Below are 52,250 nucleotides of genomic sequence, written 5' to 3'. Positions count from 1 at the left end.
TTTTCCTTAAGTGCCCCCCCCCCCCCCCCCTCCTCTCCCCCCCCCCCCCCCCCCCCCCCCCCCCCCCCCCCCCCCCCCCCCCCCCCCCCCCCCCCCCCCCCCCCCCCCCCCCCCCCCCCCACCGGCGTTTCACCGTCGATCTTCACGCCTGAAAGCATGTAAAATACATGCATGGTGAACATTCAGGTGAGAGATGTCCCCGAGGACCTGCGGGACACACTGGCCGCAGCGGCAAAGGCGCGAGGCCAGTCGATGCAGGCCTATCTGATGACGCTGTTCGAGGAGGCGGGTCGCAGGACGCGGAGCATCGCGATGCTGAAACGGCTCGACTCGATGGGCGGCGGCTACACCGGCACGGAATCAGACGCCGTAAGCGAAATCGCCGAGCAGCGAGCAGAGCGCGACCGGCGGAACCTGGGCGAGGCATGATCGTTATCGACTCATCGCTTCTCGTGGAGGCGTTGACAAGCGATGACGGACGAGCGCATCGCGCCCGGTTGCTGCTCACCGAAGACCAGGGATGGCACGCCCCCGATCACATCGCGGTCGAGACGACATCGGCGATTCGCGGGAGGCTTCTCGGTCGGAAGCTGACCGTGGAGCGGGCCGAATTCGCGTTGGCCACTCTTCGTGAAATGCCGATCGTGCGCGCGCCATGGTCGCAGGTCGCGGACCGGGCGTGGGAACTGCGGGACAACATGACGCCGTACGACGCCGCTTTCATCGCATTGGCGGAACAGCTCGACTGCCCGGTGGTGACAACCGACCGGAAGCTCGTGGACTGTCCGGTACGTCGCTGCGATGTCCGCGTGATCGAGTGAGGTGAGCGATGGCTGAGCACGAAGACGGGGATCGGTGGGTGCGCCCGGAGGTCGTCCCGCCCGACCAGGAGTGGTTCTGGACCCCGGAGTGGATTGCTGGCGAGCGTGAGGCCGATGCTCAGATCGCGGCGGGGCAGACCAGGACCTTCTACAGCGACGAGGAGTTCCTGGCGTACCTCGGGGGATTCGAAACGACCGAGGAAGCGCCTGAGCAACCCGGCCCCTAGGATGGGCGGGTGGTTGAGGTGCGGGGGGTTTTCGGGGTTCGGCATCCGGATGATCCGGAGCCGGTGGAGTCGACGAAGGTGGTGGCGGCGCGGCTGCTCGCGGGCATCGGTGTCGCCTTGTCGCTCTTCGTTGGCGGGGCTGTTCCTGCAGTCATCGCGCTGATGCTCGCGCGGCAGGCGGAGGCCGATATCCGTGCGTCGGAAGGGTTCCTGCTCGGCGCGTCGCGGTTGCCCGGTATTCGGCGGCTCTCCTGGATCGCCATCGGGATCGCTTCTGCTGTAGTGGTCGCCGCGTTGCTCGTCTGGGTGGTCTCGCTGGCTCGGGAGGCCGGGGGAGCGAGCTATGGCGGGGGCGTCGCCGTTTCAGGCTGACGCCTGAGGGAACTGCTGGTGAACAGCGCCTCTGATGAGGCATCCCGCGCGGGCGCGTCCCGCATCGCGAGCTAATATAGGCCACGGTGTGTCTACCGCACCGAACGAGCAGGCCAGGGCCTTCCTCCACGAGCATCCGTGACACTGAACACGGATACCTTGCGGGGCGAAAACGGCTTTGACCTTGTTCGTTAGGCTAGGTAGGCTTTTCCCTTGCGCCTGGACACCGCTTTGAGCGGCATGGTGGCCCTGTCAACTCCGGCAGCTTGGTCCCCGTGAGAGCCAGGCCAGGTTGCGTGCCTGCAAGACGACGGGATCTGATCCCGTCAGCTGGCGTCATCGGCACGCATCCCTCGCACTGGGGGCTTCGTGAACACGGTCGTCATGGCCGGCCCTGATGGGTCCGTTCGCGAACGCGTCTGAACCTGCACGACGGCCGACCTCGGTCTGCCTCGCCTGCCGGTATGGGTCCGGAGAGACGCGACACGCCCGAACGCGGGGGACGGAAACCCACGTCACTGACCTGGTCCTTTAGGGGCCCGGAAAGAGTGATCTGGGGGACAGGTGGCGCCGCAAGCCAGGAATACGCAACCGTCGACTGTTGAGAGGGGTTCGCCTCAGTGCCAACCATCCAGCAGCTGGTCCGCAACGGCCGCAAGGCCAAGACCAGCAAAACCAAGACGCCCGCGCTGAAGGGCAGCCCGCAGGCCCGCGGCGTGTGCACGCGCGTGTACACCACGACGCCCAAGAAGCCGAACTCGGCTATGCGCAAGGTCGCCCGCGTGCGCCTCATGAACGGCACCGAGGTCACCGCCTACATCCCGGGTGTGGGTCACAACCTGCAGGAGCACTCCATCGTGCTGGTCCGCGGCGGTCGTGTCCGCGACCTCCCCGGTGTCCGCTACAAGATCATCCGCGGCGCGCTCGACACCCAGGGTGTCCGTGACCGCAAGCAGGCCCGCAGCCGCTACGGCGCGAAGAAGGAGAAGTAAGCATGCCGCGTAAAGGTCCCGCGCCGCGCCGGCCGCTTACCGCCGACCCGGTCTACAACTCGGTGCTCGTCACCCAGCTCATCAACAAGGTCCTCAAGGACGGCAAGCGCCGCCTCGCCGAGCGCATCGTCTACGAAGCCCTCGAGAACTGCCGCAAGAAGGCCGACTCGGACCCCGTGGTGATCCTCAAGCGTGCGCTCGACAACGTCAAGCCCACCCTCGAGGTCCGCTCCCGCCGTGTCGGTGGCGCCACCTACCAGGTGCCGGTCGACGTGCGCCCGCAGCGCGCCACGACCCTCGGCCTCCGCTGGCTGGTCGGGTACTCCCGCGACCGCCGCGAGAAGAGCATGGTCGAGCGTCTGACGAACGAGATCCTGGACGCTTCGAACGGCCTCGGCGCCGCGGTCAAGAAGCGCGAGGACACGCACAAGATGGCCGATTCCAACAAGGCATTCGCGCACTACCGCTGGTAGTCGCAGAGAGACTGAGAGATCGTGGCTAACAAAGCTAACGCGGAACTCGCCCTGCTCCGCAACATCGGCATCATGGCCCACATCGACGCCGGCAAGACGACCACCACCGAGCGCATCCTGTACTACACCGGTGTGTCGCACAAGATCGGTGAGGTCCACGACGGCGCCGCGACCATGGACTGGATGGAGCAGGAGCAGGAGCGTGGTATCACCATCACCTCCGCCGCCACCAAGTGTTCTTGGGGCGAGAACATCATCCAGATCATCGACACGCCCGGCCACGTCGACTTCACCGTCGAGGTGGAGCGTTCGCTGCGCGTGCTCGACTCCGCCATCGCCGTCTACGACGGTGTCGCGGGCGTGGAGCCGCAGACCGAGAACGTCTGGCGTCAGGCGAACAAGTACGACGTTCCTCGTATGTGCTTCGTCAACAAGCTCGACCGCACCGGCGCGAACTTCTTCCGCTGCGTCGAGATGATGCAGGACCGCCTCAACTCCAACACCGCGGTGATCCAGCTCCCGATCGGGAACGAGGCCGACTTCATCGGCGTCGTCGACCTGGTCGAGATGCACGCCAAGGTGTGGCGCGGCGAGACCGGTCTCGGCGAGGAGTACACCGTCGAGGAGATCCCCGCGGACCTGGCCGACCAGGCCGCGGAGTACCGCGAGAAGCTGCTCGAGACCCTCTCGGACGCCGACGACGAGTTCGCCGAGCGCTTCCTGGAGGGCGAGGAGATCTCGGTCGCCGATGTCAAGGCCGCGATCCGCAAGGCCACGATCGCCAACCTGATCAACCCGGTGCTCTGCGGTACCGCGTTCAAGAACAAGGGCGTCCAGCCCCTGCTCGACGCGGTCGTGGACTACCTGCCGAGCCCGCTCGACATCCCGGCCATCAAGGGGACCCTCACCGACAACGAGACCCCGGCCGAGCGTCACCCGGACGTCGACGAGCCCTTCGCGGGCCTGGCGTTCAAGATCCAGACCGACAAGCACCTCGGTCGGCTCACCTACGTCCGGATCTACTCGGGCACCGTGGAGTCGGGCACTCAGGTCATCAACTCGACCAAGAGCCGCAAAGAGCGCATCGGCAAGATCTACCAGATGCACGCCAACAAGCGCGAAGAGCGCGGGTCGGCGCAGGCGGGCGACATCATCGCGGTGCAGGGCCTGAAGGGCACCACCACCGGTGACACGCTCAGCGACTCGAACCACCAGGTGATCCTGGAGTCGATGATCTTCCCGGAGCCGGTGATCGACGTGGCCATCGAGCCGAAGTCGAAGGCCGACCAGGACAAGCTGGGCACCGCCATCCAGCGCCTCGCCGAAGAGGACCCGACCTTCCGGGTCCAGACCGACGAGGAGACCGGCCAGACCGTGCTCTCGGGCATGGGCGAGCTGCACCTCGACATCATGGTCGACCGCATCAAGCGGGAGTTCGGCGTCGAGGCGAACATCGGCAAGCCCCAGGTCGCCTACCGCGAGACCATCACCCAGCGGGTGGAGAAGGTCGAGTACCTGCACAAGAAGCAGACCGGTGGTTCCGGTCAGTTCGCGCGCGTGCTCGTCAACCTCGAACCGCTGGAGATGAAGTCGAACGAGGACGAGATCTTCCAGTTCGACGACAAGATCACCGGTGGCCGCATCCCGCGCGAGTACATCCCGTCGGTCAAGGCCGGCGCGGAGTCCGCGATGCCGGACGGCGTGCTGGCGGGCTACCCGCTGGTCGGCGTCAAGATGGAACTGATCGACGGTCAGTACCACGAGGTCGACTCTTCGGAGATGGCCTTCAAGATCGCGGGTCGTATGGCGCTGAAGGAGGCCGCGAAGCGGGCTCGTCCGGTGATCCTCGAACCCGTCATGGCCGTCGAGGTCATCTGCCCTGAGGACAACATGGGCGATGTCATCGGCGACATCAACTCCCGTCGCGGCATGATCCAGGAGATGGGCGAGCGGGGCAACGACCGCACGGTCACCGCCCGCGTGCCGCTCTCGGAGATGTTCGGCTACGTCGGCGACCTCCGGTCGAAGACTGCCGGGCGTGCGAACTACTCGATGCAGTTCGACACCTACGCCGAAGTCCCGGCGAACGTCGCCAAGGAGATCATCGCCAAGGCGACAGGCGAGTAAGCGGACTGGGCGCCCAAGCCTGGGCGCCCGCCCGCTGACCACCTGTTGCCAGCAGCGGTGTTGCTATTCCAAAGCGACGCAATGGGTCCTAGATAAGTCAAACCAGATTTACCCAGTCCACAGGAGGACGAAGTGGCAAAGGAAAAGTTCGAGCGCACTAAGCCGCACGTGAACATCGGCACGCTCGGTCACGTCGACCACGGCAAGACCACGCTCACCGCGGCGATCACCAAGGTCCTGCACGACAAGTTCCCGGACCTGAACCCGTACACGCCGTTCGACGAGATCGACAACGCTCCCGAGGAGCGCCAGCGCGGTATCACGATCTCGATCTCGCACGTCGAGTACCAGACCGAGGCCCGTCACTACGCGCACGTCGACTGCCCCGGGCACGCCGACTACATCAAGAACATGATCACCGGTGCTGCCCAGATGGACGGCGCGATCCTGGTCGTGTCCGCCGCTGACGGCCCCATGCCGCAGACCCGCGAGCACGTCCTGCTCGCCCGCCAGGTCGGCGTTCCTTACGTCGTCGTGGCGCTCAACAAGTCCGACATGGTCGACGACGAGGAAATCCTCGAGCTCGTCGAGATGGAGGTCCGCGAGCTGCTGTCCGACCAGGGCTTCCCGGGCGACGACGCTCCCGTGGTCCAGGTCTCCGCGCTCGGCGCCCTCGAGGGCGAAGAGAAGTGGGTCAACGCCGTCGCCGACCTGATGCAGGCCGTCGACGACTCGGTCCCGGAGCCGGAGCGCGCGACCGACCTGCCGTTCCTCATGCCGATCGAGGACGTCTTCACCATCACGGGCCGCGGCACCGTGGTCACCGGTCGTGTGGAGCGCGGTGTGCTCCTCCCCAACGAGGAAGTCGAGATCGTCGGCATCCGCGAGGGCGCGATCAAGACCAAGGTCACCGCCATCGAGATGTTCCGCAAGACCCTCGACGACGCGCGCGCCGGTGAGAACGTGGGCCTCCTGCTCCGCGGCACCAAGCGCGAAGAGGTCGAGCGCGGCATGGTCGCCGTCAAGCCTGGCACGACCACCCCGCACACCGACTTCGAGGCTGCGGTCTACATCCTGTCCAAGGACGAGGGCGGCCGCCACACGCCGTTCTTCAACAACTACCGTCCGCAGTTCTACTTCCGGACCACCGACGTGACCGGCGTCGTGACCCTCCCCGAGGGCACCGAGATGGTCATGCCGGGTGACAACACCGACATGAAGGTGGAGCTCATCCAGCCCATCGCCATGGACGAGGGTCTGCTCTTCGCGATCCGCGAGGGTGGCCGCACGGTCGGCTCCGGCCGCGTCACCAAGGTCCTCAAGTAAGACCTAGTGCCGGGGTGGCTCGCTGAGAGCCACCCCGGTTTACTTGCGTCTCATTCTGGGCGCGCGGTGACCGGCGATACCCTCCGGTCCGGCGCCTGAGACGCGGACACCACGCATACGCGTAACCTGTCCCACTGTTGCCCGACCCCAGCTTGCTGGGTGAACGGGGGAGCAGGCATAATATTCAGGTTGCGTACGCTCCGGCGTTCCCAGTGCTGTGCACTGCGATGGACACCGGTGCTCACGCCCGGCCCGCGGGCCCGAGTAGGCACTCGTAGGTGCTGAGAGGGACCGTTTCACGACGGGCAGGCGGGCGAGCCAAAGAGACCAGCGAGAGGCACTGCTGTGCCCAAGCCAGTCTCGCACTCGCGACACGCCCGACCGCGTGGAGCGGTCTGAACAGCCAATTTACGTTAGGTAAGGACACATGGCGGGACAGAAGATCCGCATCAGGCTGAAGGCCTACGACCACGAGGTCGTGGACTCCTCGGCCCGCAAGATCGTGGAGACGGTCACCCGTACCGGTGCTGCCATCTCCGGGCCGGTGCCGCTGCCGACTGAGATCAACCGCTTCTGCGTGATCCGGTCGCCGCACAAGTACAAGGACTCGCGCGAGCACTTCGAGATGCGCACGCACAAGCGCCTCATCGACATTCTCGACCCGACCCCCAAGACGGTCGACTCGTTGATGCGCCTTGACCTCCCGGCCGGCGTCGACATCGAGATCAAGCTGTAGGGGACCAATGGACAGGCAGATCAAGGGAATCCTGGGCACCAAGCTCGGCATGACCCAGGTTTGGGACGAGAACGGCCGCGCCGTTCCGGTCACTGTGGTGCAGGCCGGCCCGAACGTGGTCACCCAGGTTCGCAAGCCCGACATCGACGGCTACTCGGCCGTGCAGCTGGGCTTCGGCGACATCAAACTCAAGAACGTGACGAAGCCGCTCCAGGGCCACTTCGAGAAGGCCGGTGTCGCTCCGCGTCGCCACCTCGTCGAACTGCGCACCTCGGACGCCGCCGACTACGAGCTCGGCCAGACCATCGAGGCCACGGCCTTCGAGGCCGGCCAGATCGTGGACGTCACCGGCACGACCAAGGGCAAGGGCTTCGCGGGCGTCATGAAGCGCCACGGCTTCGGCGGTCTCCCCGCCAGCCACGGTGCGCACAAGGTGCACCGCGCGCCCGGTTCGATCGGTGGCTGCGCCACCCCGGGCCGCGTCTTCAAGGGCATGCGCATGGCCGGCCGGATGGGCCACGCCCGTCACACCACGCAGAACCTGCGCATCCAGGCGGTCGACGCCGAGCGCGGTCTGCTGCTCATCGTGGGCGCCATCCCCGGGCCGAAGAACGGCCTGGTGCTCGTCCGCACGGCAGTCAAGCAGGTGGCATAACCATGAGCCTCGAAATCAACGTCAAGAACGCCTCTGGCAAGGAGACGGGTAAGACCATCGAGCTCCCCGCGTCGATCTTCGACGTCGAGCCGAACATCCCGCTCATGCACCAGGTCGTCACGGCGCAGCTGGCCGCCGCCCGCACGGGCTCGGCCAAGACCAAGACCCGCGGTGAAGTCCGCGGCGGCGGCAAGAAGCCGTACCGCCAGAAGGGCACCGGCCGCGCCCGTCAGGGCTCGATCCGCGCGCCGCAGTTCGCCGGCGGCGGCGTCGTCCACGGCCCGCAGCCGCGTTCGTACGCCGAGCGCACGCCCAAGAAGATGAAGGCCGCCGCTCTCGCGGGTGCCCTCACCGACCGGGTGCGCGGCGAGAACGTGCACGTCATCGACGCCTTCATCGAGGGCGACGCGCCCAAGACGAAGACCGTCCAGGCTGCGCTCGCGGCGATCACCGAGGCCTCCAAGGTCCTCGTGGTCCTCACGCGCGACGAGCAGACCGCGGCCCTGAGCCTGCGGAACCTGCCCGAGGTGCACCTGCTCGACTGGGGCCAGGTCAACACCTACGACGTGCTCAACAACGTCGACATCGTGTTCAGCGAGGCCGCCATCGAGGCGTTCATCGCTGACCGCACTGAGCAGGAGGTCGCGGCGTGAGCGAAGTGACCGTCGCCGACCCGCGCGACATCATCATCAAGCCGGTCATCTCGGAGAAGACCTACACCCTGCTGGGTGAGGGCAAGTACACCTTCGAGGTCGACCCGCGCGCCAACAAGAGCCACATCAAGATCGCCGTCAAGCAGATCTTCAACGTGGACGTCAAGAGCGTCAACACCCTGAACCGCTCGGGCAAGCGCAAGCGCACCCGTACCGGCTGGGGTCAGCGCAAGAGTGTCAAGCACGCGATCATCACCGTGGAAGGCGACCCCGGTCGCCTGGGTGAGATCTTCGGCGGACAGATCTCGTAGGAGCAAGAAGCAATGGCTATTCGCAAGTACAAGCCGACGACCCCGGGTCGTCGCGGTTCGAGCGTCTCCGACTTCGCCGAGATCACCCGCTCGACCCCCGAGAAGTCGCTGCTGCGCCCGATCTCCAAGACCGGCGGCCGCAACAACTCGGGCAAGATCTCGACCCGTCACCGCGGTGGCGGCCACAAGCGCCGTTACCGCGTGATCGACTTCCGTCGCCACGACAAGGACGGCGTGCCGGCGAAGGTCGCTCACATCGAGTACGACCCGAACCGCACCGCCAACATCGCGCTGCTGCACTACGCGGACGGCGAGAAGCGCTACATCCTGGCCCCCAAGGGCATCAAGCAGGGTGACGTGATCGAGAACGGCCCGGAGGCCGACATCAAGCCCGGCAACTCGCTGGAGCTGCGTCACATCCCGGTCGGTACCACGATCCACGCGGTGGAGCTCAAGCCGGGCGGCGGCGCCGCCCTCGGTCGCTCCGCCGGCGCCTCGATCCAGCTGCTCGCCCGTGAAGGCAAGTACGCGCACCTGCGCATGCCTTCCGGTGAGATCCGCCTGGTCCAGGTCACCTGCCGCGGCACCGTCGGTGAAGTCGGCAACGCCGAGCAGGGCAACATCAACTGGGGCAAGGCCGGCCGCATGCGCTGGAAGGGCTGGCGCCCGACCGTCCGCGGTGTCGTCATGAACCCCGTCGACCACCCGCACGGTGGTGGCGAGGGCCGGACGTCCGGTGGTCGTCACCCGGTGAACCCGCAGGGCAAGCCCGAGGGCCGCACCCGCAAGCGGAACCACCCGAACGACCGGCTCATCGTCCGTCGTCGCAACGTCAACCGGAAGCGGGGGAAGTAGTCCATGGCTCGCAGCCTCAAGAAGGGCCCGTTCATCGACGACCACCTGCAGAAGAAGGTGGACGTCGCGATCGAGACCAAGAGCAAGAACGTCATCAAGACCTGGTCGCGCCGCTCGACGATCACCCCGGACTTCATCGGGCTGACCTTCGGCGTGCACGACGGTCGCAAGCACGTTCCGGTCTACGTCACGGAGAACATGGTCGGGCACAAGCTCGGCGAGTTCGCTCCCACCCGCACGTTCCGCGGGCACGAGAAGGACGACCGGAAGAGCCGTCGCCGCTAGGCCACGGGCTTTGAGAAACGAACGAAGGATTAGAACGATGGCAACAGTGGAGCAGGAGGCTCCGAAGGCGCGCGCGGTGGCGCGGTACGTCCGCGTAGCACCTCGCAAGGCGCGCCGCGTCGTCGACCTCGTGCGTGGCCTGCCTGTGGACGAGGCCTTGACGACCCTGGAGTTCGCGCCTTTCAGCGCGGCCGAAGTGGTCTACAAGGTCATCGCGTCGGCTCAGGCGAACGCCGAGAACAACCTCGGTCTCGACCCGGAATCGCTTCTGGTGTCCGAGATCAAGGTCGACGAGGGCCCGACCATGCGCCGGTACCGTCCGCGCGCCCACGGTCGCGCCTACCGGATCAACAAGCGCACCAGCCACATCACCGTGGTGGTCGAGTCGGTCCAGGCCAAGCAGTCCGCTTCTCCCTCGGTTCGCCGGCCCAAGGCCGCCGCGAAGCCGGTCGAGGCCGACGTGCAGTCCAACGAAAACGCTGAGAAGGAGGAGAACGCCTAATGGGGCAGAAGATCCACCCGCACGGGTACCGCCTCGGCATCAGCGCCGACTGGACCTCGCGTTGGTACGCCGACAAGGAGTACGCCGACTACGTCGGTGAGGACGTCAAGATCCGCCAGCTCATGACCAAGGGTCTCGAGCGCGCCGGCATCAGCAAGGTCGACATCGAGCGCACCCGCGAGCGGGTCCGCGTCGACATCCACACCGCCCGCCCGGGCATCGTCATCGGCCGTAAAGGCGCCGAGGCCGATCGTCTGCGCGGCAACCTGGAGAAGCTGACCGGCAAGCAGGTCCAGCTGAACATCATCGAGGTCAAGAACCCCGACATCGACGCTCAGCTCGTCGCCCAGGGTGTGGCCGAGCAGCTGTCCAGCCGTGTCAACTTCCGTCGCGCGATGCGCAAGGCCATTCAGTCGGCCATGCGCAACCCGACCGTGAAGGGCATCAAGGTGCAGTGCTCGGGCCGCCTCGGCGGCGCCGAGATGAGCCGTTCGGAGCAGTACCGCGAGGGCCAGGTCCCGCTGCACACGCTGCGCGCGAACATCGACTACGGCCTGTTCGAGGCCGCCACGACCTTCGGCCGTATCGGCGTGAAGGTGTGGATCTACAAGGGTGAGGCCACGCTCAAGGAGCAGGCCGAGCAGGTGCAGCGTCGCCGGGACTCCGGTCCCGACCGCGGCGGCCGTGGTGGCCGTGGCGGAGCCGGCGCCGCCCGTGGCGGACGCGGCCGTGGTGGCCGTGGCGCCGCTCAGCCTGCCGAGGCCGCTGCCGCCGCGCCCGCCGAGTCTGAGAAGCAGGAGGGCTAAGCGACATGCTCATGCCACGGAAACCGCCGCGCGGTTACCGGAAGCCTCACGCTCCGAAGCGCAAGGGCAAGGCCACTCGCGGCACGAAGGTCTCCTTCGGCGAGTACGGCATCCAGGCGCTGGAGCACAGCTACGTGACCAACCGCCAGATCGAGTCCGCGCGTATCGCGATGACCCGCCACATCAAGCGTGGCGGCAAGGTCTGGATCACGATCTTCCCGGACCGTGCGATCACGAAGAAGCCCGCCGAGACCCGTCAGGGTTCCGGTAAGGGTTCGCCCGAATTCTGGGTGGCCAACGTCAAGCCCGGCCGCGTCATGTTCGAGCTTTCGTATCCCACCGAGGAGATCGCCCACGAGGCGCTGCAGCGTGCGATCCACAAGCTGCCGATGAAGTGCCGCATCGTCTCTCGCGAAGGGGCAGGTGAGTAGTCATGGCTACTGGTATCGACACCGGTGAGCTGCGCGAGCTCAACGACAAGGAACTCCAGGCGAAGCTCGTGGAGAAGAAGGAAGAGCTGTTCAACCTGCGGGTCCGTAACGCTACGGGCCAGCTGGAGAACAACCACGAGCTCGGTCTGGTCCGCAAGGAGATCGCGCGGATCTACACCGTCATGAACGAGCGCCGGCTGGGTCTCAGCTCCGCGCCCGAGGAGGTTGAGAAGTGAGCGAGGAAACTCAGACTCGCGGCCGACGCAAGGTGCTCGAGGGCATGGTCGTCGGCGACAAGATGGACAAGACCGCTGTCGTCGAGGTCGAGGACCGCAAGAAGCACCCGCTTTACGGCAAGGTCATCCGGTCCAACAAGAAGTACAAGGCTCACGACGAGAACAACGAGGCCGGGATCGGCGACCGCGTCTCCATCATGGAGACCCGTCCGCTGTCCAAGTCCAAGCGTTGGCGCATCGTCGAGATCCTCGAGAAGGCGAAGTAGGGGGATCGGGACGTGATTCAGCAAGAGTCGCGGCTCAAGGTCGCCGACAACACCGGTGCGCGGGAGATCCTGTGCATCCGTGTCCTCGGCGGCTCCGGCCGACGCTACGCCGGTATCGGCGACACGATCGTGGCCACCGTCAAGGACGCCACTCCGGGTGCCGGAGTGAAGAAGGGTGACGTCGTCAAGGCCGTCATCGTTCGCACGGTCAAGGAGACGCGCCGTCCCGACGGCACGTACATCAAGTTCGACGAGAACGCCGCCGTCCTCGTCAAGGACGGCGAACCGCGAGGGACCCGTATCTTCGGGCCGGTCGCCCGCGAACTGCGCGACAAGCAGTTCATGAAGATCATCTCCCTCGCACCGGAGGTGCTGTAAGAGATGAAGATCAAGAAGGGCGACCGAGTCCGCGTCATCGCAGGCAAGGACAAGGGTGCCGAGGGACTGGTGCTGGAGGCGTACCCCGAGCGCGAGCGCGTGCTCGTCGAGGGCGTCAACCGCATCACCAAGCACACCAAGGCCGGGCAGACCGCGCGCGGTTCGAGGACCGGTGGCATCGTGGTGCAGGAAGCCGCGATCCACATCTCGAACGTGCAGGTCCTCGACGCCGACAACCAGCCCACCCGCGTGGGCTACCGGTTCGGCGAGGACGGCCGCAAGGTCCGCGTTTCGAAGCGGACGGGTAAGGACCTGTAATGACTGACGTTGCAGAGAAGATCCAGCCGCGTCTGAAGGCGACCTACCGGTCCGACATCAGGCCCGCGCTGCAGGACCAGTTCAAGTACGTCAACATCCACCAGATCCCCGGTCTGACGAAGATCGTGGTCAACATGGGTGTCGGCGAGGCCGCTCGCGACTCCAAGCTCATCAACGGCGCGCTCGAGGACCTGACGACCATCACCGGTCAGAAGCCCCTCGTCCGCCGGGCGAAGAAGTCGATCGCGCAGTTCAAGCTGCGTGAGGGCCAGGCGATCGGCGCGAAGGTCACCCTCCGCGGCGACCGCATGTGGGAGTTCCTCGACCGCCTCCTGGCGATCGCGCTGCCGCGCATCCGCGACTTCCGCGGTCTCTCGGACCAGCAGTTCGACGGCAACGGGAACTACACCTTCGGTCTCACCGAGCAGAGCGTGTTCCCCGAGATCGACCAGGACAAGATCGACCGGGTTCGCGGTATGGACATCACGCTGGTGACCACCGCGAAGACCGACGACGAAGGCCGGGCGTTCCTGAAGCTGCTCGGCTTCCCGTTCAAGGAGAACGACTAATGGCGAAGAAAGCCCTCATCGCGAAGGCCAAGCGGAAGCCGAAGTTCGCCGTGCGCGCCTACACCCGCTGCCAGAAGTGCGGCCGGCCGAAGGCCGTCTACCGCAAGTTCGGCCTGTGCCGCGTCTGCGTGCGCGACATGGCCCACGCGGGTGAACTCCCGGGCGTCCACAAGGCTTCCTGGTAACTCCAGGCCTATTGCCCGGCTCCGCCGGCCAAAAAATACTGTCGATCGCCACAGGCCCTGCCGCGGCTGCGAAGCAGACGCAGCGGGGAACCGGGGTGAGAAAGGTAAACAACGCTAATGACAATGACCGACCCGATCGCAGACATGCTGACCCGTCTGCGGAACGCCAACCAGGCGTACCACGACCAGCTCAAGATGCCGCACTCCAAGATGAAGGCCTCCATCGCGGAGGTCCTCAAGCAGGAGGGCTACATCGCCGAGTGGACCGTCGTGGACCCTGAAGAGGGCAAAGTCGGCAAGACCTTGGTCATCGACCTGAAGTTCGGCGAGCGCCGCGAGCGGTCCCTTGCGGGCCTGCGCCGCGTCTCCAAGCCGGGCCTGCGGGTCTACGCCAAGTCCACTGAGCTGCCGCGCGTCCTCGGCGGCCTGGGTGTGGCCATCGTGTCCACGTCCCAGGGCCTGCTGACGGACCGTCAGGCTCGCAAGCGCGGCGTGGGCGGCGAAGTCATCGCCTACGTCTGGTAGCAGGAGGGTATAAGCATGTCCCGCATTGGGAAGCAGCCGATTCTGGTGCCCTCCGGCGTCGACGTCAAGATCGACGGTGCGACGGTGACCGTGAAGGGCCCCAAGGGCCAGCTCAGCATCGAGCTGCCCGAGCCGATCGCCATCGAGAAGAACGAGGACGGGTCGCTCGAAGTCACCCGCCCCAACGACGAGCGCAAGTCGCGGGCCCTGCACGGCCTCGCGCGCAGCCTCGTCAACAACCTGGTCGTCGGCGTCTCGGAGGGCTACAAGAAGTCCCTCGAGATCAACGGCACCGGTTACCGGGCCGTCGCCAAGGGCAAGGGCGTGGAGATGAGCCTCGGCTTCTCCCACACCATCCAGGTCGACGCCCCGGAGGGGATCTCGTTCACGGTCGAGAAGCCGACCCTGCTGCACGTCGAGGGCATCGACAAGCAGCTCGTCGGCCAGGTCGCGTCGAACATCCGTCGTCTGCGTCCGCCGGAGCCCTACAAGGGCAAGGGCGTCAAGTACGTCGACGAGCGCATCCGCCGCAAGGCCGGGAAGGCAGGTAAGTAATGGCGAGCAAACTCGAAAACCGCCGCCCGTCCGGCTCGGTCTCCGAGCGTCGCCGGATCGGCAAGAACCGGCGTCACTTCCGTGGTCGCAAGAAGATCACCGGCACGGCCGCTCAGCCGCGCCTGGCGGTCTTCCGCTCCTCGAAGCACATCGTGGCCCAGGTCATCGACGACGTGACGGGCCGTACGCTGGCCGCCGCGTCGACGGTGGAGCCTGGTCTGCGCGCCTTCGAGGGCGACAAGACCGCGAAGGCGACCGAGGTCGGCAAGCTCGTCGCCGAGCGTGCCAAGGCCGCCGGTGTCGAAGCGGTCGTGTTCGACCGCGGTGGCGTCAAGTACCACGGCCGCGTTGCGGCCCTGGCCGACGCCGCCCGCGAGAACGGCCTCAAGTTCTAAGTTCTTAGAACGGCTTTGAAAGCCGGGGAGGAGCATCCGCTCCTTCCCGGCTTTTTGTTGTATGCGGGTGTGATTCGGGCGGGTCCGGGCGCGGGTCGCGCTTGCGGGTGTGGCGGGGCTGCGCCAGGATGGGCGGGTGCGTTCGCCGAAACTCTCCCGCAAGACCGTGCTCGTGTCGAGTGTCGCCGGGGCCTTCGCGGTCATAGGCGGCGGCGCCGTGATCGCCGAGGCGTCGCGGCGCGGTGAGGACGAGGAGCCGGACGAGCCCGTGGCGGTGACGCCGGACTGGGTCGAGGAGCAGTTGGCGGCGATGTCCTTGGAAGACAAGGTCGGCCAGCTCTTCATGGTGTACGTGCACGGCGAGACGGCCGATACCGACCAGGCCGACGCGGTCGACTCGAACCGCGAGCGGCTCGGGGCGGACAACGGCGCAGCGTTCGTGGCCGAGTTCAAGCCCGGCGGGATCATCTACTTCGACTGGGCCAACGGCCTCCACGATCCTGACCAGGTCGTGGCGCTGTCGAACGGCCTCCAGGACGCTGCGGTCGTGCCGCTGTTCATCGCGACCGACCAGGAGTACGGCCCGGTGGTGCGGATCGGCGCGCCCGCGACGCAGTTCCCCGGGGCGATGCCGCTGGGCGCGACCCGGGACGTCGAGGCCGCGAACCAGGCGGCCGAGGCGGCGGGCACCGAGCTGCGCGCCATGGGCCTGAACCTCAACTTCGCGCCGGACGCCGACGTGAACGTGGACCCTCAGAACCCCGTGATCGGGGTGCGGTCCTTCAGTTCCGACCCGGCGCTCGTCGCCGAGTTCACGACCGCGCAGACCGGCGGCTACCAGGCCGGGGGAGTCGCGGTGTCCGCCAAGCACTTCCCGGGCCACGGCGACACGGGCACGGACAGCCACCTGGGCCTGCCGGTCATCACGCACACCGCCGAGGAGTGGGAGCGGATCGACGCCCCGCCGTTCACGGCCGCGATCGCGGCCGGGACCGACATGGTCATGTCGGGGCACCTGCAGTTCCCGGCGCTCGACGACTCGCTGAAGCCCGCCACGCTGTCGGCGCCGATCCTCACGGGCCTGCTGCGCGAGCGGCTCGGCTTCGAGGGCGTCATCGTCACCGATTCCCTTGAGATGGAAGGGGTCCGCTCCGAGTACGGGGACGAGCGGGTGCCGGTGATGGCGCTGCAGGCCGGGGTGGACATGCTGCTCATGCCGCCTGATTTCCCGCTCGCGTACGAGTCGGTGCTCGCCGCCGTCGCTTCAGGTGAGCTGACCGAGGAGCGCATCGACGCTTCCGTGCGGCGCCTGCTGGCGCTCAAGTTCGCGCGGGGCATCGTCGACGACTCAGGGACCGATCCCGCTGGGACCGGCGTGGTCGGCTCGGCCGAGCACCAGGCGGTCGCTACTGACATCGCCGACCGCTCGATCACGCTGCTCGCCAACGACGGGACGCTGCCGTTCAAGACCGGCAAGGTCCTTGTCACCGGTTGGGGCGAGAACACCACCGCCCGCCTGACCGAAGCCCTCAACACCGAAGGCTTGCAAGCGGAAACGCTCGTCACCGGCGAAGAGCCCGACACGGACCAGATCAAGGCCGCCGTGGAGGCCGCGAAGGGCCGGGGGCTCGTCGTCGTCTCGACCTTCAACGTGGAAGCCGGTGGCGCGCAGGCGAAGCTGGTCGCCGAGCTCGTGAAGACCGGCGTCCCGGTCGTGACCGCCGCCGTCGGCACGCCCTACGACGCGGCCCGGCACAGCGCGGTGAACGCGAGCCTGGCCTCCTATTCGTACACGGCCGTTTCCCTTGCGTCCCTGGCGAAGGTCGTCACCGGAGCGCTCAACCCGACCGGAACGCTCCCGGTCGACGTGCCCGGTGCGGACGGCACGACCGTGTTCGCGTTCGGGCACGGCCTGAACTACACGTAGTCGTTCATGCTCGCGTAGTAGAAAGTTATTTTCACACGCTTGACTCTCTGTGGAGCTTATCTTCATACTGGGTTCCGGGTGCAAAACCGTGCACTCCTCCCAATCCACTGATCTCCTCACAAGCAGGGAGTAAAAGTGACCCTCTTCCCCACCCTCAGAAAACCCTCTCGGAGCGGCCTCCGGGCCGCCGTCGTGCTCTTCGCGGCCGCCGTCCTGACCGCCGCCGGACTCGCCGTCGCGAGCCCGGCGCAGGCGCAGACGCGCACCGCCGGGATCGACGTCTCGAACTACCAGGGCGCGATCAACTGGACCTCGGTGCGCAACTCCGGCGTCCAGTGGGCCTACATCAAGGCCACCGAGGGCACCACCTACAAGGACCCGCGGTTCAACACGAACTACCCGGCGGCGCACGCGGCCGGCGTCATCCGCGGCGCGTACCACTTCGCCCGCCCGAACTCCTCCAGCGGCACCGCGCAGGCGGACTACTTCGCCAGCAACGGCGGCGCGTGGTCGGCGGACAACCTGACGCTGCCCGGCGCGGTCGACCTGGAGGCCCCGCCCTCGGGCGCGGCCTGCTACGGCCTGACCACCACCCAGATGCGCACGTGGATCACCGACTTCTACAACCGGTACAAGACGCGCACCGGCCGGGACGTGGTCATCTATACGACCGCTTCGTGGTGGAACTCGTGCACCGGCTCGTGGACGGGCATGGCCTCGAAGAGTCCGCTGTGGATCGCCCACTGGGGCGCCACGACCCCGACGCTCCCGGCGGGCTGGAGCTCGACGACCTGGACGTTCTGGCAGTACACCGCGACCGGCTCGGTCTCGGGCATCTCCGGCAACGTCGACCGCGACCACTTCAACGGCGCGAGGGACCGCCTGCTGGCCCTCGCCAACAACACGTAATCCCGCACCCACACCGGACGGCGGGGGCCTGGTGGGCCCCCGCCGTCCGGCGTGTTCAGGCGCGTTGGCGGCCTGATACCGCTGCCGCTGTAGCGGCGAGGGCTTTCGCGGTCCGCTTGCGCTGCTTGGCGGCGACACCTACGAAGAGGCAGTCGACGACCATGAGCTGGGCGATCCGGCTGACTGTCGCGCCCGAGCGGAACGTGGTCTCGCGGGCGGCGGTGGTGAGGACGAGGTTGGCGGCCTTGGCGAGGGGCGAGCGCGCGTGGTTGGTGATGGCGATCGTGACCGCCTCCCTGTCGCGGGCCGATTCGAGGAACTCGACGGTCTCGGTCGTGGCCCCGGAGTGGGAGATCGCGACGGCGACGTCCTTGGGGCCCGCGAGCGCGGTGGCGACGAGCGCGGCGTGCACGTCGGGCCAGGAGAACGCGGTCGCACCGATGCGGTGGAGCTTCTTGACGAGGTCGGCGGCGACGATCCCGGAGGCCTCGACGCCGAAGACGTCGATGCGCCCGGCGGCGGCGAGGGCCGCTACGGCCGCTTCGCAAGCGGCCGTGTCGAGGGCGTTGGCGGTGTCGGTGATCGCGCCGACGTCGGCGTACGAGACGGTGGCGATGATGCGGGACATGTCGGCGCCCGTGGGGATGTCGCCGCCCGCGATCTCGCGGTCCGGGCCGTCGCCGGTGCCGATGACGGCCTGTGCGGCGCGCATGCGAAGCTCACGGTGCCCGGCGAGGCCGAGGGAGCGGCAGAACCGCACCACGGTGGCCTCGGAGGTCCCGGCGGCGCGGGCGAGTTCGGTGATCGTCCGGGTCGAGGCGGCCTCGGGCTCGCGGATGATCTCTTGGGCGACCTTGGTCTCCGCCTTCGAGAGCGAAGGCAGGACGGACTTGATGAGCACCAGGAGGTTGGGCGTGTCGGTGCGGCTGGCAGGCATGACGACACCGTACACCTGCGGAGGGCCGGGCATGGTGCGGCGCGATTCTTCATTCCTAACCGGTGGGATGAAAATTCATTTCATTGCGCTAGGCTCGCAACTGTGAGTGAGACGACCGAGCGCCTGGAGGCGCGCACCCAGCTGGCCGCGTTGGCAACCGAGCAGGCCGATCCCCGGTACGCCGGGATCGAGGCGCTCTCGACACTCGACTTGGCGCGCACCATGAACGAGGCCGACGCGAGCGTGCCCGCCGCCGTCGCCGCGGTGCTCCCCGAGGTGGCCGCCGCGATCGACGCCGTGGCCGAGCGGCTCGCGAAGGGCGGGCGGCTGCGGTACGTGGGGGCCGGGACGGCCGGGCGGATGGCGGTCATGGACGCGGCCGAGTGCCCGCCGACGTTCTCGACCGACCCCGAGCTGGTGAAGGCGGTCATCGCGGGCGGTAAAGCGGCCGAAGGCGGTGCGGTGGAAGGCACCGAGGACGACGCGGCCGCGGGGGTCGCGGCGATGGCGGCCGAGGGCATCGGCCCGGAGGACGCGGTGGTGGGCCTGGCCGCGAGCGGGCGGACCCCGTTCGTGGTCGCGGCGGTCGAGGAGGCCCGGCGGCGCGGTGCGCTCACTGTCGGGTTGTCGTGCAACACGGGCACGCTCCTGTCGGCGGTGGCCGAGCACCGCATCGAGGTCGAGGTCGGGCCGGAGGTCGTGGCCGGTTCGACGCGGCTGAAGTCGGGCACGGCGCAGAAGTTCGTGCTGAACATGATCTCGACGATCAGCATGGTGCGCTTGGGGAAGGTCTACCGGAACTACATGGTGGACATGCGGGTCGCGAACTCGAAGCTGGCCGCGCGGGCGGTCCGCATGATCCGCGAGATCACCGGAGCCGACGCCGAGGCGGCGGAGGCGGCCCTGGCCGCCTCGGGCGAGCACGTCAAGACCGCGGTCGTCATGCTCGAACTCGGTATCGAAGCGGCAGAGGCGAAAGCCCGCCTGGAAGCGGCCGAGGGCCGCCTCTCGGGCGCGCTGAGGGACTTACCGCCAGGCGAGCTGGCGGTGGAGCCGCACTCTCGCCTCGGGGTCGGTGACGAAGACGCTGGCGGCCATCCAGGCCGCTCCGATCGCCGGGTCGGTGGCCTTGCTGATGCCCGCCTTGGGATAGACGAGCCGGAACCGCTCCTGGAGCAGCGCGGCGATCGGGGTGGGGCGGGTGAGGAGGCTGCCCGCCATGACGATCGGCAGTTCGCGGTCGACGACGTACGACACCGATTCGGCGAGGTGCCCGACGGCCCTCGCCACGATCGACTCGGCGACCGGGTCGCCGCCGTCCGCGGCCTCGCACACGAGCGCGGAGAAGCGCGAGAGGCGCACGGGCGGGTCCGCCATGCACTTGGCCACCAACGCACCCGAGCGCCGCTTGTCGGGCGCGATGGCGGCGATGATCGCCTCGACGAGCCGCCCGCCGGGGCCGTTGCCGTCGATGTGCCGCAGGGCGGCGCGCACGGCCTCGCGGCCGAGCCAGAAGCCCGATCCGGCGTCGCCGAAGAGCCAGCCGTAGCCGTCCGAGCGCATGTCCGGCGCGCGGTCGCGGATCGCGAACGCCACCGCGCCGGTGCCCGAGACGACCACGGTGCCGTCAGGTGCGGACGATCCGGCCGCGAACGCGATCACCGCGTCCGAGACGACCTGGACCTCGCAGTTGGTCGCGAAGCGCCGCTTGAGGTCCGCGGAGAGTTCGCGCACCTCCTCGGTGAGGGAGAGCGCTCCGGCCGTGCCGACGCAGACCGAGCCGACCTCGGCCGGGTCGATGCCGCCGAGGGCCCGCTGGAACGCGAGGGCCATGTTGGACAGCGCGATCTCCCGGTCGCCGCCGACCGGGTTGGCCGGTCCGGAAGCGCCGGTGCCGAGCACCGCGCCGGTCTCGTCGATGAGGACGGCGCGGCTGCTGGTCCCGCCGGCGTCGAGGCCGACGGCGAGTCTTGCGTGCATGTTGGGGTCCCCGCTCCTTGCGATACCAGCAGTATCCGCCTTCGGTGCAAACCAGTAAAAATAATTCTCATGAACTTGACACGAGTGTGGCACAGGTAATAGTTTTTCTTGCATCCACCTCCCGAAGGGGATGCCAATGGAGCGAACCAGCCCAGATGCACCCAGCACCCCCGCCGCGGCCGGAGTCCTCGAACGGATCCGCCACGGCGCCAGCGAACTGTCCGAAGCCATGTCGAAAGTGGCCGACCAGGTACTGGCCGACCCCGAAGCCGCGGCGCGGGCCACGATCATGGACCTCGCCGAGATCTCCGGTACCTCCCCAGGAACCATCACACGATTCTGCCGCCATCTCGGATATGACGGTTACGCAGCCCTCAGGGTTGCAATCGCAACCGAAACGGGACGCGCCTCCGCCCGCCGCGAGACCGGCTGGGACGTCAACATCGGCCAGGAGATCGCCCCCTCCGACCCCCTCGACCGGGTGTTGAAGCAGCTCATCACCATCGACGCGGCGATGCTCCGCGACACTGTGGACACCCTCGACCTCGACGCCGTCGAACGCGTCGCCGCCCGCGTCTGCGCCGCCCGCCGCGTCGACGTCTACGGCGTCGGCACCAGCGCCACCGTCGCCCGCGAACTCCAGATGGGCTTCTACCGCACCGGCGTCGCCGCCTGGGTCTGGACCGAAGTCCACGACGCCCTCGCCAGCGCCGCCCTCCTCGGTGAGGGCGACATCGCCTTCGCCGTCTCCCTCTCCGGCTCCACGGCCGAGGTCATCGAGATGCTCTCGGAGGCCGACAGCCGCGGCGCCCTCACCGTCGCCCTCACCGGCGACGCCGACTCAGACCTCGCCGAGATCGCCGACATCTGCCTCGTCTCGGCCACCACCCGCACCGGCCACCGCGCCGACCTGCTCGCGTCCCGGCACTCCGCGCTGCTCGTCGCCGACCTCGTCCACATCGCGGTCGCGCAGCGGCGCTTCCCCGCAGCCCTCGAAGCCCTGGAGTCACGGGCCCGAGCTGTCGTCGGCCACCGGCCGACCCGAAAGCCCCGGAACGGAGCGAGCTGACCCTCCCGCCGTCCACAGCGGTCATGCCCAACCTGCTACCCCTTGAAGGAGCGACCATGAGGAACACGCCAGCCGACAAGCACCCGATGTTCAACCGCCGCAACCTGTTCGGCGCCACCGCGGCCGGGCTCGCGGCCTCCTCGCTGGCGGCGTGCGCCACCAGCGGCGGGGACGGCGACAACGAAGAGGTCACCGTGGGGGAGGACGCCGAGAACCCCTTCGGCGTCGACCCCAAGGCGCCCTTGGACGTCGTCATCTTCGACGGCGGCTTCGGCCAGGACTACGCCATCTCCCACCAGGAGATCTACAACCGCGCCTTCCCCGACGCCGACGTCGAGCACCTCGCCACGCAGGCGATCGCCGAGACCCAGCAGCCGCGCTTCGCCGAAGGCAAGCCCGCCGACGTCCTCGACAACTCAGGCGCCCAGCAGATCCCGATGGACGCCCTCGTCAGCGACGGCGAGCTCGCCGAGCTCACGCCGCTGCTCGACGCCCCGTCCTACGACGACCCCGCGGTCACCGTCCGCGACACCCTCCGCGACGGCGTGCTCGAATCGGGCACGTTCAACGGCAAGGTCTACGCCCTCAACTACGTGTTCAGCGCGTGGACGATCTGGTACGACGCCAAGCTCTTCCGCGACCAGGGCTGGACCCCGCCGACCACGTGGGACGAGATGCTCGCGCTCTGCCCGACCATCCAGGCCGCCGGGATCGCGCCGTGGACGTACGCCGGGCAGCACCCGGTCTACCTGTACGACATGTTCCTCATGCTCGCCGGGCGCCACGGCGGCGTCCAGGTCCTCAAGGACATCGACAACCTCAAGGAAGGCGCCTGGGGCCACGAGTCGGTGGCGCTGGCGGCCCAGGCGATGTACGACCTCGGCAAGGCCGGGTACCTCCTCGAGGGCAGCGCGGGCATCGACCACATCCAGTCGCAGACGGCGTTCAACAACAACGAGGCCGCGTTCCTGCCGTGCGGGTCGTGGCTTCCCAACGAGCAGAAGGCGATCGCCCCGGAGGGCTTCGAGTACGCGCCGATGGGCGTGCCGGCATTGGCGGGCAGCGCGCAGCCGGGGCTGATCAGCGCGGGCGGCGAGGAGCCGTTCGTGGTGCCGAAGAACGCGACGAACCTCGCCGGCGCCTACGAGTACCTGCGGATCATGCTCTCCCAGGAGGGCTCGCAGATCTTCGCCGACACCGTGCAGGCCGCCACGGTGGTCAAGGGCGTGGCGCTCGAGAACGAGGCCGCGAAGATGACGGACGCGCTGGTGTCCAATCCGGACGACATGTTCCAGCCGAAGTTCCGCTTCTGGTACACGAAGATGAACGAGGAGGTGCGGCCCGCGCTCGGCCAGCTCATCAACGCCGAGGCGACGCCCGAGGAGTTCATCGAGCGGATGCAGACGGTCGCGGACGAGACCGCCGCCGACGACACCATCGAGAAGTTCACCCACGAGGACTAGTCCCGGCTATTCGAGAGGAGGGCCTGGGCTGTGAAGCACGGCAGGTACCCGTTCATCCTGAGCTTCCTGGCTTTGCCGGTGGGGCTGTACGCCTGGCTGGTGATCCTGCCGTTCGCCCAGGCCTTCCAGATCTCCCTGACCGACTGGTCGGGGTCGTCGAACTCGTTCGAGTACATCGGGTTCGACAACTACGCGAACCTGTTCAAGGACGAGCGGCTCGTCCTGCCCGCGCTGCGGCACACCGGGATCATCCTGGTGGTGCTGCCCGTGGTGACGATCGCGCTGGGGCTGTTCTTCGCGTTCATGCTCAACCTCGGCGGGAAGGTCCGCCAGGGCCGCATCGAGGGCGTGCGCGGGGCCAGGTTCCACAAGGTCGTGTACTTCTTCCCGCAGGTCCTGTCGGTGGCGATCATCGGCATCCTGTGGAAGCAGGTGTACGCCCCTGAGAACTTCGGCGGGCTCATCACCGGTGCCCTTACGGCCGTTGGGCTTCCGGCCCCGGTCAACGGGTTCCTCGCCGACACGCGGCTCGTGCTCGCGTCCGTGATCGGGGTGCTCGTGTGGAGCGCGGTCGGGTTCTACCTGGTGTTCTTCTCCTCGGCGATGGCCTCGATCCCGCGCGACCTGTACGAGGCGGCGATCATCGACGGCGCCGGGCGCGCGCAGATGTTCTTCAAGATCACGCTGCCGCTGTTGTGGGACTCGGTGCAGACCGCGTGGATCTACCTCTCCATCGTGGCGCTGGACGTCTTCGTCCTCATCTACATGATGACCCCCGAGCGCGGCGGCCCGAACGCGGCGAGCGAAGTGGTCGGCGGCGTCATCTGGAAGTACGCGTTCAACCACGGCGAGCAGGCGTTCGCGTCGGCGCTCGGCGTGGTCCTGTTCTTCGCCGCCCTGTCCTTGGCGGTCGTGTCGCTGCGGTTCGGCCGCCGCGAGCGGATCGAGTTCTGAGGAGCGACATGGCAACCGACACCGAGACTTCCCAGGACGCCCCCGCGCGGACCCCGCAGCGCGCCCCGCGCCCCGAAGGCAACGTGCTCAACGTCTTCTCGCAGGGCTTCCTGTGGCTGTGGGCGCTCATGGTCATCATCCCCGTGGCCTGGATCGTCCTGTCCTCGTTCAAGACCACGCGGGAGATCGCCACCGACCCGCTCGGCCTGCCCGAGGCGCTGCACTGGGCGAACTACGTGAACGCCTGGACCAACGGCAACATCGGCGGCTACTTCCTCAACACGGTGCAGGTGCTGGTCTTCAGCGTCACCGGCACGATGCTGCTGGGCGCCATGGCCGCGTACGTGCTGGCCCGCTACGAGTTCCCCGGCAACCGCGTCATCTACTTCGGGTTCGCCGCCGGGATGATGTTCCCCGTCTTCCTGGCCCTGTTCCCGCTGTTCAAGACCCTGCAGAACGTGGCGCTGCTGAACACCTACACCGGCCTGGTGATCGTCTACATCGCCTACTCGCTGCCGTTCACGGTCTTCTTTCTGACCGCGTTCTTCCGAACGCTCCCAACGGGAGTCGCCGAGGCCGCGGTCGTGGACGGCGCCGGGCACTACCGCCTGTTCTTCCAGGTCATGCTGCCGATGGCCAAACCCGGGCTCGTCGCCATCACGATCTTCAACGTCATCGGCCAGTGGAACCAGTTCCTGCTCCCGCTGGTCCTGCTGGGCCGCAACCCCGAAGACGCCATGATCTCCCAGGGCCTCGCCAACCTCGCCCTCCGCCAGGGCTACGAAGGCGACTCCGGAGCCCTCTTCGCCGGCACGATCCTCGCCATGATCCCCATCTTCATCGCCTACGTCCTCTTCCAACGCCAGATCCAGGCAGGCCTGACAGCAGGCGCCATCAAGTAGCTAGCGCCAGGCCTCGACGAGGTCTTCGGCCGAGTACACCGCCGACCAGGGGCCGAGTTCGCTACGGGCCCGCGAGACGCCGATCAGCGGCGTCTCGGCGGTCGCCCCGGGCACGCGGGCCGCGACGGCCGCGAGAGCGGTGAAGTCCTTGCGGGCGATGGGGGCAGTCTCATGCCACTTCACCGACCCGAGGTAGCCGATGCGCTTGGCGATCGGGCTGCGGTCGGCGCCGACGAGGTCGATCTCGACGTCGTTCGAGCGGGTCCAGAAGCCGCCCGCTTCGACCGTGCTCTCCGGGTCCGCCCAGTCCGCATCGGGAGCCAAGCGCGCCAAGGACTCGCGCACCAGCGGCTCGACCGCCCGCCCCCGCCAGGCGGGCCAGCCGGTCAAGATCCGCTTAACCGCCCTGTCGCCCCTCCCGCGCTGCACCATGCCGAGCACCGGCTGCAGCAGGTGCAGCCAGAACCGCAGGTACGGATCGGTGATCCGGTAGCGGGTCTCCTTCGACGGCTTCGTCGAGAGCGGCAGCTCGGCGGCGATCGCGCCCTTCTCAGCCAGTTTGTCGAGCGACCGCGAGAGCGTCATCCGGCTGATGTCGAGGTCGGCGAGGATCGACCCGAAAGTGCGCTCGCCGGAAGCGATCGCCGAAAGTACCTGCGGCGCATGCGTGTCGGGAGGGTACTCGCCGCCGATCGCCAGTTCGCCCGAGGTGATGAACGGATCGGCCGGGTCGGCCAGCGCCTGCCCCAGGAACTGCTCCAGGTTCGCTCCGCGCGGCCACTGCACGCACAGGCGCGGCATCCCGCCGGTGACCAGGCGGGCGTCGATCGCCTGCGCGGGCGGCAGTCCGGTCATCTCCTGGACGTCGGAGACGGTCAGCGGCTCGATGAGCACCGGGTTCCCGCGCTGGTAGAACGGCCGGTCATAGGTGTTGAGCGCCTCCATGATCGACAGGTCCGACCCGACGAGCAGCAGCAGTACGGGCTTGCGGGACATGATCCGGTCCCAGACCGTCTGCAGGCTCCCCTCGAACCCCTCGACATGCCGGGTCAGATAGGGGAGTTCGTCGAGCACGACCACGCTCGGCCGGTCGGCGGGAAGCAGCTGCGCGAGCAGCCGCAGCGCGTTGTCCCAGGAGGAGGGCGCCTCCCCGAACGAGTCGGCCTCGGGCAGATCGGAGGCGAGCACCGCCTGCGTGAAGTTCCCCAGCTCCTGGACGGCCGAGAGGTTCGACGCGGTGAAGAACATCGACGGAGCGTCAAGGCCCCGCACGAACTCCTCGATGAGCCGCGACTTCCCGACCCGGCGGCGTCCGCGCACGATGAGGCACTGCCCCGGCCCCCGCTCAGCGGCGCTGTACCACTTTCCCAGCTGGGCGAGCTCGCGCTTGCGTCCGTAGAAGTCCATGAAGCCGCACCTCGAGAAGAGTATAGATTCTGGTACTCACATTATTGGTACTCTCAGATGAGAGAGTACCAGAATCTATACTCTTTCTCTTGGGTTATGACACGGCGACTGAGTCGAACACTGCTGTGCCTGGGTTGGAGCCGTCGTGGGAGGTTGTGAACAGGCCGATCTCTACCGGGCCCGCTAGGGTCGCTGTTCCGAAGTCGGTCCAGGTTTCTCCGTCGGTGGACCAGGCGGCGGTGACGGTGTCGCCAGCGCGAGTCAGGCGCAGCCACATGGGGGCGTCCGTGTCAGGACCATCTACGTCGGTGTCGAAACCGGTCTGGAGGTGGACGCCGTTCGCGGGCGTCACCATGAGCGCCGCGTACTCGGCCCCGGCTGCCGTGCCCGCCTTGAGCATCACCCCGGCCTTGGCCCAGTCGTTCGTGTTCTCCTGCGAGACCACGCGGGCCGTGATCGAGCCGTCGGCTGCGAGGGACTGGTGGCAGAAGTGGAACTGGTCGGCGTCGCCCCAGATGTCGTCACCGGCTCCTACGATCGTCCAGGTGCCGCCGTCGGCGATAGCATCACCGGGCTTCTGGGGACTGCCGACATCGGCGCAGGACCAGGGCTCGGGGATCTCGGGTGCGCTGTCCTTCAACACGATCGAGTCGAACACGGCCGTGCTCAGCTCGCTGCCGTCGTGGGAGGTCACGAACAGGCCGACTGTCGCCGCGCCTTCGAGACTCGCGCTGGCGAACGGCTCCCAGGCCTGGCCGTCGACCGAGTGGTAGGCCGTGACTGTTGCGCCTTCCCGGACCAGCCGCAGCCACACAGGGGCAGCGGTCGCCGGGCCGTCCACGTCGGTGTCGAAGCCGGTCTGGAAGTGCACGCCTTCCGCCGCAGTCGCCATGGCCGCGACATAGTCCGCGCCCTCCTCCGGCGCGGTCTTGATCATGACTCCGGCCTTGGCCCAGTCGTTCGTGTCCTCCAGCGAGGCGACTCGGGCGACGATCTCGCCGTCGCCCGCAAGGGGCTTGTGGCAGTAGTGGAACTGGTCGGCTTCGCCCCAGATGTCGTCACCGGCGCCAGTCATTGAAAGGGTGCCGTCCTGGCTGAACTCTGCCGAGCCGGCCAGCGCCGGGTCGCCGACATCCGCGCACGTCAACCCCGGGTCGGCCGCCGCGACTTCAACGGAATCGAAGACCGCCGTGGAGAACTGGGTGTTGTCGTGGGCGGTCGCGAAGAGGCCCACCTCGGCGCTGGCCGACATCGGGACCACTGCTGAGCCGATCTCGGTCCACTCGATGCCGTCCGCCGAGAGTTCGGCAGTGAACTCGTCACCCTCTCGGGTGAGGCGCAGCCATGCAGCGCCCTCGGTGTACTCGAAGCCGCCGCCGTCAGTGCCGAAGTCGGCCTGGAAGTGCGCCCCGTGCTCGGGCGTGACGGCGATTGCCGCGTACGTCGAGTCTTCGGCGGTCGACTCCTTGATCATCACTCCGGCCTTCGCCCAAGGATTCGTACTCTCCTGGGAGGTAAGGCGGGCGGTGATCGAGCCGTCTCCGGCGAGTGGGCGGTGGACGAAATGGAACTCGTCGGTCTCGCCCCAGATGTCCCAGCCAGCGCCGGTCACCGTGAACTCGCCGTCGTCGAAGCTGCTGAGGCCCAGTTGGGTCCGCTCGCCGATGTCCGTGGATTCCCAAGGCGCGGGCGGGTAGGGCAGCTCCTCGAACTGGGCGGTCACTGCGGTGTCCTCATCCGGGACGGTGAACGTGTGCTGCTGTTCGGCACCGGTGGACCAGCCCGCGAACTGGAACCGCGAACCGTCCGCGTACTGCGGCGACTCCGCGCCGAGCACGTACTCGGTGCCCACGACCATCCGCTTCGTCGCCGTCTGGAGCGGCCGCCCGTCGAGCGTGAACTCCAGGCCCGGCGGGTCGGTCGCGATCGCGACTTCGACGGTGTTGGGATGCACGTCGACGTAGGTCGTATCGGTCAGGCCGCCGGAGTCGGTGGCGGTCAAGGTGATCCGGTAGAACGTGTTGTCGCCGCCGTGCGGCGCGCGCGGGATCTGGATCTGGCCCGAAGCGCCTTCGGCCGGTCCGTAGAACGGGTGCACGTGGTCGGCGTGGTGGAACTGGACGGTCCAAGACAGCGAATCGGCAGCGAGCGCGCCGTCCTCGGGGTCGGTCGCGGAGCCCGTGAAGGAGACGGTGTCCCCGCCGTCGTAGGTCAGGCCCGCTCCGGGTGTGAGGATTTCTGCCTCAGGTCTGGTGTTGCCTACCTGGATTTCCACGGTTGACTCGGCTGATTTCTCGCCGTCCGAGACCGTCAGCACCGCCTGGTAGACGCCGTCTTCGGTGTAGGTGTGCACTGGGTTGGCCTCAACTGATGCGGTGCCGTCGCCGAAATCCCAGGAGTAGGTCAGGGCGTCGCCGTCCGCGTCCGCCGAGCCCTCCGAGGAGAACTCGACTTCCAAGGGCGCGTAACCGTTGTCCGGGGTCGCGGAAGCCGCCGCGACCGGTGTCCGGTTCCCGCCCGAAGGCGCGATCCGGTACAGCTCGCCCGGGTAGATGTTCAGCTGGTACAGCGCCCCGTCAGGGCCGGTCTGGAGCTCGACGGGCGTCCCGGCGTCAGCGTCGAACTCGTGCTCCGACACCACGGTCTCGAACGCCTCGTCCATCACCAGGTACTTCACGAACCCGAGCGTGTAGTCCGCGAAGAACACCGCGTTCTCGTACTCCGCGCCGAGCAGCCCGCCCTCGTACACCTCGACCGAGGAGATCGACCCGGCCGAGGCGGGCGGGGCCGTGTGCGGGTACGCGTACACCGGCTGCGCGTACGGGCAGTCCGCGCACACGCCTTCGACGTGCGGCCAGCCGTAGTTCGCGCCGCGCTCGATGAGGTTCAGCTCCTCCCACTCCGAGCCGCCGACGTCTCCGGCGAGGATGCTCCCCGCGTTGGGTCCACTGGGGATGAAGTCCCAGCGGAAGGAGTTCCGCAGTCCGTAGGCCCACACCGAGGGCTCGGCCCCGGGCGTGTCCACGAACGGATTGTCGGGCGGGATCGAGCCGTCAGCGTTGATGCGGTGCATCTTGCCGTGGACGTTCCCGAGGTTGGGCGGGTTCTGGTTGTTGGTGTTCATGCCGAGGGTCCAGTAGAGCTTCCCGTCGGGCCCGAACTTGACGCTCCCGGAGTGGTGGAAGACGTTCGCGTCCTGCTGCGACTGGATGAGCACCAGCTCCGAGCCGGGGTCGATCGCGTGGCCGGTCATCGTGAAGCGGCTCAAGCGGTCCAGGTTGTCGGCGGCCGTGTAGCCGACGTACACGTACCCGTTGGACGCGAAGTCCGGGTCGATCTCCAGGCCGAGCAGTCCGCGCTCGTCGGAGCCGGCCGTGGCCAGCTCGATCAGCGGGTGCTCGTGCAGTACTCCGTCATGGAGGAGCTGGATCGCTCCGTTCTTCTCCGCGATGAGGACGTCGCCGTCCGGTGTGAACCGGAACGACGTCGGCTCCTCCAGCCCGCCCACCACGAGCAGCCTTTCAAACTCCGCCGGGGGCGCGGCCTGCGCTCCCGGCGCCACCAGTAGCGCGGCTCCCACCAGCGCTCCGGCCGCCAAGCGGCCCAAGCGTTCACCGAGCACGAACGACCTCCTCCTCGATCTCGTCCGATGTGTCCAGTCCGTGTTCCGTCAGCTCCCAGAAGTGCCGCTTGCTGGGCCGCAGCAGCTGCCCGAGCGCCTTGTACGCCGCCACGCTCATCAAGCCCCAGTACAGGGGCACCGTGAGCATCGCCCGCACCGCCGCGTACAGCCCCCGCTTGAGGCAGCCGAGCATCAGCGCGTAGCACATGAGGGCGTTGCCCGCGATCATCGCGAACATGCCTCCATAGAGGACGACAGGCGGGAACAGCGGCTCCATCCACTGCGGCCCGAATACGAAGTACGACAAGGTCAACGCCCACATCAGCGGGTTGATGAGGGTCGTCACCGTGGAGAAGCCGAGGGTCAGGTGGATCGCCAGGGTCTTGCGGGTCCCGAGCTCCCGCCACAGCTTCAGCGGCTCGCGCGAATGCACCAGCCAGGTCTGCAGATACCCCTTGATCCAACGGCTGCGCTGGCGGATCCAGTTGCCCAGGCGCGAGTTGGCCTCCTCCTCGGTGACGGAGACGAACATGCGCACGTCCCAGCCGCGCCGGGCAATGCGGATGCCGAGGTCGGCGTCTTCGGTGACGTTGTACGGGTCCCACCCGCCGAGGTCGCGGAGGGCGTCGATGCGGAAGTGGTTCGAGGTGCCGCCCAAGGGGATCGCGAGGCGGTGGCGGTCCATGCCGTGCAGGGTGAGGCTGAAGTTCGTGGCGTACTCGGCCGAGAAGCACCGCGTGAGCCAGTTCGTCCAGGGGTTCCAGTACTGGAGTTCGGCCTGCACGCACACGACCCGGTCCGGGAGTACCCGGAACGCCAGCGCGGCCTTGCGGAGCTGATCGGGGTCGGGCCGGTCCTCGGCGTCGAAGATGACGCAGAGTTCGCCGGTGGCGCGGGCCAGGCCCACGTTGCAGGCCTTGGGTTTCGTCTTCGGCATCGTGTCGGGGACGACGACGGTCTTGAATGCGGGCCCGAGGCCCTGGGCCGCGAGGGCGGTGCGTGTCTCGCCGTCGTCGGCTTCGACGAGGAGGAGGATCTCGAGTTTGTCCTCGGGGTAGTCGAGGGCGCTCAGACGCCGGACCAGTCCCGGGACCACCGCCGCCTCGCGGTACAGCGGCACGAGGACCGTGTACCGGGGCAGCTCGGCGTCCGGGAACGTCTGCAGCGCACCGGGTTCGAAGCGCATCGCGGTGGACCGGCCGGAGCCGAGGACCATCGCGAGCTTGAAGCCGATGACGGCGAGATAGAGCACGATGAGGGCGAACATGCCGCCCTGCGCCCACTGGAGCGGGCTGGGCCCGAACCCGGTGAGCAGGTCGAGGGCGATCGCGGCGGCGATGAAGCCGGTCACCGAGAGGCCGAGGACGAGCTGGCCGGTGGAGAGGAGCCGCTGGGCGCTGAGCCCGGTGGGCGGGGCGTCGGGGTTCACTCGGTGCCTCCGGCGCGGTAGACGAGGCGGTCGCCTTCGTCGTAGACCAGTTCGTAGTGGTCGTCGAGGACTTCGGTGCCCCACAGGGCTTCCCAGACGTCGTCTTCGCTGCCGGGCGTGGCCCGCATGTAGATCCACTCGATCCCGGCGTCGTGCGGGTCGGCGAGGGCCTGCTCCCAGATCCGGTAGGAGCCTTCGTAGACGAGGGAGCCGGTCGGGACCTGGGATTCGAACGTGACGGACTCGTTCTCGAAGGACATCATGAGCGTGGTCCCGCCGTCGTGGTGCTCGCGCAGCCACTCGGAGACGGCGGCGTTGTCGACCTCCCAGCCGCTCGCGCGGTACTCGACGGCCTCGTCGAGCGTGACGGCCCCGTCGACCGCGACCGTCGCGCCGGCGACCGCTGCGGCAGCGAGCGTCCCGGCGGCGAGGCGCCGCCCCGGCAGGCGGCGGGCGAGCGTCCCGATGAGGTATCCGGCGAAGACGGCGGCGGGGATGAGCATGATGAGCCCGAACCGCACGTTGTAGAGCGCGCCCATGACCTCCTTGACGTGGAGGGGCCGCTCGCCGGTGTACAGGGCCCACACGAAGAACGGCGCGAACACGAGCATCGCGTACGGCACGAGCTGCTTCGAGCGGAGCCGCTTCTGGACCGCGTAGAGCACGAGTCCGGCGATGCCGAGTGCGGCCGTGGCGATCCCGAGGTTGTGGAGCGAGGCGAGGCCGTACGTCTCGGCGGCGGTCGGCAGGGAGCCGACGTTCTTCTCGCCCTCGGAGACCCACAGGGAGGCGTCGGCGTACTCGCCGGACTTCCAGTTCATCGGGTCGCCGAAGATCGCGAGGTTCCAGGCCATCCAGCCCAGGACGCCCGCGCCCGCGACGAAGCCGAACACGACGACCGAGCCTTCGGTGTGCGAGTAGCGGCGGTGGCGGCGCAGCGCCGTGTACGCGACGAGCGCGCCGGTGACGGCGCAGAGAATCCAGCCCTCGTAGCGGGTGAGGGTCGCGGCGAGGACCGCGCCGGAGGCGAGGGACAGGTCGCGCAGGCGTCCTTCAGTGCACCATTCGTGCAGGTAGTGGAGGGCGACGATGGCGCACGCGAAGAGCAGCAGCTCGGTCATCGCGGTGGCCTGGAGGTACAGCACGTTCGGGTTGAGCGCGAACAGCCCGGCGGCGGTCAGGCCTCCGGCCCAGTGGCCGGAGAGGGAGCGGGCGTGGGTGAACAGGAACCGCACGGCAACCACATAGGACGCCATGGAGACTGCCGCTCCGGCGAACCCGTTGAGGTACAGCCCTTCCCAGATCGCCAGTGGCGCAGCGAGGAGGTGGGGGAGCGGGAGCCAGACGCCGCCGAGCTGGGCGAGTCCGGCCGTGGGGCTGTCGACGACGCGCCGGGCGATGAGCAGGTGCGAGTTGGCGTCCTTGTACGCCAAGAGGTATCCGTGGTCGGCGAAGTAGAGGTAAGCGCCGACGGCGATGAGGCAGGCGGCGAGGGCGACGAGGGCCGCGCCGGGGTCCTTGGGGGCGGCGGCGCGCCTGATCCAGCCGAGGCGGCGGGCGTCTCTGACCATGTGGCCGTAGACGACCGCGAGGCTGATGAGGGATTTGAGGACGACGGAGAGGCGCGCGCCGGTCTGCTCGCCGTGCTCCCTCGGGTAGTGCTCGACGGGGTGCTCGACGATACGGGCGCCGTCGCCGCTGATGCGGCACAAGAGCTCCGGCGAGATCGCGGCGGCCTCGCCGCTGAGGCGCAGGTCCTGCAGGAGCGAGCGGTCGATGAGCTTGTAGGCGCAGTCGACGTCGCGGCCAGGGACGCGCAGCAGCGTCTTGCACAGCAGCGTCCACACCTTGGCATTGAGGCGGCGCCGCCACGGGTCGGCGCGGCGGCGGCGGTAGCCGATCACGGCGTCGGCGCGTTCCTCTTTCTTGAACTCGCGCAGGCGGACCAGGTCGTCGGCGTGGAACTGGCAGTCGGCGTCGGTCAGCAGGATCTCGCGGAACCCGGTGCGGCGCAGCGCGGTCTCCAGGCCGGTGCGGACGGCCGCGCCGTAGCCCTGGTTCTGTGCGTGGTGGACGGCGATGACGCGGCCGGGGTGGGCGGCGGCGAGCCGGTCGATGATCGCGCCGGTGCGGTCGTCGCTGCCGTCGTCGACGACGACGACCGCGTGCGGGATGCCTTCGCGGACAAGGGTGGACAGGAAGTCGGCAACCGTCGCGGCGACGTTCGCCTCCTCGCGGTAGGCGGGCATCACCACCGCCACTCCGTCAGTCGGCGGCGGCGCGGCCGTTCGGACCGGGGAATGCTGCGGCTGGTCGGCGATGATCGTCATGTGAATCTCCAAAGTGGTCGGTCTGGGGCGCCTTGCGGCGGCGGAAGACGAGGTGGTCGCTGGCGAAGTAGGTGAGGAGGGCGCCGGCGCATACGGCGACGGCCGAGGCCGCCACGGGCGGCAGGTAGGGCGAGGCGAGTGCGAACACGCCCGTGTTGCAGGCCAAGGCGATGGCGACGGTGACCTGGAACGAGGCCCATCGCGTCGCCCACTGCCGTGCCCCGGTTCTAGGGAGGCGGCGGTCGGCCCAGGTGAACGCGGAGCTCAGCAGGAAGTTGACCTGCGCCGAGGCGAGGAACCCGGCCGCGTTGGCGGCCGTGTCCGGCACCCCCGCCCCGCTGAGGGCGAGGAGGACGCCCGCCTGTATCGCGAAGCAGGTGGCGCCTACGACGGAGAATCGGGCGAGCCGCTGGATGTGCGGCCGGAGCCGACGCATTGAATAAGCCTCCAAAGGGCACGACGGATAAACGCATCTATTCATCCCTAATGGAGGAATAAAATGCGTGTGGGATATGGGTTTCGGATTGCCGTAAGAAGGGGCCGCAGGGGCGCCGACGCCCACGGATCCAGCTGTCACTGAACGGGTTGTAGTGACCACGCTAGCGGAGTATCGGCAGGTGATGGGGCCCCGTCGTCTTAAGTCCCTGTTACATTCAGTGATCACCAGCAGGCAAATGTCCTATTTGTGCGATAAGGAATTCACCGCACGCCGTGCGTTTCCGATTGAATCGGACAAGTCGCGATGACAATTGGTCCAGCGACAGTCGAGTTGCCGACACAAAGACTTACCCGTTCGGGGGATGACCCCGGAGTAACTTTATCGAGTCCTCCGGAAAGGTGAAAGTCTTTGTTCTTATACCGGTTATACGAAGGGTCTTTACAAGGGGCTGAATCTGTGCAAATATCGAAATGATTCGATCACGCCCCCGCGTCCCGGGGGCGCTCGTGAAGGAGACGACGATGTCAGCAAGCAAGCGGCTGGGCGCCCTCGCCGCCGCGACGGCCCTCGTGACCACGGCCCTCGGTCTCGCCGCACCGGCCCCCGCCACGGCCGCCCCCGTGGCGTTCGACAACGGCCAGACCATCACCGACACCTCCGGCAACCTCATGCACGCCCACGGCGGCGGCATGCTGAAGGTCGGCAACACCTACTACCTCGTCGGCGAACAGCGCAACGAGTACCTGTTCGACCAGGTGAGCATGTACTCCTCGACCGACCTCGTGAACTGGACGTTCGAGAACGACATCCTCAGCGCCGAGTCCGACCCCGCCCTCTCCCCGGCCAACATCGAACGGCCCAAGGTCGTCTACAACGCCGCCACGGACAAGTACGTCCTCTGGGCCCACAAGGAGAACGGCGTCGACTACGGCGACGCCGAAGTGGCCGTGGCCGTCTCCGACACCGTCGACGGCGACTACACCTACCAGGGCTCCTTCCGCCCCGCCGGATACGACTCCCGCGACATGACCCTCTTCGTCGACACCGACGGCACCGGCTACCTCATCTCCGCCGCCGACGTCAACTACGACCTCAACGTCTACCGCCTCACCCCCGACTACCTCGCCATCGACGAGCTCGTCTACGTCTTCGACGGCTACCACCGCGAGGCCCCGGCCGTGTTCCAGCGCAACGGGGTCTACTTCCTCGTCACCTCCGGCGCGACCGGCTGGAACGCCAACCAGACCCAGTACGCCACCACCACCAACTTCCCCGAAGGCGCCTGGTCCAGCTGGACCAACGCCGGGAACTCCACCACCTACGGCTCCCAGCCCACCTTCGTCACCACCGTGCAGGGCACCGCAGGCACCAGCTACCTCTACATGGGCGACCGCTGGGGACCCCAATGGGGCGGCAAGCCCATGGACAGCGAGTACGTGTGGCTCCCGATCGCGTTCCCGAGTAATACGTCGATGACGCTGACCTGGTACTCCACGCTGAACATCGACGCCGCCGAGGGCACCATCCAAGGCGTCGTCGGCACCGAGGACGGCAGCCCGTACTCGACCAAGTTCGTGAACGCCGCCTCCGGCCGCTGCATCGACGTCCCCGGCGGCTCCAGCACCAACGGCACCACGCTCATCCAGTACGACTGCTGGAACGGCGCGCCCCAGGCCTTCACCTTCGACCCGGTCTACCCCGGCTCCAAGGTCGGCTCCATCGCCAACACCGCCACCGGCAAGTGCTGGGACGTCCTCGACCAGTCCACCGCCAGCGGCGCCCCCGTCGGCCAGTGGGGCTGCTGGGCCGGAGGCAACCAGCGCTTCTCCCTCCGCGCGTCCGCCAACGGCAACTACGCCATCGTCGCCCAGCACTCCGGGCTGTGCCTCCAGGCCGCCTCCACCGCCAACAACGCCGCGATCGTCCAGGCCACCTGCACCGGGGCCACCAGCCAGCAGTGGGACGTGACCGCGCTCTAACCCCCTCTATATACAAGGACCGCCGCCAGTGGGCTTCGCAGCGCTGGCGGCGGTCCTGCTGTGTCCCCGGCCTCAGCCCGACCCCGCCGTTCGCCGAACAACCCCTGACCAGGCATAATCGAGAGGTTGCGCTTCGGCGCGGCACTCTCCGGGTCTCGAATCCGGACGCCCCGGGCCGAAGGCCCGAAAAGGGCACAGTATGCGAGTCAGGCTCCGACGCAGTCGGAGCTGGCGTTGAGCGAACGAAAGGAATCAGTCTCGTGGCTGATCAACAGCAAGCTGCCGCCGGCGGCCGGGACGGCGGCGGCGACCGCCGCGGCGGTCGCGGCGGGCGCGGTGGACGCGAGGGCGGTCGCGGTCGCGACCGTGCCGAGAAGTCCCCGCACGTCGAGCGCGTAGTCACCATCAACCGCGTCGCCAAGGTCGTCAAGGGCGGCCGCCGCTTCGCCTTCACCGCCCTCGTGGTGGTCGGCGACGGCGACGGCAACGTGGGTGTCGGTTACGGCAAGGCCAAGGAAGTTCCCGCCGCCATCGCCAAGGGCGTTGAAGAGGCGAAGAAGAACTTCTTCAAGGTCCCCCGCATCGGCGGCACCATCCCGCACGAGGTCTTCGGTGAGGACGCGGCCGGCCGCGTGCTCCTGAAGCCCGCCTCCGCGGGTACCGGTGTCATCGCGGGCGGTCCCGTGCGCGCCGTGCTCGAATGCGCCGGCGTCCACGACGTCCTGTCGAAGTCCCTGGGCTCCTCGAACGCGATCAACATCGTCCACGCGACGGTTGCCGCGCTCAAGGGTCTCGAATCCCCGGAGGCCGTCGCGGCCCGCCGTGGCATGGCGCTCGAGGACATCGCTCCTCAGGGCCTGCTGCGCGCCCGCGCCGAGGCCGCCGCGGCCGCGAAGGCTTAGGGGTACTCGACATGGCACGTTTGAAGATCACCCAGCACAAGTCGGTCATCGGTGAGAAGCCGAAGGCCCGTGCGACCATCCAGACGCTCGGCCTGCGCAAGATCGGCCAGACCGTCTACAAAGAGGACCTTCCGCAGTACCGCGGCATGGTCCACCGTGTCCGTCACCTGGTCGACGTCGAGGAGGTCGAGTAGTCATGGCTATCCGCATTCATGACCTGCAGCCCGCCCCCGGCGCCAAGAAGGCCAAGACCCGTGTGGGTCGCGGTGAAGGCTCGAAGGGCAAGACCGCCGGCCGCGGCACCAAGGGCACCAAGGCCCGCAAGACCGTGCCGGCCGGGTTCGAGGGCGGCCAGCAGCCGCTCCAGATCCGTCTGCCGAAGCTCAAGGGCTTCAAGCCGCACAACAAGCTCGTCTACACGGTCGTCAACCTCGACCGCCTCGCGGAGCTCTTCCCCGAAGGCGGCCAGGTCGGCCCCGAGCAGCTGATCGAGGTGGGCGTCCTCAACAAGAAGGAGCTCATCAAGGTCCTCGGCTCCGGTGAGCTCGAAGGCGTCAAGCTGGACGTGAAGGCCCACGCCTTCTCGGCCTCCGCCTTCACCAAGATCACCGCGGTCGGTGGCACGGCCACCGTCGTGGACAAGAAGACCGGCGAGGCCCTCAGCGCCTAAGGTGCTGGGATAGAACAAGAGCAATACGGAACGGGTCGGAGGAAACTCCGGCCCGTTTCGTCGTGATGAATGCCGAATACTCTGCGTCCGAATGCGCCTGCTAGGCTCCCATGGCGAGCACCACCGTCTTCCTCGGGCGAGTGACGCTCCCGCTACGAACTACACACGCCCACTGGTATCGAAAGGTGTTGCCCCGCAGCACCATGGGCCCCGCCAGGGGGTCTTGTTCAGGAGGAACCGCATTGCTCTCCGCCTTCATCAGCGCGTTTCGGACTCCCGATCTGCGCAAGAAGATCCTGTTCACCTTGATGATCATCGGACTGTATCGTCTTGGTGCGCAGATGCCGAGTCCCGGCGTGGACTACGCGGCAGTGCAGACCTGCCTCAACATGCAGCCGACGGATGAGGCCGGCGTCTTCGGGCTCCTGAACCTCTTCACCGGCGGCGCGCTCCTCCAGCTCTCGGTCTTCGCGCTCGGCGTCATGCCGTACATCACCGCGTCGATCATCATGCAGCTGTTGACCGTCGTGATCCCCAGGCTCGAGCAGCTCCGCAAGGAGGGCCAGCCGGGCCAGGTCAAGATCACCCAGTACACGCGGTACCTGACGCTGGGCCTCGCCCTGCTCCAGGCCTCCGGCTACATCGCGCTGGCGCGCTCGGGCATCCTGTTCCAGGCCGAGTGCCCGCAGCCGATCCTCCCGGACCTCTCCACCACCGACGCGAACATTCCCTTCTGGATGACGATCATCGTGGTCGTGGCCGTCATGGTCGCGGGCACCGCGATCATCATGTGGTTCGGCGAGCAGATCACCGAGCGCGGCGTCGGCAACGGCATGAGCCTCCTGATCTTCGCGTCCATCGCGGCGCAGATGCCGGGCCAGTTCTGGTCGCTCCAGAAGTCCGAGGGCTGGTTCATGTTCGCCGTGATCATCGGCCTGTGCGTCGCCATCATGGTGGCGGTCATCTTCATCGAGCAGTCGCAGCGCCGCATCCCGGTGCAGTACGCCAAGAAGATGGTCGGACGCCGCATGTACGGCGGCACCTCGACCTACATCCCGCTCAAGGTGAACCAGGCCGGCGTCGTGCCCGTCATCTTCGGCTCGTCGCTGCTGTACATCCCGACGCTGTTCCGCCAGCTCAACCAGAACAGCGACTCCGAGTGGGTCGGCTTCATCGACCGCTACCTGCTGAACCAGGGCTCGTGGGTGTACATCACGCTGTACGCGTTCCTCATCATCTTCTTCACCTACTTCTACGTCTCGATCACCTTCAAGGTCGACGACGTCGCCGAGAACATGAAGAAGGCCGGCGGGTTCATCCCCGGCGTGCGCCCCGGCAAGCCCACCGCGACCTATTTGCAGCGAGTCCTGTCACGCCTGACCTTCCCGGGCTCGCTCTACCTGGCCGCGATCGCTATCCTTCCCAATCTGGCCATCATCGCGTTCGGTAACCAGCAGCTGTTCGCTCAGTTCGCGTTCGGCGGCACCTCGGTGCTGATCATGGTGGGCGTCGGCCTGGAGTCGGTCAAGCAGATCGAGTCCCAGCTGATGCAGCGCCACTACGAAGGCTTCCTCCGCTGACGCAGGAACATCTTCATAGGCTTGATACGGGAGGAACAACTGTGCGACTGGTACTCGTAGGCCCGCCCGGGGCCGGCAAGGGCACCCAGGCGGAGATCATCGCCGAGCGGCTCGGCGTCCCCAAGATCTCCACGGGGGACATCTTCCGCGCGAACGTCTCCGGCGGCACGCCGCTGGGCCTCAAGGCCAAGGAGTACATGGACGCCGGGAACCTCGTGCCCGACGAGGTCACCAACGACATGGTGGCCGACCGTCTGGCCCAGGACGACGCCAAGGGCGGCTTCCTGCTCGACGGCTACCCCCGCAACACCGAGCAGGCCAAGGTCCTCGACCAGATCCTCGAAGCGGCCGGTACGGTCCTGGACCTGGCGCTCGAACTGGTCGCCAGCGACGACGAGGTCGTGCGCCGCCTGTCCGGGCGCCGCGTCTCGAAGTCGACCGGCAAGGTCTACCACCTCGAGTTCGACCCGCCCGCGGACCCGGACTCCGAGGACCTGTTCCAGCGCACGGACGACCAGCCCGAGACGATCAAGAACCGCCTCAAGGTCTACGCCGAGCAGACCGCTCCGCTCGTGGGCTACTACGAGGAGCAGGGCAAGCTCGTGCGGATCGACGCCATCGGCGAGGTTTCCGAGGTCACCGAGCGCGCCCTGAACGCCCTCGGCGCCGCGGAATAGTTTTCATGTTCCGCCGTCGCCAGCAGATCCAGTACAAGACGCCCGAGCAGATCCGCAAGATGCGGAAGGCCGGTCTCGTCGTGGCCGAGGTACACCAGGCCATGCGCGAGTCGGCCGGTCCGGGCGTGACGACGGCGGAACTCGACCGCATCGCGGAGCACGTCATCCGCGACTGCGGCGCGGTGCCGTCCTTCAAGGGCTACGACATCGGCAACGGCCCCTACCCGGGCTCGATCTGCTCGTCGGTGAACGAGCAGGTCGTCCACGCGATCCCCTCTGCGGACGCGGTCCTCAAGGAAGGGGACCTCCTGTCGGTCGACGTCGGCGCGATCGTCGACGGCTGGCACGGGGACGCGGCGATCACGATTGAGATAGGCGAGGTCGCCCCGGAGCTGACGGCCCTGCGCGAGGCCACCGAGGCCGCCATGTGGGCCGGTATCAAGGCCGCGGGCACCGCGAAGCGCCTCGGCGGGATCTCCCATGCCATCGAGCAGTCCGTGGACGCCTCGGGCGAGTACGGGATCGTGACGGGCTTCGGCGGGCACGGCATCGGCACCGAGATGCACCAGGACCCGCACATCCTCAACTACGGCCGCCCCAGCGAGGGCCCGAAGCTGCGCCCGGGCATGGCCTTGGCGATCGAGCCGATGCTCACGCTCGGCTCGGAGGAGACCGCCGAGCTGGACGACGGCTGGACGATCGTCACGGACGACCGCTCCATCGCGGCCCACGTCGAGCACACCATCGCGCTGTGCGAGGACGGCGTCTGGGTCCTCACGGCCCCTGACGGCGGTGTCGAACAGCTGGGCGACGCTGTCGCGAGCGCGGCTCGCGCCGAATAGGACCCCGATGCCATAATTGGCATCGTGACCGAAGACCACGGCAAGCTGCGCATCTCCAACGCCGACCGCGACAAGGCGATCGCGCAGCTGCAGGCCGCCCTCGACGAAGGCCGCATCGACCTTTCAGAGTTCGACGAGCGCGCCAAGACCGCCTACGAGGCCAAGACCAACGCCGAGCTCGACCTCATCTTCGACGACCTCCCCGGCGGCCGCCCCAAGGTCGGCGAGGTCGTCCCGGCCGATTCGGCCCAGGCCCCCGAACCGGCCCGCTCCGGCGGCCTCGGGAAGCGCCTGCGGCGGCTCCCGGCGCTGCGCGGCCTCGTCACCGTCGGCGCCATCACCACGGGCGTGTGGGCCGCTTCCTCGGTCGCCTCGGGCGAGTGGGGCTACTTCTGGCCGATCTGGCCGATCCTCGGCCTCGGCATCGCGACGGTGATGCAGCTGGTGAACATCGGCTGGGGCGACGAAGACGATGAACACCGCGACAGGGACCGCGACCACGATCCTGACCGCGACCGCGACAGGGATCGCGACCGGGACTACCGCAACGACCGCGACCGCGACCGGCGCGACCGGCGCGGCCACGGCCTCCACTGATCCCGCAGCCCCGCATCCCCTAGGAGCCCAACGAATGTCCTCCCTCGAACGATTCGGCGGCGACCGCGAGATGCGGGTCGGCAACGCCGAGCGGGCGTCCCTGACCGAGATCCTGCGCTCCGCTGTGGACCAGGGCTACATCGACCTCGACGAGTACGAGAAGCGCGTGGACGTCCTCATGGCGGCCAAGACCGTCGGGGAGACCGAGGTGGTCCTCGCCGACCTCCCGGCCTACCAGCGGGTCCTGAAGGCCCAGGAGGACGCGTTCACGCCCGACAGGCTGCCGACCCCCGAATGGGTCAAGTGGCTGTGGGCGGGCGCGTCCATCCCGATCGGCATTGTGACCGGCGTGTGGGGGTTCGTGTTCTTCCTGACCGGCAGCCACCAGTACTTCTGGCCGCTGTGGGTGATCATCCCGCTCAGCGTGGTGGCCGGCGTCCTCACCGTCGCCGAGAAGACCATCATCCGCCCGGGGGAGGAGCGCAAGCGCCGCGACCGTATGCGCCGCAAGCGGATCGACTAGCGGTCCCCGGATACGCACTGGGCCTGCAAAAGCAAGAAGCCTCGCGGCTGTGCCGCGAGGCTTCTGCATTTGGGGTGATCGACGGGGCTCGAACCCGCGACCTCCTCGACCACAACGAGGCGTTCTACCAACTGAACTACGACCACCAAGCTCGGTCTCGCAGGTGAAACCTGGGACCGGCGACAATCATAGCCAAGCTTCCGGCGTTCCTGTCAACGGGGTTCGGTGTCGGGCGTCTCAGATCAGCCCGTGGCCGCTTCGGCGACGCTCGCGGCGGCGGCCTTGGCCTCGTCGCTGGTCGGCCCGGGCAGCTCCACGAACAGCGTGCGGCGGTAGTACTCCAGCTCCTGCACGCTCTCCTTGATGTCGGCGAGCGCGCGGTGGGCGAGGCCCTTGGGCGGCTGGTTGTAGTAGACGCGCGGGTACCAGCGCCGGGCGAGCTCCTTGATGGAGGAGACGTCGATCATCCGGTAGTGCAGGTGGTCGTCCAGGCGCGGCATGTACTTGGTGATGAAGGTGCGGTCCGTGGCGATCGAGTTGCCGCACAACGGGGCCGTGCGCGCTTCGGGCACGTGCTGCTTGATGTACTCCAGGACCGCGTCCTCGGCCTGCTGCAAGGAGACCGGCGACGCCCGCACCTCGTCCGTGAGCCCCGACTTGGCGTGCATGTCGGCGACGAACGCGCCCATGTTGTCGAGGGTCTCGCCGTCGCAGGCGATCACGATGTCGACGCCCTCGTCCAACGGGGTGAGGTCGGGCTCGGTGACGAGTACGGCGATCTCGATGAGGGCTTCGGTCTCCGGGTCGAGGCCGGTCATTTCGCAGTCGACCCACACTAGGCGTTCTTCAGTCACCGCGCCAACTCTACGCGCAAGCGGCACGGAAGGTGATCTACGAGGCACGCTGCCGGAAGCGGCCCCCGGGGACGTGAGGAGGGCGCAGACTTGAGAAGAACGAGGGGTGTTCGGAATCGGACATCAACGCCTGGGAAAGGTGTTGCTTGTCACCGCTACCGTCCGCTATGGTGCGGGTATCAGAGCGTCGCCGCCTTTGCGGCCCGGATCGCAGTGATTAGGGCCGCAATAAGATGATCTCTCAACTTTTTCAAGGTAAGGCGCGTGTACCCCTAGAGATTGAAGGTTTGCGATGAAGCAGACCGGAGACGATACCGTGACCAGGGCTCGCGTCATCGAACCTCTGACGAGGTGAGGTGATCTCCGTCTCAGAGGCATCATGGGGCCGACACGCCCCCGTCTCAGAGACGGAAGCCGTGAACCGAGCTTAGCCGAAGAAATCGGGTACGCGAAACGGTGCGAAGGCCCTAGGGCCACCGAATCGCATCGATTCCGTAACCGTGGCGCATCGAACACCGGGGCACGGAATTCCACGCAACGAAGCGGTCGTTGTAACTGGTACACCGTTCACGCGGTGTCGGGGGACGAGGAAGCTGGAGGAGACCTTGAGCGTGGAGCAAACGACAACACCCACCCTCACCACCGAAGAGGTCGCTGAGGAACGGGACCTTGTGGGTGTCTACCTGCATGAGATCTCGAAGACGCCGCTGCTTGACGCCGCCGCCGAGGTCGACTTGGCCAAGGCTGTCGAGGCCGGCCTGTTCGCGAAGCACCTGCTCGGCGAGGGGGAGACCTTCGGCGACGCCACCGAGAAGGACCTGAAGCGCCTGGTCGAAGACGGTGCGAAGGCGAAAGAGCAGTTCATCAAGGCGAACCTGCGGCTGGTCGTCTCGATCGCCCGCCGCTACGTCCGCTCCGGGATGCCGATGCTCGACCTGATCCAGGAGGGCAACACGGGCCTGGTCCGCGCCGTCGAGAAATTCGACTACCAGCGCGGCTTCAAGTTCTCGACCTACGCCACGTGGTGGATCCGCCAGGCCATCAGCCGGGCGATCGCCCAGCAGGAGCGCACCGTGCGCCTGCCGGTGCACCTGGTCGAGGACGTCAACCGGATGCGCAACGTCACCCGCCAGCTCACCCGCGAGCTCGGCGGCGACCCCGAACCCGACCAGGTCGCCAAGGCACTCGGCGTCACGGTCGAGCGGGTCAACGAGCTCATCCGCTGGAGCCAGGACACCGTCTCGCTCGACACGCCGATCGGCGACGACGGCGACACCAACCTCGGCGACCTCGTCGCCGACTCCGACGAGCCCAGCCCCGAGGACGTCGTCCTCGCCGGGATGGAGCGCCAGCGGATCGAGATGATGCTCAACCACCTCGACGAGCGTTCGGCCGGGATCGTCAAGGCCCGCTACGGGCTCGAGGACGGCCGCGAGCACTCGCTCACGGAGGTCGCGCACCGGTTCCACCTGTCGCGCGAGCGCATCCGCCAGCTCGAGATCCAGGCGCTGGCCCGCCTCAAGGAGCTGGCCAACGACCAGGTCATGGCTGAAGCGGCGTAAGCACTAGGACCGCATAGCGAAAGGGCCGGGGCGAAAGCCCCGGCCCTTTCGTCGTGCTCGGTGCGTCAGACGCGGCGGTAGCCGTCGACGGACATGCCCATGTACTCCAGCTTCGTGATCTTCACGACGTCGCCGGGCTTGGGGGCGTGGATGACCTCGCCGTCGCCGATGTACATGGCGACGTGGTTCTGGCCGTTGTAGAAGATCAGGTCGCCAGGCTGCAGGTCGCTCTCGTCGATCGCGCTGGTCTCGTCCCACATGGTCCACGTGGAGTGGGTCAGGGAGATGCCGGAGACGCCGTACGCACCGGAGATGAGGCCGGAGCAGTCCCAGGTGTCGGGGCCCGCGGCGCCGAACACGTAGGACTCGCCGAGCTGGTCCTTCGCGAACTGGACGGCGGCGGTGGCGGCGTCGGCGCTGTAGGCCGCGGTCGAGCCGGAGTCGGAGGAAGAGGAGGACTCGCTGGAAGCGGAGGCCTCGGCCTCGGCGGCAGCGGCGGCTTCGGCGTCCTCGGCCTCGTCGTGGGCCTGCTCGGCCTCGTCGATCTGCTTGTCGAGGTCCGCGATCTCGCTCTGCACGGCCGTGATGTCGGCGGTGAGCGCTTCGGCGGTCTCGGAGGCGTCCTGCGCCTCCTCGTACTTGTCGGACTGCTCCTGCGCGTAGGCCACGAGGGTGGCGACCTTCGCGTCGAGGTCGTCCTCGGCGGATTCGACCGCGGCGGTGACGACGGTGAGCTGCGCGTCGGAGGTGCCGTACTCGGCGGCGGCGGCGTCGATGACGGCCTGGGCCGCGTCCAGGCGGGCCTGGAGGTCCGTGAGGTCGGCGGCGGAGGCGTCGCGCTGGGTCTCGAGGTCGGTGAGGTAGTCCTCGATCTCGGCGGCGGAGGCCGAGCTGTAGTCGATGTCGGCGGCGTCGGCGTTCGTGCCGGCGAACGCGGTCACGAGCCCGACAGTGGCGACGGTGACGCCGGTGTAGACGGCGACGCGGCGGATGATGGCGCTGGTTCGCGAACGATATGCGGTTTCAGAGCAGGCGTGAGCCACTAGGTGGCCTTTCTTCCTCGGCCGCCTACCGGGTTAGCTGTCGGGTTCGGGCAGGGAAGCGCGCCCTACCCGCTGCGGCTGCGCTGCAGCGGGATTCACCCCGTGTGCCGCGGGTGGAGACTGGGGGGTGCGGCACGGCTGGGTCCCCGGCCCGCGCATCGGTGTATCGCCCGGAACCGGGAGGAACGGGCGGCATGCGAGCGCGGCTCGGCAGGTCCGGACGGGTGGGTCTCTGGGGGAGCCCTGAAGACCCGAACGGAACAGCCGCCGACGCTAACGCACAGTGACCCGAATCGCCAAGTCCTCTGTGAGTCGCGCCGCTCTCCAGTAACGGACAGTGAGGACGCGCCGGGAGACAGGGCCACTATCCAGCGGGTTTATTGCCCGAACGGGCTACGTGGCGATGGGCCGGGTGGAGGCGCGGAGAGCTCGGGTTCGCAACCGCCCCCGGTTTCGATGATGCCCGCGGGGTACGACAGTGAACCGGGGCGCGGTCGCGGCGGCTGCGCGGTCAGAAGCTGCGGAGGGAGCGCGGGGGCGGCGGGGACTGGATCGCGGTCGCGTCCGTCGCCGGGGGCGCGCCGCCGATGTACTCCTTCAGCTCCGTGCCCTCCAGGACCCGGCACGGGAAGGCCGCGCCCGCGCAGCGGCGCCGCAGCGCGGCGACCGGCAGCTCGACGTCGGCGGCCACCGCGACCACGTTCCCGAACCGCCGCCCGCGCAGCACCGCGGGCTCGGCCATGACCGCCGTGTGCTCCCACACCGCGCCCATCGCCGCGAGCGCGGGCTTGAGGAACTGCATCTTGCCGCCGTCGCACAGGTTCACCGCGTAGTGCCCGCCCGCGCGCAGCACCCGGCGCGCCTGCTGCAGGAACTCGGTGCTCGTGACGTGCGCGGGCACCCGCGCACCCGCGTACACGTCGGTGACGATCAGGTCGTAGCTCGCGTCCGGCGCGGACTCGACGGCCTCGCGCGCGTCGGTGTGCCGGATCTTCACCTTCACGCCGCGCGGCAGCGGCGCCTCGGCCCGCACGAGCGCCACGAGCTCCTCGTTCGTCTCGACCGCCTGCTGGTACGAGCCGGGCCTGGTGGCCGCCACGTACCGGGCCATCGCGAGCCCGCCCGCGCCCAGGTGCAGGGCCCGCAGCGGCCGCTTCGGCTCCTCCATCGCGTCGATGAGGTAGGCGATCCGCTGCATGTACTCCGCATCCAGATAGGACGGGTCGTCGAGGTCGACCGTGGCCTGCACGACCTCGTCGGCGACGAGGTGCAGCAGGTTCCGGCGTGAGGGGTCGCGGTCGATGCGGAGGGCGGGCTTCTCGGACGGGTTCACGGACCCATTGTGCCCGAAGGGCCCTGCCCGGCCTGGGTCCTGGCCGAGGCCGCGACGTGCGCGATGCGCCGCAGTGCCGCGAACATCGTCTCGCCGAGCACCGTGGCCACGACCGCCTGCTCCACGTTCACGCCCTCGATCTTCGTGGCCTCCGCGATCGCCTCCATGTCCGCCGAGGCCAGCGCCGCCGCCGCGTCCGCGTAGTGGCCCAGCACCTCCTGCGGGTCCGGGTTCCCCAAGCGGTAGAACGCGGAGAGGGCGGTGACCAGCGCGTCCCGGTAGTTCGGCGGCGCCACCTCGGCCCAGCCGTACTCGTTCAGCAGCTGGTCCACGGTGCGCTCGGCTGCATCGTGGGTGCCCTCGCTCGCGAGCGAGAACTTCGGGTCCCGGTGCGTGGCCGCGAGGGTCGCGCCGAGCGCCTGGAACGCCGACTCCGGGTGGCGCCCAAGCACGGTCAGGACCTCGCCGATCTGCGCGACTGACAGTCCGGCGGTCTCGGAGAGGGCCCGGATGAGCGTCAGCCGGTGCACGTGGGCCTGGCCGTACTCGACGGTGTTGCCCTCGCCGTGCTCCCCGGGCTGGAGCAGGTGCTCCCGCAGGTAGTACTTGATGGTGGCGGCCGGAACGCCCGTCCGCTCCGACAGCTCCCCAATGCGCATACGAGGGAGTCTATGACGGAAAGCGCGCCCGCGTTACCGTTGAGCCGGGCAGGAACCCCCGCCTTCGATCCACCCCACCTGGAAAGGCGACGGTCGATGACTGACCTTCGTACTGAACTCCTCGAAGAGCTTCGAGCGATCGCCGCGCTTCCCGTGCCCGACTTCGACCCGGCCCTCGCCGACGACTACGCCGAGACCGGCCGCCGCCTGCCCTTCGAGAACCAGTACTTCGCCAGGCGGAGGCACCTCGCCGCGCTCGCCCTCGTCGGCGACGGCGCCGTCCTCTCCACCCTCGTCGCCGACATCTGCGACGAGCGCTCCTGGGCGCTCCCCGCCCACTGGGACGACGGCGACCCGCGCGCCTGCGTCGACCTCTTCGCGTGCGAGACCGCGCAGGCCCTCGCCGAGATCCTGCGCCTGCGGGACGACGTCAAGGACCGCGAACGCGTCGAAGCCGAGATCCGCACCCGCGTCCTCGACCCGTTCTTCAACTCCGAGGAGCCGTTCTGGTGGGAGGAGCGGTTCTCCAACTGGACGGCCGTGTGCGCCGGCGCCGCCGGGATGGCCGCGCTCGCCCTCGGCTACGACACCGACGTGATCCGCGGCCGCGTCCTGCCCGCCCTCCAGGCCTACCTGTTCTCCTTCGGCCCCGACGGCGGCTGCGTCGAAGGGATCGATTACTGGGTCTACGGCTTCGGGTACTTCACCTACTTCGCCGAGGCCTGGCGCGACGCCACCGGCGAAGACCTCCTCGCCGGGACCGAGGCCATCGCGTCGTTCCCCGCCCACGTGCAGCTGTACCCGCGCTCCTTCGCGACCTTCGGCGACGCCCACCACAACCCCTCCCTGCCGCCCGGGCTCCTCGCCCGCCTCGCCGACCGGCTCGGCGTCCCGCTCCCCGCGATCGAGCACACGCCCACGTTCGCCGACGACTACTGCGCCCGCTGGGCCCACCTCACCCGCACCCTCGAATGGGGACGCGAGCTCGGCGGCGAGATCAAGCCCGGCCGCACCCTCCTGGCCGACGTCGGCTGGTACGTCGAGCGCCGCCTCCTCGGCCGCCGCATGTGGGCGCTCGCGGTCAAGGGCGGGTACAACGAGGAGCCGCACAACCACCTCGACCTCGGGTCGTTCATCATCGCCGCCGACGGCGAGCAGCTGCTGTGCGACCCCGGCGCCGGCGAGTACACCGCCGCCTACTTCGGCGACGACCGATACGAGCAGGTCCACCCCTCCGCCACCTGGCACTCCGTCCCCACCGTCGAAGGCGCCTCCCAGGCCCCCGGCGAGGACTCCCGCGCCGAGCTCGTCTACACCGACGACGGCGTCGACGCCTACATCGACGCGTACGGGGACGGCGCGCTCCTGCGCAAGTTCACCTGGACCGACGCCGGGCTCGAACTCTTCGACGCCGGACCCGAGCTCACCGAGTCCTTCATCAGCCGCCTCCGCCCCGAGATCGAGGGCGACCGCGCCACCTGGACCGGCGAGCGCGGCACCCTCGTCCTGCACGGCATCGACCCCGACACGGCCCGTGTCGAGGACGTCGAGACCACCACCCACCTCGGGCAGCCCGAACGCCTATGGGCGCTCCGCTTCGACTTCAGCGGCGGCCTCCGCTTCGAGCTGCTCTAGGAGCCCGTCGGCCTTGAGGCGCTGGCGGGCGGCCGCGATGGCCTCGCTCGTGTGCTCGAACAGGCGGCCCTGCTGCCACAGCGGCTCCAGGATGCCCAGGGCCGCAAGCGGTTTGGCGTGCACCGGTTCGAGGCCGGAGAGGTAGACCGCGATGCCGCGGTGCTCCAGGCGCTTGATCGCGTCGGCGAGCACCGTGGCCCCTGACGCGTCCATCGTGGACACCCGGCTCATCCTCAGCACCACGACCCGCACGTCCGCGACGTCCAAGAGCTGCAGCAGGAACCGGTGCGCGGCCGCGAAGAACAGCGGCCCTTCGAGCCGGTACGCCACGATGTGCTCGTGCAGCAGCGCCGCCTCCTCGTCGTGGTGGTCGGCGGGCTCGATCGGCTCCTCCTCCACCGACACCGACCGCGAGATCCGCCCCAGCGCCAACAGGCCCGCGAGCGCGATCCCCACGGCCACCGCCCACACCAGGTTGAACAGCACCGTGGCCGCGAGCGTCAGCCACATGACGGCCGCGTCCGCGCGCGTCGACCGCGCCAGCGCCAGCATCGAACCGACCTCGATCATCCGGATCGACGTCGCGATGAGCACGCCCGCGAGCGCCGCGAGCGGCACGTGCGCGACCAGCGGCGCGAGCGCGAGCATCATGAGCGCCAGCACGACCGCGTGCGTGAGCGACGCCAGCCGACCGGCCGCGCCCGACCGCACGTTCACCGCCGTGCGCGCCAGCGCGCCCGACGACGGCATGCCCCCGAAGAACGGGGTCACGAGGTTCGCCACGCCCTGCCCGAACAGCTCCCGGTCCGGGTTGTGGTGCTGGTCGACCGTGATGTTGTCCGCGACAGTGGCCGACAGGAGCGATTCGAGCGCGCACAGGGCGCAGATCGCGACGGCCGCCGCCACCAGCTCGGGCATCTCCGCGAAGTCCAGGAAGCCCGCCTCCGGGGCCGGGATCGTGCGCGGCAGCGCCCCGATGACCGACACGTCGGCGGCGGCCCACCAGGCCGCGACCGTGGCGGCGACGACGGCGAGCAGCGGCGTCGGGATCTGGGAGTGCAGGCGCGAGCCGAGGAGGATCGCGGCGGCCACGCCGAACGCGACGGCGGGCGGCGCCCAGTTCGGATCGGCCGCGAAGTCGCTCAGCGATGCCCATGCGCCGCTGAGGAGGTGCGCGTTCTGCGCGGGCAGCCCGAGCGCGGGCGGCAGCTGCTGGACGGCGATCACGAACGCGACCCCGGCCGTGAAGCCCTCGACGACGGGCACGGGCACGTAGCGCGCGTACCGGCCCGCGCCGGTGAGTGCGAGGACGACGAGCATGAGCCCGGCCATGATGCCCACGAGCATGACGCCCGCGTGGCTGTGCGTGGCAGCGAGCGGCACGAGCACCACCGCCATCGTGCCGGTCGGGCCCGTGACCTGCAGGTTCGAGCCGCCGAGGAGTGCGGCGAGCACTCCGGCGATGATCGAGGTGATGAGCCCGGCGAATGCGCCGAGCCCGGAGGCGATCCCGAAGCCGAGCGCCAGCGGCAGGGCGACGACCGCGACGGTGACGCCCGCGAGGAGGTCGGTGTGCCAGTGGCGGCCGAGGTGGAGGTAGTCGGACCGTTCGGGAAACAGCTGTCGGAAGCGTCGTCGTTTCGTGTCAGTTGTCTCTCGTATCGTGGTCATGAACCGATTGTCCCGGAATGGTTGATCCGCAAGGATTTCCCGCCGACCCGGGCGAGTCGCGGACAGGAGCCGGTCCTGCCGTAGGATCGCCTGCGTGCATGAGCGAGGCCTGGAAACGGCGATCCGCATTGGCGGCGCGGTGGTCGTCACCGCCGCGGCCCTGCTCGCGGCCGTCCTCGAATCCTTCCTCGTGCCGTACTACATCGGCGGGATCGCGGTCCCGATCGCCGGGGCGATCGCGTTCGTCGCGAACTGGCGCCTCGCGGCGCTGGCCGTGTACTGGACCGGCGGGCGCTGGTCCGTCGTGCTCACCTCGGCCGCCTGGTTCGCGGTGATCGTCTTCGCGACGATGCCCACCGGCGCGGGCTCGCTGGTGATCACCAGCGGCTTCAACGGCTACATGCTGCTCCTGGCGGGGACCGCCGGTATCGCCCTCGCGCTGTGGCAGTATTTTCGTCCCAGACCGCACCACGAGGCCCGCCCCGCCGACGGCCCCCGGGTCGCGGCCCAGCCCACCCCTACCGCTACGAAGGAGTCCCGACCGTGACCCTCCTCAGCCGCCTCCTGATCCCGCACTGGCCCTCGATCTACGGCTTCGCGCTGGGCCTGATCGCCGCCAACCTGGCGGGCCGTCTCGCCTCCAAGCAGTGGGGCGAGGGCACCGCGATCGGCGACCTCGTCGGCGTCTACACGTTCGGCGCGATGGCCGCCGTCGCGATCGCCGCCGGGATCTGGTGGGGCGTGCGCCGCCGCCGCCAGGAGATCACCGGCGAGCTCTTGTCGATCTTCGTGGTCGTCACGCTGTTCACGGTCCTGGTGAACCCGCTCATCGCGCGGGTCGACTACCCGTCCCTGGACGGGGTCTTCTCGCAGACCCTCATCTACTTCGCGCTGCTGGCCCTCTCGGGCTGGGTAGGGTTCCTCATCGTGATGGCCCTCGGCGTCGACGTGTACGGCCGCGAGCTCAAGGCCACCCGGATCGCCTTCGAGCACAAGGCGAACCCGAAGGCCGCCTAGCCTTTCGACGGGCCGCGGTAGCAGTACCGGTACCGCTCGGCGTAGCCGAGCCGCGTGTACATCGCGATCGCGGCCCCGTTGTCCGTCTCGACCTGGAGCGCGGCGCGCCGCGCTCCGTTGGCGTACCCCCACGCTTCGAGCGCGTGCAGGATCTCGGTGCCGAGCCCTTGGCGGCGGAACGCCGGGAGCGTCGCGATCGCGGCGATCATCACGAGGTCGCCCGCGATCGCACCCCGGCCCCGGGGGGGGGGGGGGGGGGCGGGGGGGAGCTCGGGGTGTCCTCTGACAGGTCCCTAACAGAAGAGCCTGCCTTCGATCCGCGGGTCTTCGTCGCCACTC

The 52,250-nt window shown here is 68.3% G+C and carries 58 protein-coding genes, 1 tRNA gene, 1 pseudogene and 1 riboswitch; of the genes and pseudogenes, 46 read left to right on the top strand and 14 right to left on the bottom strand.

Features of this window, described 5'->3' with window-relative positions:
* Positions 1–171 precede the first annotated feature (171 nt).
* From ACZ60M_RS21080 to ACZ60M_RS20945, 28 genes are all read left to right on the top strand, one after another.
* Positions 172–429, top strand: coding sequence for a FitA-like ribbon-helix-helix domain-containing protein (locus ACZ60M_RS21080; protein WP_465420515.1), 258 nt, complete (start codon positions 172–174; stop codon positions 427–429).
* Entirely contained in the window at positions 426–821 is a 396-nt protein-coding gene (locus tag ACZ60M_RS21075) for a type II toxin-antitoxin system VapC family toxin (protein WP_465420513.1), read from the top strand. Before ACZ60M_RS21080 ends, ACZ60M_RS21075 begins: the two co-directional genes overlap by 4 nt.
* A gap of 8 nt (positions 822–829) precedes the next feature.
* A complete protein-coding gene (locus ACZ60M_RS21070; protein ID WP_465420512.1) occupies positions 830–1,048 on the top strand; it encodes a hypothetical protein in 219 nt (72 codons plus the stop codon).
* A gap of 9 nt (positions 1,049–1,057) precedes the next feature.
* A complete protein-coding gene (locus ACZ60M_RS21065; protein ID WP_465420510.1) occupies positions 1,058–1,420 on the top strand; it encodes a hypothetical protein in 363 nt (120 codons plus the stop codon).
* A 620-nt stretch (positions 1,421–2,040) separates the two neighbouring features.
* The gene (gene rpsL / locus ACZ60M_RS21060; protein WP_270114993.1) at positions 2,041–2,412 is read left to right on the top strand and encodes a 30S ribosomal protein S12; all 372 of its coding nucleotides are present in this window, start codon (positions 2,041–2,043) and stop codon (positions 2,410–2,412) included.
* Positions 2,413–2,414: 2 nt separating this feature from the next.
* The gene (gene rpsG / locus ACZ60M_RS21055; RefSeq protein WP_030155149.1) at positions 2,415–2,885 is read left to right on the top strand and encodes a 30S ribosomal protein S7; all 471 of its coding nucleotides are present in this window, start codon (positions 2,415–2,417) and stop codon (positions 2,883–2,885) included.
* A gap of 21 nt (positions 2,886–2,906) precedes the next feature.
* Entirely contained in the window at positions 2,907–5,012 is a 2,106-nt protein-coding gene (gene fusA / locus ACZ60M_RS21050) for an elongation factor G (RefSeq protein ID WP_465420508.1), read from the top strand.
* Positions 5,013–5,144: 132 nt separating this feature from the next.
* On the top strand, positions 5,145–6,338 hold the full coding sequence (gene tuf, locus ACZ60M_RS21045; protein WP_465420506.1) for an elongation factor Tu: 1,194 nt from the start codon (positions 5,145–5,147) through the stop codon (positions 6,336–6,338).
* Positions 6,339–6,765: 427 nt separating this feature from the next.
* Positions 6,766–7,074 (top strand): 30S ribosomal protein S10, encoded by a 309-nt coding sequence (gene rpsJ / locus ACZ60M_RS21040; protein ID WP_026922761.1) that lies wholly within the window; start codon positions 6,766–6,768, stop codon positions 7,072–7,074.
* A 7-nt stretch (positions 7,075–7,081) separates the two neighbouring features.
* A complete protein-coding gene (gene rplC / locus ACZ60M_RS21035; RefSeq protein WP_465420504.1) occupies positions 7,082–7,729 on the top strand; it encodes a 50S ribosomal protein L3 in 648 nt (215 codons plus the stop codon).
* Positions 7,730–7,731: 2 nt separating this feature from the next.
* Positions 7,732–8,382 (top strand): 50S ribosomal protein L4, encoded by a 651-nt coding sequence (gene rplD, locus ACZ60M_RS21030; RefSeq protein ID WP_465420503.1) that lies wholly within the window; start codon positions 7,732–7,734, stop codon positions 8,380–8,382.
* Positions 8,379–8,693: a 50S ribosomal protein L23 gene (gene rplW, locus ACZ60M_RS21025; protein WP_208496278.1), complete on the top strand. Its 315-nt coding sequence runs from the start codon at positions 8,379–8,381 to the stop codon at positions 8,691–8,693. The genes rplD and rplW overlap by 4 nt, the downstream gene beginning before the upstream one ends.
* Positions 8,694–8,705: 12 nt before the next feature.
* Entirely contained in the window at positions 8,706–9,548 is an 843-nt protein-coding gene (gene rplB / locus ACZ60M_RS21020; protein ID WP_228094838.1) for a 50S ribosomal protein L2, read from the top strand.
* 3 nt (positions 9,549–9,551) lie between these two features.
* Positions 9,552–9,833, top strand: a complete 282-nt coding sequence (gene rpsS, locus ACZ60M_RS21015) for a 30S ribosomal protein S19 (protein WP_208496280.1) — start codon at positions 9,552–9,554, stop codon at positions 9,831–9,833.
* A gap of 37 nt (positions 9,834–9,870) precedes the next feature.
* On the top strand, positions 9,871–10,335 hold the full coding sequence (gene rplV / locus ACZ60M_RS21010) for a 50S ribosomal protein L22 (protein ID WP_465420501.1): 465 nt from the start codon (positions 9,871–9,873) through the stop codon (positions 10,333–10,335).
* The gene (gene rpsC, locus ACZ60M_RS21005) at positions 10,335–11,141 is read left to right on the top strand and encodes a 30S ribosomal protein S3 (protein ID WP_205326517.1); all 807 of its coding nucleotides are present in this window, start codon (positions 10,335–10,337) and stop codon (positions 11,139–11,141) included. Before rplV ends, rpsC begins: the two co-directional genes overlap by 1 nt.
* Before the next feature lie 5 nt (positions 11,142–11,146).
* Positions 11,147–11,572, top strand: a complete 426-nt coding sequence (gene rplP / locus ACZ60M_RS21000; RefSeq protein WP_136528409.1) for a 50S ribosomal protein L16 — start codon at positions 11,147–11,149, stop codon at positions 11,570–11,572.
* A 2-nt stretch (positions 11,573–11,574) separates the two neighbouring features.
* Complete coding sequence (gene rpmC / locus ACZ60M_RS20995) at positions 11,575–11,808, top strand: 50S ribosomal protein L29 (RefSeq protein WP_392961443.1); 234 nt, start codon at positions 11,575–11,577, stop codon at positions 11,806–11,808.
* Positions 11,805–12,074: a 30S ribosomal protein S17 gene (gene rpsQ, locus ACZ60M_RS20990; RefSeq protein ID WP_392961440.1), complete on the top strand. Its 270-nt coding sequence runs from the start codon at positions 11,805–11,807 to the stop codon at positions 12,072–12,074. The genes rpmC and rpsQ overlap by 4 nt, the downstream gene beginning before the upstream one ends.
* 12 nt (positions 12,075–12,086) lie before the next feature.
* Entirely contained in the window at positions 12,087–12,452 is a 366-nt protein-coding gene (gene rplN, locus ACZ60M_RS20985) for a 50S ribosomal protein L14 (RefSeq protein WP_387971890.1), read from the top strand.
* A 3-nt stretch (positions 12,453–12,455) separates the two neighbouring features.
* The gene (gene rplX, locus ACZ60M_RS20980; protein WP_465420499.1) at positions 12,456–12,770 is read left to right on the top strand and encodes a 50S ribosomal protein L24; all 315 of its coding nucleotides are present in this window, start codon (positions 12,456–12,458) and stop codon (positions 12,768–12,770) included.
* Positions 12,770–13,339, top strand: coding sequence for a 50S ribosomal protein L5 (rplE, locus tag ACZ60M_RS20975; RefSeq protein ID WP_465420497.1), 570 nt, complete (start codon positions 12,770–12,772; stop codon positions 13,337–13,339). The genes rplX and rplE overlap by 1 nt, the downstream gene beginning before the upstream one ends.
* The gene (locus ACZ60M_RS20970) at positions 13,339–13,524 is read left to right on the top strand and encodes a type Z 30S ribosomal protein S14 (RefSeq protein WP_030155111.1); all 186 of its coding nucleotides are present in this window, start codon (positions 13,339–13,341) and stop codon (positions 13,522–13,524) included. Before rplE ends, ACZ60M_RS20970 begins: the two co-directional genes overlap by 1 nt.
* A 117-nt stretch (positions 13,525–13,641) precedes the next feature.
* Complete coding sequence (gene rpsH / locus ACZ60M_RS20965) at positions 13,642–14,049, top strand: 30S ribosomal protein S8 (protein ID WP_465420494.1); 408 nt, start codon at positions 13,642–13,644, stop codon at positions 14,047–14,049.
* Between the two features lie 15 nt (positions 14,050–14,064).
* Complete coding sequence (gene rplF / locus ACZ60M_RS20960) at positions 14,065–14,604, top strand: 50S ribosomal protein L6 (RefSeq protein ID WP_465420493.1); 540 nt, start codon at positions 14,065–14,067, stop codon at positions 14,602–14,604.
* Positions 14,604–14,999, top strand: coding sequence for a 50S ribosomal protein L18 (rplR, locus tag ACZ60M_RS20955; RefSeq protein ID WP_465420491.1), 396 nt, complete (start codon positions 14,604–14,606; stop codon positions 14,997–14,999). The genes rplF and rplR overlap by 1 nt, the downstream gene beginning before the upstream one ends.
* A gap of 136 nt (positions 15,000–15,135) precedes the next feature.
* The gene (locus ACZ60M_RS20950; protein ID WP_465420489.1) at positions 15,136–16,926 is read left to right on the top strand and encodes a glycoside hydrolase family 3 protein; all 1,791 of its coding nucleotides are present in this window, start codon (positions 15,136–15,138) and stop codon (positions 16,924–16,926) included.
* 213 nt (positions 16,927–17,139) lie between these two features.
* Positions 17,140–17,835 (top strand): GH25 family lysozyme, encoded by a 696-nt coding sequence (locus ACZ60M_RS20945; protein ID WP_465420517.1) that lies wholly within the window; start codon positions 17,140–17,142, stop codon positions 17,833–17,835.
* Positions 17,836–17,890: 55 nt separating this feature from the next.
* Here ACZ60M_RS20945 and ACZ60M_RS20940 read toward each other — a convergent pair whose 3' ends face one another.
* Positions 17,891–18,772 carry a MurR/RpiR family transcriptional regulator gene (locus tag ACZ60M_RS20940; protein WP_465420488.1) on the bottom strand — a complete coding sequence of 294 codons (882 nt, stop codon included), beginning with the start codon at positions 18,770–18,772 and terminating at the stop codon, positions 17,891–17,893.
* 102 nt (positions 18,773–18,874) lie between these two features.
* Here ACZ60M_RS20940 and murQ point away from each other — a divergent pair.
* Positions 18,875–19,738: pseudogene (murQ, locus tag ACZ60M_RS20935) on the top strand (N-acetylmuramic acid 6-phosphate etherase); the annotation flags it as partial.
* Positions 19,739–19,798: 60 nt separating this feature from the next.
* On the opposite strand, the gene ACZ60M_RS20930 reads toward murQ, so the two are convergent.
* Positions 19,799–20,752: an N-acetylglucosamine kinase gene (locus tag ACZ60M_RS20930; protein WP_465420486.1), complete on the bottom strand. Its 954-nt coding sequence runs from the start codon at positions 20,750–20,752 to the stop codon at positions 19,799–19,801.
* Between the two features lie 136 nt (positions 20,753–20,888).
* Between ACZ60M_RS20930 and ACZ60M_RS20925 the strand changes: the two genes are divergently transcribed.
* From ACZ60M_RS20925 to ACZ60M_RS20910, 4 genes are read left to right on the top strand one after another with little or no spacing between them, the layout of a single operon-like run.
* Positions 20,889–21,821, top strand: a complete 933-nt coding sequence (locus ACZ60M_RS20925) for a MurR/RpiR family transcriptional regulator (RefSeq protein ID WP_465420484.1) — start codon at positions 20,889–20,891, stop codon at positions 21,819–21,821.
* Positions 21,822–21,877: 56 nt separating this feature from the next.
* On the top strand, positions 21,878–23,284 hold the full coding sequence (gene ngcE, locus ACZ60M_RS20920; protein ID WP_465420482.1) for an N-acetylglucosamine/diacetylchitobiose ABC transporter substrate-binding protein: 1,407 nt from the start codon (positions 21,878–21,880) through the stop codon (positions 23,282–23,284).
* A 30-nt stretch (positions 23,285–23,314) separates the two neighbouring features.
* Positions 23,315–24,238, top strand: coding sequence for a carbohydrate ABC transporter permease (locus tag ACZ60M_RS20915; protein WP_465420480.1), 924 nt, complete (start codon positions 23,315–23,317; stop codon positions 24,236–24,238).
* Positions 24,239–24,246: 8 nt separating this feature from the next.
* Positions 24,247–25,140, top strand: coding sequence for a carbohydrate ABC transporter permease (locus ACZ60M_RS20910; protein WP_465420478.1), 894 nt, complete (start codon positions 24,247–24,249; stop codon positions 25,138–25,140).
* Here ACZ60M_RS20910 and ACZ60M_RS20905 read toward each other — a convergent pair whose 3' ends face one another.
* The 5 genes from ACZ60M_RS20905 to ACZ60M_RS20885 form a co-directional block, all read right to left on the bottom strand.
* On the bottom strand, positions 25,141–26,547 hold the full coding sequence (locus ACZ60M_RS20905) for an ATP-binding protein (protein WP_465420476.1): 1,407 nt from the start codon (positions 26,545–26,547) through the stop codon (positions 25,141–25,143).
* 94 nt (positions 26,548–26,641) lie between these two features.
* Positions 26,642–30,169, bottom strand: a complete 3,528-nt coding sequence (locus ACZ60M_RS20900; RefSeq protein WP_465420474.1) for a PQQ-dependent sugar dehydrogenase — start codon at positions 30,167–30,169, stop codon at positions 26,642–26,644.
* Entirely contained in the window at positions 30,159–31,598 is a 1,440-nt protein-coding gene (locus ACZ60M_RS20895; RefSeq protein ID WP_465420472.1) for a glycosyltransferase family 2 protein, read from the bottom strand. The genes ACZ60M_RS20900 and ACZ60M_RS20895 overlap by 11 nt, the downstream gene beginning before the upstream one ends.
* The gene (locus tag ACZ60M_RS20890; protein WP_465420470.1) at positions 31,595–33,928 is read right to left on the bottom strand and encodes a glycosyltransferase; all 2,334 of its coding nucleotides are present in this window, start codon (positions 33,926–33,928) and stop codon (positions 31,595–31,597) included. Before ACZ60M_RS20890 ends, ACZ60M_RS20895 begins: the two co-directional genes overlap by 4 nt.
* A complete protein-coding gene (locus tag ACZ60M_RS20885) occupies positions 33,864–34,364 on the bottom strand; it encodes a GtrA family protein (protein ID WP_465420469.1) in 501 nt (166 codons plus the stop codon). Before ACZ60M_RS20885 ends, ACZ60M_RS20890 begins: the two co-directional genes overlap by 65 nt.
* Positions 34,365–34,888: 524 nt before the next feature.
* Here ACZ60M_RS20885 and ACZ60M_RS20880 point away from each other — a divergent pair.
* The 9 genes from ACZ60M_RS20880 to ACZ60M_RS20840 all read left to right on the top strand — a co-directional run bounded on the left by ACZ60M_RS20880 (position 34,889) and on the right by ACZ60M_RS20840 (position 42,137).
* On the top strand, positions 34,889–36,346 hold the full coding sequence (locus ACZ60M_RS20880) for an RICIN domain-containing protein (RefSeq protein WP_465420467.1): 1,458 nt from the start codon (positions 34,889–34,891) through the stop codon (positions 36,344–36,346).
* 260 nt (positions 36,347–36,606) lie between these two features.
* Positions 36,607–37,248 (top strand): 30S ribosomal protein S5, encoded by a 642-nt coding sequence (gene rpsE / locus ACZ60M_RS20875; RefSeq protein WP_205328637.1) that lies wholly within the window; start codon positions 36,607–36,609, stop codon positions 37,246–37,248.
* Between the two features lie 11 nt (positions 37,249–37,259).
* A complete protein-coding gene (rpmD, locus tag ACZ60M_RS20870; RefSeq protein ID WP_106361906.1) occupies positions 37,260–37,442 on the top strand; it encodes a 50S ribosomal protein L30 in 183 nt (60 codons plus the stop codon).
* A 2-nt stretch (positions 37,443–37,444) separates the two neighbouring features.
* On the top strand, positions 37,445–37,918 hold the full coding sequence (gene rplO, locus ACZ60M_RS20865; protein ID WP_465420464.1) for a 50S ribosomal protein L15: 474 nt from the start codon (positions 37,445–37,447) through the stop codon (positions 37,916–37,918).
* A 242-nt stretch (positions 37,919–38,160) separates the two neighbouring features.
* Positions 38,161–39,498 (top strand): preprotein translocase subunit SecY, encoded by a 1,338-nt coding sequence (gene secY / locus ACZ60M_RS20860; RefSeq protein ID WP_465420462.1) that lies wholly within the window; start codon positions 38,161–38,163, stop codon positions 39,496–39,498.
* Positions 39,499–39,539: 41 nt separating this feature from the next.
* Complete coding sequence (locus ACZ60M_RS20855) at positions 39,540–40,175, top strand: adenylate kinase (protein ID WP_465420461.1); 636 nt, start codon at positions 39,540–39,542, stop codon at positions 40,173–40,175.
* Between the two features lie 5 nt (positions 40,176–40,180).
* A complete protein-coding gene (map, locus tag ACZ60M_RS20850) occupies positions 40,181–41,017 on the top strand; it encodes a type I methionyl aminopeptidase (protein WP_465420459.1) in 837 nt (278 codons plus the stop codon).
* 24 nt (positions 41,018–41,041) lie between these two features.
* Positions 41,042–41,614, top strand: a complete 573-nt coding sequence (locus ACZ60M_RS20845) for a DUF1707 SHOCT-like domain-containing protein (RefSeq protein WP_465420458.1) — start codon at positions 41,042–41,044, stop codon at positions 41,612–41,614.
* A 34-nt stretch (positions 41,615–41,648) separates the two neighbouring features.
* On the top strand, positions 41,649–42,137 hold the full coding sequence (locus ACZ60M_RS20840; RefSeq protein WP_465420456.1) for a DUF1707 SHOCT-like domain-containing protein: 489 nt from the start codon (positions 41,649–41,651) through the stop codon (positions 42,135–42,137).
* A 70-nt stretch (positions 42,138–42,207) separates the two neighbouring features.
* Here ACZ60M_RS20840 and ACZ60M_RS20835 read toward each other — a convergent pair.
* Together ACZ60M_RS20835 and orn are read right to left on the bottom strand one after the other, a co-directional pair.
* Positions 42,208–42,283, bottom strand: a tRNA-His gene (locus ACZ60M_RS20835).
* A gap of 96 nt (positions 42,284–42,379) precedes the next feature.
* Complete coding sequence (orn, locus tag ACZ60M_RS20830) at positions 42,380–42,991, bottom strand: oligoribonuclease (RefSeq protein WP_465420454.1); 612 nt, start codon at positions 42,989–42,991, stop codon at positions 42,380–42,382.
* Positions 42,992–43,596: 605 nt separating this feature from the next.
* Between orn and ACZ60M_RS20825 the strand changes: the two genes are divergently transcribed.
* The gene (locus tag ACZ60M_RS20825; protein ID WP_205328644.1) at positions 43,597–44,553 is read left to right on the top strand and encodes a sigma-70 family RNA polymerase sigma factor; all 957 of its coding nucleotides are present in this window, start codon (positions 43,597–43,599) and stop codon (positions 44,551–44,553) included.
* A 65-nt stretch (positions 44,554–44,618) separates the two neighbouring features.
* Here ACZ60M_RS20825 and ACZ60M_RS20820 read toward each other — a convergent pair whose 3' ends face one another.
* The 3 genes from ACZ60M_RS20820 to ACZ60M_RS20810 all read right to left on the bottom strand — a co-directional run bounded on the left by ACZ60M_RS20820 (position 44,619) and on the right by ACZ60M_RS20810 (position 47,588).
* Positions 44,619–45,596: a C40 family peptidase gene (locus tag ACZ60M_RS20820; RefSeq protein ID WP_465420452.1), complete on the bottom strand. Its 978-nt coding sequence runs from the start codon at positions 45,594–45,596 to the stop codon at positions 44,619–44,621.
* A 7-nt stretch (positions 45,597–45,603) separates the two neighbouring features.
* Positions 45,604–45,770, bottom strand: a riboswitch (cyclic di-AMP (ydaO/yuaA leader).
* Between the two features lie 337 nt (positions 45,771–46,107).
* Positions 46,108–46,929, bottom strand: coding sequence for a spermidine synthase (locus ACZ60M_RS20815; protein WP_465420450.1), 822 nt, complete (start codon positions 46,927–46,929; stop codon positions 46,108–46,110).
* Positions 46,926–47,588: a MerR family transcriptional regulator gene (locus ACZ60M_RS20810; protein ID WP_465420448.1), complete on the bottom strand. Its 663-nt coding sequence runs from the start codon at positions 47,586–47,588 to the stop codon at positions 46,926–46,928. The genes ACZ60M_RS20815 and ACZ60M_RS20810 overlap by 4 nt, the downstream gene beginning before the upstream one ends.
* A 96-nt stretch (positions 47,589–47,684) precedes the next feature.
* Between ACZ60M_RS20810 and ACZ60M_RS20805 the strand changes: the two genes are divergently transcribed.
* Positions 47,685–49,223 carry a heparinase II/III domain-containing protein gene (locus ACZ60M_RS20805; protein ID WP_465420447.1) on the top strand — a complete coding sequence of 513 codons (1,539 nt, stop codon included), beginning with the start codon at positions 47,685–47,687 and terminating at the stop codon, positions 49,221–49,223.
* Here the strand turns inward: ACZ60M_RS20805 and ACZ60M_RS20800 are convergent.
* Positions 49,170–50,894, bottom strand: a complete 1,725-nt coding sequence (locus ACZ60M_RS20800) for a SulP family inorganic anion transporter (RefSeq protein WP_465420445.1) — start codon at positions 50,892–50,894, stop codon at positions 49,170–49,172. The two genes, ACZ60M_RS20805 and ACZ60M_RS20800, sit on opposite strands and share 54 nt — an antisense overlap.
* A 94-nt stretch (positions 50,895–50,988) precedes the next feature.
* On the opposite strand from ACZ60M_RS20800, the gene ACZ60M_RS20795 reads away from it, so the two are divergent.
* Together ACZ60M_RS20795 and ACZ60M_RS20790 are read left to right on the top strand one after the other, a co-directional pair.
* On the top strand, positions 50,989–51,441 hold the full coding sequence (locus ACZ60M_RS20795) for a hypothetical protein (RefSeq protein ID WP_465420443.1): 453 nt from the start codon (positions 50,989–50,991) through the stop codon (positions 51,439–51,441).
* The gene (locus ACZ60M_RS20790; protein ID WP_465420441.1) at positions 51,438–51,911 is read left to right on the top strand and encodes a hypothetical protein; all 474 of its coding nucleotides are present in this window, start codon (positions 51,438–51,440) and stop codon (positions 51,909–51,911) included. The genes ACZ60M_RS20795 and ACZ60M_RS20790 overlap by 4 nt, the downstream gene beginning before the upstream one ends.
* On the opposite strand, the gene ACZ60M_RS20785 is transcribed toward ACZ60M_RS20790, so the two are convergent.
* Entirely contained in the window at positions 51,908–52,123 is a 216-nt protein-coding gene (locus tag ACZ60M_RS20785) for a GNAT family N-acetyltransferase (protein ID WP_465420439.1), read from the bottom strand. The two genes, ACZ60M_RS20790 and ACZ60M_RS20785, sit on opposite strands and share 4 nt — an antisense overlap.
* Between the last annotated feature and the right edge of the window lie 127 nt (positions 52,124–52,250).

It is taken from the genome of Glycomyces sp. NPDC050141 (genome assembly GCF_055586545.1).
This window is presented reverse-complemented; position numbering and strand designations above follow the sequence as displayed.

Bases quoted from the DNA above. Each gene is read 5' to 3' on its own strand.
- ACZ60M_RS20800 (WP_465420445.1), bottom strand. From the start codon at position 50,894: ATGACCACGATACGAGAGACAACTGACACGAAACGACGACGCTTCCGA.
- rplX (WP_465420499.1), top strand. From the start codon at position 12,456: ATGAAGATCAAGAAGGGCGACCGAGTCCGCGTCATCGCAGGCAAGGAC.
- rplP (WP_136528409.1), top strand. From the start codon at position 11,147: ATGCTCATGCCACGGAAACCGCCGCGCGGTTACCGGAAGCCTCACGCT.
- ACZ60M_RS20910 (WP_465420478.1), top strand. From the start codon at position 24,247: ATGGCAACCGACACCGAGACTTCCCAGGACGCCCCCGCGCGGACCCCG.
- ACZ60M_RS20930 (WP_465420486.1), bottom strand. From the start codon at position 20,752: ATGCACGCAAGACTCGCCGTCGGCCTCGACGCCGGCGGGACCAGCAGC.
- rpmD (WP_106361906.1), top strand. From the start codon at position 37,260: ATGGCACGTTTGAAGATCACCCAGCACAAGTCGGTCATCGGTGAGAAG.
- rplC (WP_465420504.1), top strand. From the start codon at position 7,082: ATGGACAGGCAGATCAAGGGAATCCTGGGCACCAAGCTCGGCATGACC.
- ACZ60M_RS21080 (WP_465420515.1), top strand. From the start codon at position 172: ATGGTGAACATTCAGGTGAGAGATGTCCCCGAGGACCTGCGGGACACA.
- rplB (WP_228094838.1), top strand. From the start codon at position 8,706: ATGGCTATTCGCAAGTACAAGCCGACGACCCCGGGTCGTCGCGGTTCG.
- rplO (WP_465420464.1), top strand. From the start codon at position 37,445: ATGGCTATCCGCATTCATGACCTGCAGCCCGCCCCCGGCGCCAAGAAG.
- ACZ60M_RS20940 (WP_465420488.1), bottom strand. From the start codon at position 18,772: ATGCCTGCCAGCCGCACCGACACGCCCAACCTCCTGGTGCTCATCAAG.
- rplD (WP_465420503.1), top strand. From the start codon at position 7,732: ATGAGCCTCGAAATCAACGTCAAGAACGCCTCTGGCAAGGAGACGGGT.
- rpsG (WP_030155149.1), top strand. From the start codon at position 2,415: ATGCCGCGTAAAGGTCCCGCGCCGCGCCGGCCGCTTACCGCCGACCCG.
- rplR (WP_465420491.1), top strand. From the start codon at position 14,604: ATGGCGAGCAAACTCGAAAACCGCCGCCCGTCCGGCTCGGTCTCCGAG.
- ACZ60M_RS20840 (WP_465420456.1), top strand. From the start codon at position 41,649: ATGTCCTCCCTCGAACGATTCGGCGGCGACCGCGAGATGCGGGTCGGC.
- ngcE (WP_465420482.1), top strand. From the start codon at position 21,878: ATGAGGAACACGCCAGCCGACAAGCACCCGATGTTCAACCGCCGCAAC.
- ACZ60M_RS20905 (WP_465420476.1), bottom strand. From the start codon at position 26,547: ATGGACTTCTACGGACGCAAGCGCGAGCTCGCCCAGCTGGGAAAGTGG.
- ACZ60M_RS20805 (WP_465420447.1), top strand. From the start codon at position 47,685: ATGACTGACCTTCGTACTGAACTCCTCGAAGAGCTTCGAGCGATCGCC.
- rpmC (WP_392961443.1), top strand. From the start codon at position 11,575: ATGGCTACTGGTATCGACACCGGTGAGCTGCGCGAGCTCAACGACAAG.
- ACZ60M_RS20885 (WP_465420469.1), bottom strand. From the start codon at position 34,364: ATGCGTCGGCTCCGGCCGCACATCCAGCGGCTCGCCCGATTCTCCGTC.
- ACZ60M_RS20810 (WP_465420448.1), bottom strand. From the start codon at position 47,588: ATGCGCATTGGGGAGCTGTCGGAGCGGACGGGCGTTCCGGCCGCCACC.
- ACZ60M_RS21070 (WP_465420512.1), top strand. From the start codon at position 830: ATGGCTGAGCACGAAGACGGGGATCGGTGGGTGCGCCCGGAGGTCGTC.
- ACZ60M_RS20925 (WP_465420484.1), top strand. From the start codon at position 20,889: ATGGAGCGAACCAGCCCAGATGCACCCAGCACCCCCGCCGCGGCCGGA.
- rplV (WP_465420501.1), top strand. From the start codon at position 9,871: ATGGCAACAGTGGAGCAGGAGGCTCCGAAGGCGCGCGCGGTGGCGCGG.
- ACZ60M_RS20880 (WP_465420467.1), top strand. From the start codon at position 34,889: ATGTCAGCAAGCAAGCGGCTGGGCGCCCTCGCCGCCGCGACGGCCCTC.
- rpsC (WP_205326517.1), top strand. From the start codon at position 10,335: ATGGGGCAGAAGATCCACCCGCACGGGTACCGCCTCGGCATCAGCGCC.
- rpsJ (WP_026922761.1), top strand. From the start codon at position 6,766: ATGGCGGGACAGAAGATCCGCATCAGGCTGAAGGCCTACGACCACGAG.
- rplE (WP_465420497.1), top strand. From the start codon at position 12,770: ATGACTGACGTTGCAGAGAAGATCCAGCCGCGTCTGAAGGCGACCTAC.
- ACZ60M_RS20970 (WP_030155111.1), top strand. From the start codon at position 13,339: ATGGCGAAGAAAGCCCTCATCGCGAAGGCCAAGCGGAAGCCGAAGTTC.
- map (WP_465420459.1), top strand. From the start codon at position 40,181: ATGTTCCGCCGTCGCCAGCAGATCCAGTACAAGACGCCCGAGCAGATC.
- rplF (WP_465420493.1), top strand. From the start codon at position 14,065: ATGTCCCGCATTGGGAAGCAGCCGATTCTGGTGCCCTCCGGCGTCGAC.
- ACZ60M_RS20890 (WP_465420470.1), bottom strand. From the start codon at position 33,928: ATGACGATCATCGCCGACCAGCCGCAGCATTCCCCGGTCCGAACGGCC.
- rpsS (WP_208496280.1), top strand. From the start codon at position 9,552: ATGGCTCGCAGCCTCAAGAAGGGCCCGTTCATCGACGACCACCTGCAG.
- rpsH (WP_465420494.1), top strand. From the start codon at position 13,642: ATGACAATGACCGACCCGATCGCAGACATGCTGACCCGTCTGCGGAAC.
- ACZ60M_RS21075 (WP_465420513.1), top strand. From the start codon at position 426: ATGATCGTTATCGACTCATCGCTTCTCGTGGAGGCGTTGACAAGCGAT.